Origin of the sequence: Arachidicoccus sp., from assembly GCF_050436765.1 — a bacterium.
In the GTDB taxonomy this organism is placed as follows: domain Bacteria; phylum Bacteroidota; class Bacteroidia; order Chitinophagales; family Chitinophagaceae; genus Arachidicoccus.
In genome coordinates this window covers 1-44,608 of the sequence record NZ_JBNQGD010000249.1, presented here as the reverse complement: position 1 = coordinate 44,608, position 44,608 = coordinate 1, and the positions used below count along the sequence as shown (strand labels likewise).

At 37.0% G+C, this 44,608-nt stretch carries 39 protein-coding genes and 1 tRNA gene; 19 read left to right on the top strand and 21 right to left on the bottom strand.

Annotated features, from left to right (window positions below; translation table 11 throughout):
- Nucleotides 1-639: peroxiredoxin (locus ACQR30_RS11130; RefSeq protein WP_429735048.1), on the top strand; the 639-nt coding region annotated here is incomplete at its 5' end.
- Between the two features lie 290 nt (nt 640-929).
- Here ACQR30_RS11130 and ACQR30_RS11125 read toward each other — a convergent pair.
- From ACQR30_RS11125 to rlmN, 3 genes are all read right to left on the bottom strand, one after another.
- Nucleotides 930-1,637, bottom strand: a complete 708-nt coding sequence (locus tag ACQR30_RS11125; protein WP_429735046.1) for an RluA family pseudouridine synthase — start codon at nt 1,635-1,637, stop codon at nt 930-932.
- A gap of 262 nt (nt 1,638-1,899) precedes the next feature.
- Nucleotides 1,900-3,210, bottom strand: coding sequence for a pseudouridine synthase (locus ACQR30_RS11120; protein ID WP_429735043.1), 1,311 nt, complete (start codon nt 3,208-3,210; stop codon nt 1,900-1,902).
- Between the two features lie 104 nt (nt 3,211-3,314).
- Nucleotides 3,315-4,361 carry a 23S rRNA (adenine(2503)-C(2))-methyltransferase RlmN gene (gene rlmN, locus ACQR30_RS11115; protein WP_429735041.1) on the bottom strand — a complete coding sequence of 349 codons (1,047 nt, stop codon included), beginning with the start codon at nt 4,359-4,361 and terminating at the stop codon, nt 3,315-3,317.
- Between the two features lie 165 nt (nt 4,362-4,526).
- Here rlmN and ACQR30_RS11110 point away from each other — a divergent pair, with 165 nt between their 5' ends.
- Entirely contained in the window at nt 4,527-4,817 is a 291-nt protein-coding gene (locus ACQR30_RS11110) for an ATP-dependent Clp protease adaptor ClpS (RefSeq protein WP_429735039.1), read from the top strand.
- A 22-nt stretch (nt 4,818-4,839) separates the two neighbouring features.
- Nucleotides 4,840-5,496: a leucyl/phenylalanyl-tRNA--protein transferase gene (gene aat / locus ACQR30_RS11105; protein ID WP_429735037.1), complete on the top strand. Its 657-nt coding sequence runs from the start codon at nt 4,840-4,842 to the stop codon at nt 5,494-5,496.
- Here the strand turns inward: aat and ACQR30_RS11100 are convergent.
- Nucleotides 5,493-5,882: a hypothetical protein gene (locus ACQR30_RS11100; RefSeq protein ID WP_429735035.1), complete on the bottom strand. Its 390-nt coding sequence runs from the start codon at nt 5,880-5,882 to the stop codon at nt 5,493-5,495. The two genes, aat and ACQR30_RS11100, sit on opposite strands and share 4 nt — an antisense overlap.
- Before the next feature lie 85 nt (nt 5,883-5,967).
- Between ACQR30_RS11100 and ACQR30_RS11095 the strand changes: the two genes are divergently transcribed.
- Nucleotides 5,968-6,891, top strand: a complete 924-nt coding sequence (locus ACQR30_RS11095; RefSeq protein WP_429735033.1) for an EamA family transporter — start codon at nt 5,968-5,970, stop codon at nt 6,889-6,891.
- Here the strand turns inward: ACQR30_RS11095 and priA are convergent.
- From priA to ACQR30_RS11060, 7 genes are all read right to left on the bottom strand, one after another.
- On the bottom strand, nt 6,863-9,352 hold the full coding sequence (gene priA, locus ACQR30_RS11090; protein WP_429735031.1) for a replication restart helicase PriA: 2,490 nt from the start codon (nt 9,350-9,352) through the stop codon (nt 6,863-6,865). The genes ACQR30_RS11095 and priA overlap by 29 nt on opposite strands.
- A gap of 329 nt (nt 9,353-9,681) precedes the next feature.
- A complete protein-coding gene (locus tag ACQR30_RS11085; protein ID WP_429735029.1) occupies nt 9,682-11,178 on the bottom strand; it encodes a redoxin domain-containing protein in 1,497 nt (498 codons plus the stop codon).
- Between the two features lie 95 nt (nt 11,179-11,273).
- Nucleotides 11,274-12,377, bottom strand: coding sequence for a redoxin domain-containing protein (locus ACQR30_RS11080; protein WP_429735027.1), 1,104 nt, complete (start codon nt 12,375-12,377; stop codon nt 11,274-11,276).
- An 18-nt stretch (nt 12,378-12,395) separates the two neighbouring features.
- A complete protein-coding gene (locus ACQR30_RS11075; protein ID WP_429735025.1) occupies nt 12,396-13,787 on the bottom strand; it encodes a RagB/SusD family nutrient uptake outer membrane protein in 1,392 nt (463 codons plus the stop codon).
- A gap of 11 nt (nt 13,788-13,798) precedes the next feature.
- The gene (locus ACQR30_RS11070) at nt 13,799-17,302 is read right to left on the bottom strand and encodes a SusC/RagA family TonB-linked outer membrane protein (RefSeq protein WP_429735023.1); all 3,504 of its coding nucleotides are present in this window, start codon (nt 17,300-17,302) and stop codon (nt 13,799-13,801) included.
- Between the two features lie 12 nt (nt 17,303-17,314).
- The gene (locus ACQR30_RS11065) at nt 17,315-18,451 is read right to left on the bottom strand and encodes a FecR family protein (RefSeq protein ID WP_429735021.1); all 1,137 of its coding nucleotides are present in this window, start codon (nt 18,449-18,451) and stop codon (nt 17,315-17,317) included.
- Between the two features lie 65 nt (nt 18,452-18,516).
- Nucleotides 18,517-19,125 carry an RNA polymerase sigma factor gene (locus ACQR30_RS11060; protein ID WP_429735019.1) on the bottom strand — a complete coding sequence of 203 codons (609 nt, stop codon included), beginning with the start codon at nt 19,123-19,125 and terminating at the stop codon, nt 18,517-18,519.
- 1,327 nt (nt 19,126-20,452) lie between these two features.
- Between ACQR30_RS11060 and ACQR30_RS11055 the strand changes: the two genes are divergently transcribed.
- Together ACQR30_RS11055 and ACQR30_RS11050 are read left to right on the top strand one after the other, a co-directional pair.
- Nucleotides 20,453-21,298, top strand: a complete 846-nt coding sequence (locus ACQR30_RS11055) for a hypothetical protein (RefSeq protein WP_429735017.1) — start codon at nt 20,453-20,455, stop codon at nt 21,296-21,298.
- Nucleotides 21,299-21,361: 63 nt separating this feature from the next.
- Nucleotides 21,362-23,605, top strand: a complete 2,244-nt coding sequence (locus ACQR30_RS11050; RefSeq protein ID WP_429735015.1) for a Tex family protein — start codon at nt 21,362-21,364, stop codon at nt 23,603-23,605.
- 186 nt (nt 23,606-23,791) lie between these two features.
- Here the strand turns inward: ACQR30_RS11050 and ACQR30_RS11045 are convergent, their stop codons facing one another.
- Both ACQR30_RS11045 and ACQR30_RS11040 read right to left on the bottom strand, forming a co-directional pair.
- Nucleotides 23,792-24,163, bottom strand: a complete 372-nt coding sequence (locus ACQR30_RS11045; protein ID WP_429735013.1) for an EthD family reductase — start codon at nt 24,161-24,163, stop codon at nt 23,792-23,794.
- Complete coding sequence (locus ACQR30_RS11040; RefSeq protein WP_429735011.1) at nt 24,129-24,935, bottom strand: SnoaL-like domain-containing protein; 807 nt, start codon at nt 24,933-24,935, stop codon at nt 24,129-24,131. The genes ACQR30_RS11045 and ACQR30_RS11040 overlap by 35 nt, the downstream gene beginning before the upstream one ends.
- Nucleotides 24,936-25,051: 116 nt before the next feature.
- On the opposite strand from ACQR30_RS11040, the gene ACQR30_RS11035 reads away from it, so the two are divergent.
- Nucleotides 25,052-26,050: a GlxA family transcriptional regulator gene (locus tag ACQR30_RS11035; protein WP_429735009.1), complete on the top strand. Its 999-nt coding sequence runs from the start codon at nt 25,052-25,054 to the stop codon at nt 26,048-26,050.
- A 97-nt stretch (nt 26,051-26,147) separates the two neighbouring features.
- On the opposite strand, the gene acnA is transcribed toward ACQR30_RS11035, so the two are convergent.
- Nucleotides 26,148-28,922, bottom strand: a complete 2,775-nt coding sequence (acnA, locus tag ACQR30_RS11030; RefSeq protein WP_429735007.1) for an aconitate hydratase AcnA — start codon at nt 28,920-28,922, stop codon at nt 26,148-26,150.
- A gap of 265 nt (nt 28,923-29,187) precedes the next feature.
- Here acnA and ACQR30_RS11025 point away from each other — a divergent pair, with 265 nt between their 5' ends.
- Nucleotides 29,188-29,760: a thioredoxin family protein gene (locus tag ACQR30_RS11025; protein WP_429735005.1), complete on the top strand. Its 573-nt coding sequence runs from the start codon at nt 29,188-29,190 to the stop codon at nt 29,758-29,760.
- 243 nt (nt 29,761-30,003) lie between these two features.
- Here the strand turns inward: ACQR30_RS11025 and ACQR30_RS11020 are convergent, their stop codons facing one another.
- Entirely contained in the window at nt 30,004-30,663 is a 660-nt protein-coding gene (locus ACQR30_RS11020; RefSeq protein WP_429735003.1) for a GDSL-type esterase/lipase family protein, read from the bottom strand.
- Between the two features lie 109 nt (nt 30,664-30,772).
- Between ACQR30_RS11020 and ACQR30_RS11015 the strand changes: the two genes are divergently transcribed.
- The 4 genes from ACQR30_RS11015 to ACQR30_RS11000 all read left to right on the top strand — a co-directional run bounded on the left by ACQR30_RS11015 (nt 30,773) and on the right by ACQR30_RS11000 (nt 34,696).
- On the top strand, nt 30,773-31,900 hold the full coding sequence (locus ACQR30_RS11015) for an aminotransferase class I/II-fold pyridoxal phosphate-dependent enzyme (protein WP_429735000.1): 1,128 nt from the start codon (nt 30,773-30,775) through the stop codon (nt 31,898-31,900).
- Nucleotides 31,885-32,520, top strand: a complete 636-nt coding sequence (bioD, locus tag ACQR30_RS11010) for a dethiobiotin synthase (RefSeq protein ID WP_429734998.1) — start codon at nt 31,885-31,887, stop codon at nt 32,518-32,520. Before ACQR30_RS11015 ends, bioD begins: the two co-directional genes overlap by 16 nt.
- A gap of 170 nt (nt 32,521-32,690) precedes the next feature.
- Nucleotides 32,691-33,977, top strand: coding sequence for an adenosylmethionine--8-amino-7-oxononanoate transaminase (gene bioA / locus ACQR30_RS11005; RefSeq protein ID WP_429734996.1), 1,287 nt, complete (start codon nt 32,691-32,693; stop codon nt 33,975-33,977).
- A gap of 101 nt (nt 33,978-34,078) precedes the next feature.
- A complete protein-coding gene (locus ACQR30_RS11000; RefSeq protein WP_429734993.1) occupies nt 34,079-34,696 on the top strand; it encodes a hypothetical protein in 618 nt (205 codons plus the stop codon).
- Nucleotides 34,697-34,787: 91 nt separating this feature from the next.
- Here ACQR30_RS11000 and ACQR30_RS10995 read toward each other — a convergent pair whose 3' ends face one another.
- Nucleotides 34,788-35,129, bottom strand: coding sequence for a winged helix-turn-helix transcriptional regulator (locus ACQR30_RS10995; RefSeq protein ID WP_429734991.1), 342 nt, complete (start codon nt 35,127-35,129; stop codon nt 34,788-34,790).
- Between the two features lie 118 nt (nt 35,130-35,247).
- Between ACQR30_RS10995 and ACQR30_RS10990 the strand changes: the two genes are divergently transcribed.
- Nucleotides 35,248-35,799: a YceI family protein gene (locus ACQR30_RS10990; RefSeq protein WP_429734989.1), complete on the top strand. Its 552-nt coding sequence runs from the start codon at nt 35,248-35,250 to the stop codon at nt 35,797-35,799.
- A 330-nt stretch (nt 35,800-36,129) separates the two neighbouring features.
- On the opposite strand, the gene ACQR30_RS10985 is transcribed toward ACQR30_RS10990, so the two are convergent.
- The 5 genes from ACQR30_RS10985 to ACQR30_RS10965 form a co-directional block, all read right to left on the bottom strand.
- A complete protein-coding gene (locus ACQR30_RS10985; protein ID WP_429734987.1) occupies nt 36,130-37,230 on the bottom strand; it encodes a family 10 glycosylhydrolase in 1,101 nt (366 codons plus the stop codon).
- 4 nt (nt 37,231-37,234) lie between these two features.
- Nucleotides 37,235-38,332 (bottom strand): carbohydrate-binding family 9-like protein, encoded by a 1,098-nt coding sequence (locus tag ACQR30_RS10980; RefSeq protein ID WP_429734985.1) that lies wholly within the window; start codon nt 38,330-38,332, stop codon nt 37,235-37,237.
- A 95-nt stretch (nt 38,333-38,427) separates the two neighbouring features.
- Nucleotides 38,428-39,156, bottom strand: coding sequence for a shikimate dehydrogenase family protein (locus tag ACQR30_RS10975; RefSeq protein WP_429734983.1), 729 nt, complete (start codon nt 39,154-39,156; stop codon nt 38,428-38,430).
- Nucleotides 39,157-39,171: 15 nt separating this feature from the next.
- Complete coding sequence (locus ACQR30_RS10970; RefSeq protein WP_429734981.1) at nt 39,172-39,951, bottom strand: phosphosulfolactate synthase; 780 nt, start codon at nt 39,949-39,951, stop codon at nt 39,172-39,174.
- Between the two features lie 87 nt (nt 39,952-40,038).
- Nucleotides 40,039-41,457, bottom strand: coding sequence for a tetratricopeptide repeat protein (locus ACQR30_RS10965; RefSeq protein ID WP_429734979.1), 1,419 nt, complete (start codon nt 41,455-41,457; stop codon nt 40,039-40,041).
- A 162-nt stretch (nt 41,458-41,619) separates the two neighbouring features.
- On the opposite strand from ACQR30_RS10965, the gene ACQR30_RS10960 reads away from it, so the two are divergent.
- The 6 genes from ACQR30_RS10960 to ACQR30_RS10935 all read left to right on the top strand — a co-directional run bounded on the left by ACQR30_RS10960 (nt 41,620) and on the right by ACQR30_RS10935 (nt 44,482).
- Nucleotides 41,620-42,036 carry a hypothetical protein gene (locus ACQR30_RS10960; RefSeq protein WP_429734977.1) on the top strand — a complete coding sequence of 139 codons (417 nt, stop codon included), beginning with the start codon at nt 41,620-41,622 and terminating at the stop codon, nt 42,034-42,036.
- Nucleotides 42,037-42,185: 149 nt separating this feature from the next.
- Complete coding sequence (rpmH, locus tag ACQR30_RS10955) at nt 42,186-42,341, top strand: 50S ribosomal protein L34 (protein WP_429734975.1); 156 nt, start codon at nt 42,186-42,188, stop codon at nt 42,339-42,341.
- Between the two features lie 84 nt (nt 42,342-42,425).
- The gene (gene rnpA, locus ACQR30_RS10950) at nt 42,426-42,827 is read left to right on the top strand and encodes a ribonuclease P protein component (RefSeq protein ID WP_429734973.1); all 402 of its coding nucleotides are present in this window, start codon (nt 42,426-42,428) and stop codon (nt 42,825-42,827) included.
- Entirely contained in the window at nt 42,824-43,060 is a 237-nt protein-coding gene (gene yidD, locus ACQR30_RS10945; protein WP_429734970.1) for a membrane protein insertion efficiency factor YidD, read from the top strand. Before rnpA ends, yidD begins: the two co-directional genes overlap by 4 nt.
- Before the next feature lie 66 nt (nt 43,061-43,126).
- Nucleotides 43,127-44,269 carry an N-acetyl-alpha-D-glucosaminyl L-malate synthase BshA gene (bshA, locus tag ACQR30_RS10940; RefSeq protein WP_429734968.1) on the top strand — a complete coding sequence of 381 codons (1,143 nt, stop codon included), beginning with the start codon at nt 43,127-43,129 and terminating at the stop codon, nt 44,267-44,269.
- Nucleotides 44,270-44,409: 140 nt separating this feature from the next.
- Nucleotides 44,410-44,482, top strand: a tRNA-Lys gene (locus tag ACQR30_RS10935).
- Nucleotides 44,483-44,608 lie beyond the last annotated feature (126 nt).

Here is a 44,608-nt window from a genome sequence, read left to right as displayed (position 1 = left end):
GATAAAAATATGTCTATAAAATTAGGGGATATAGCTCCCAACTTCCAGGCGAAAACATCCCAAGGAGATATCGACTTTTACGAATTCTTAGGTGACAGCTGGGCTGTTTTGTTTTCTCACCCCGCAGATTATACCCCCGTTTGTACTACTGAATTAGGTGCAACAGCTGCTTTTCAAAGTGAATTTGCAAAACGTGGTGTAAAAGTATTAGCATTAAGTGTAGATGGTGTTGAAAGCCACAAAGGTTGGATTAGCGATATCAACGAAACACAAAACGTAAACGTACAGTTTCCAATTATAGCTGATGAAGATCGTAAAGTTTCTAACTTGTATGACTTTATTCACCCCAACGCAATTGCAACTGCAACAGTGCGTTCATTGTTAATCATTGGCCCAGATAAAAAAGTAAAATTAATCATTACCTATCCTGCATCTACCGGAAGAAATTTCGTAGAAGTATTGCGTGTGATTGACTCTTTGCAATTGACCGCCAATCAAGGATTTTCTACACCTGCAGATTGGAAGCAAGGTGAAGATGTGGTAATTTCTCCTGCAATATCTACAGAAGATGCAAAGGCAAAATTTCCAAAAGGCGTAAGAGAAGTAAAACCATATTTGCGTTTTACACCAGCTCCATAAAATATTAAATGAGTATTATAATCAAAGTATTGTACTCAATTTAAATAAAGGTTTTCTTAGTTAGTTATTACATTGTACTTACGGCCCCGATTTCTATCGGGGCTTTTGTTTTGCGATAAATTTCAGAAGAGTCTTCCTGTAGGGGACATGTAAAATTCGATGAACGTTGATTACTAATGCAAGCCTTTCTTCAACTTATTGCCGTCATTATGTAGCATCTGCAAGACAATTCCCTCCTATCAGAGATAATAAGAACGCATTACAGAATTAAAAGTCTTATACCCTAATAGTTAATTATTTTTTCTTAACTGCTCCAATGTGGCTGTAAAGTCTTTAGATAAGGGCGCTTCCAAAACGAATTGTTCACCCAATAACTCAAACTGCATTTTGGAGGAATGCAGAGCCAGCCTACCCATAATTGGGCGTTCCTCCCATTGATCCTTGGAAAGATTGTATTTCTTTTTGATGGCCGAAAGATAGATACCGCGGCCGTCTCCATATAATTCATCACCCACAATGGACTGTCCAAGATATTGTGCATGGATTCTTATCTGATGCGTTCTGCCTGTATGGATCTGAAATCGCACTAATGAATAATTTTTAAATATCTCAATCGTTTCATAATCGGTAACAGAGAGTTTGCCTTTGCTATGCGCCAACATCCTACCATCCTTTGCCGGGTGTTCCATAATGGGCACGTTCACGGTTCCTGAAGCGGGACGCAAAGTTCCATGTACAATGCCCACGTATACTTTTTCAATTGCACGATCTTGAAAAAGTTGCGACAACTGTTTATGAGTTTCACTGTTTTTAGCAAAAAGGATCAAGCCACTGGTATGTTTGTCTAAACGATGAACTGTGAAAATTTCACCATATTTCTGTTTCAAAAAATCTTTTAACGAAGGCTCTGATTGCTTACGATCCGGTACGCTCAGCATTCCCGAAGGTTTAGCTATAGCGATAAAATTCTCGTTTTCAAATACAATGTTCAATTTCATTCAAATCTATTATCTGTTTTTCTATCTATTTGTTTTGCCAACACTTAATCTGTACGGCCTGCATAATAAAGACCATAATGGCTAATATTGCCATCTGGGCGGCAAAGCTGTACCCATATTTATTGGCATTAAAACACCGGCCTGCACAAAAAATATAGGCTGGTAAAGCCAAATGACGCGCGTCAAAATAACGGGCCCTCCTACCCATTCTCAATGAGAAACCTTAAACAACTTTTTATGCTACGTTTAAACCGGACAATCTTTAAAGTTTTTCTTTTCGAATGGCTCTTTTTGTTACTACTTTTTTATTAGCGATCGGCCTTTTTGTTTCCTTCGTTTTTTTTGTATTAGCTCTGTAGTTAACTTCCTTTGTATCTCTCGTTATTTTTGTCTCCTTCGTTTTTTTTGTATTCGTTCTATACTTAACTTCCTTTGTATAATCTTTTGCGCCATTTGTCTCATCCGTTCTCGTTACATTCTGGGCATTTTTTGTTTGTGAAGCATTCATGTGCTTCAATAAACGAATTTCTTTTTCAGCCATGTAACGCCATTTACCACGATCTACATTTTTCTTAGTGAGATTGGCAAACATTACGCGATCCAATTTTTTTACCTCATAGCCCAAATGCTCAAAAATTCGACGCACGATACGATTCTTACCGCTGTGTATTTCAATGCCAACAATACTTTTGTCTTTTGCATCGGTATAGCCAATAGCGTCTGCTTTTATCTCACCATCTTCCAGAACTAATCCAGTCGCAATAGCTTCGGCGTCTTTCTTTGCCAATGGTTTGTCTAAAGATGCCTCATATATTTTCTTTATCTGAAAAGAAGGATGAGTTAATTTCTGAGCCAGTTCTCCATCGTTTGTAAGCAATAAAACGCCGGTAGTATTTCTATCCAATCGGCCCACGGGGTATACTCTGTCCGTATCTACTCCCTTTAAAAGGTCTATGACAGTTTTGCGTCCTTTTTCATCTTTAGTGGTCGTAATATGATCTTTTGGTTTATTCATCAAAATATAAACCAGCTTCCTTTGTAACTCTAACTTTTTGCCTTTGAGTTTAATAGTATCCTTTTCCGAAACCTTAAAAGCAGGTTCAAAAACCACGTCACCATTTACCTGAGCAAATCCTTCTTTCACCAACTCTGCCGCTTCTCTTCTGCCACAAATACCGGCATGTGCAATAAATTTATTCAAAGGCATTGCTTCGGAAGAACCTTTTTTTTCCTCAACAAAACGTTCATTTTTGACACCGTAATTTTTCGTCTTTGAAGCGGCCGATTTTAAATCAAGTGGATGTGCAGTATTGGTTGGCGCAGCACCGACTGTCTTATTTTGTTTCCGATAATATCCATCTGGGCGATTATAAGGTTTTCCAAACTTATTTTTGCCACCAAAAGGGAGTTCATCGGGCTTTTCTCCACGCAATTTTTCCGCTTTAATTCGGCGCATTTCATTACCAGCCTTACGCATTTCAGCTTTCGCTTTCCTTTTTTCCTGTCGATACTCCTCCTTAACCTTTGCATTAGATTTAGGGTTAATATATTTATCAAAAGCTTCTTTGCCCATCTTTATATTTTTTTGAAAGTTTGAATGTTGAAGAATTAAAACCTAATTCATTCATTTTTAACAAGTAATAATTAATAACTCAATTTAATTGTCAATAAAAAAATTTAACCTTTGTTAGCTAATTGACCGCAAGCCGCATCGATGTCCTTTCCCCTACTGCGACGAAGACGCGCATTTACTTTATTCTTTTCCAAATAGTTCATAAACTCTTCAACTCTGTCTTCCGACGGTTTTGCAAATTTGCTATCATCGATTGGATTATATTCAATAATATTAACCAATTCAGCTGGCACGCGGCGATATAATTTTACCAAATCCTCCGCATCCTTTAGGCTCTCATTAAAATTCTGAAAGAGTATGTATTCAAAGGTTACGTGTTGCTTGGTTTTTTTGTAATAATAATTCAAAGCATCTGTAAGTGCGCCAATATTATTCGTTTCGTTGATGGGCATTATCTCATTGCGTTTCTTATCGGTTGCGGCGTGTAAAGAGAGTGCCAGTTTAAATTTGGCTCCATCATCTGCCAATTTTGTAATCATTTTAGCAACTCCAGCCGTAGAAACAGTAATACGCTTTGGGCTCATGCCCAAACCATCCGTGGCTGAAATTCTTTCGATAGCCTTCATCATGTTGGCATAATTGAGCAAAGGCTCTCCCATACCCATAAAAACGATATTGGTCAACTTTTGTTGATAAGTATCCAGACTTTGTTTATTGATAATCGCCACCTGGTCATAAATTTCATCGAATGTCAAATTACGTTTACGTTCCATATATCCGGTCGCACAAAATTTACAGGTAAGACTGCAACCGATTTGCGAAGAAACGCAAGCGGTTTTTCTTTCTTCCGTTGGAATGAGTACACCTTCCACCAAATGCTTATCAAAAGTGCGGAAGCGGCTTTTTATAGTGCCATCTATACTATTTTGAACGGCATCGATGGATAAGGCGGGCAGTGAAAAAGATTGACTTAGGTGTCCTCTTAGTTCTTTTCCCAAATTAGACATGTCGTCAAAACTACGGGCATATTTTTGCCAAATCCACTCATATACTTGCTTAGCGCGAAATTTCTTCTCGCCTATTTCTAAAAAATACGCTTCTAATTCTGCCAATGTAAAATGGCGTATATTTTTCTTTTCCAATTGGTTCATCCTACAAAGGTAGGTTGATGTTCTGATAATTTTGCATTTAATGAAGGAAGAGCAAGCCTTGGCCATTATTGCAACTTTAAATGACACGTAAATTTCGGCCTATAATCACTTTTCTACCTTATTAAATTATTTTACCTTTGTGGTATGAAAAGCGAAAATCTTTTTATGGAAAGTATAAAACCACAGCAAGAAGCAGAAAATGATGTTTTGGTAGCGACAACGTGGCCCATGCAATTGATCGTATGGAATGATGAAGTAAATACTTTTGAATGGGTAATAGCAACCTTGATAGATGTATGTAATCACTCACAAGAGCAAGCAGAACAATGCGCTTATATTATCCACACGAAAGGAAAATATACGGTAAAGAAAGGTGATTACGAGATTTTGCGGCCTATGTGCGATGATATTATAGACCGTGGTATCAATGCCACCGTAGAAGCAACGGTTTGCTAATCCTTTATCTAACTTCCTTATTTTGCCTCTACATATTTTATCCAAAAAACTTTGGTTTCCACCGGTGGAGGAGGCACTCAGCGACGGACTACTCGCTATGGGTGGTGACCTTTCCCAGCAACGACTTTTATTAGCCTATCGCAACGGAATCTTTCCTTGGTATGAAGAAGATATTCCTCTTTGGTGGGCTCCCAATCCCAGATTTGTACTTTTTCCGCAAAAGTTAAAGGTGAGTAAAAGTATGCGTAGCCTCATAAAAAAAGACGCATTTCGCTTCACTTATAATCAGAACTTCCAGGAAGTAATACAACACTGTCAAAAAGTAAATCGCCCAGATCAGGACGGCACCTGGATTACGGATGATGTAAAAAACGCATATATCCATCTTCACAAAAACGGATACGCCTTTAGTGGCGAAGCTTGGCAAAAGGGTGAACTAGTGGGTGGATTATATGGTGTAAAAATAGGTAAAGTTTTCTTTGGTGAAAGTATGTTCAGCAAAGTATCCAATGCCAGTAAATTTGCTTTTATACGGATGGTACAGCAATTAATTGAACAAGATATTTCACTTATAGATTGTCAGGTATATACGGTACATCTTGAAAGCCTTGGGGCTGAAATGATTGACAGGAAGGAGTTTCAGCTCATTCTAAAGGATTTAATTCCCCTCGCCGATTAATCTTCTTTCAATTTTATTTTAGGCAGAAAAGCCATCAAAAACATCAAGATAGAAGAAATAATCACCAAATAAATACCTATTTTTTTTTCCGGACAATCGCCTGCGGAACAGGTGGACATCAATAAATAATTGCGCATCGCCCAGGCAAAATTTAAAGCCATCACGACCAGATTTATTCGTTTGCTCCAAACTTTCGGAATAGAAAAGAATAAAATACTAAATACTGCAAAGAAAATATGCATATATCCCGGTTTCCCTAATACAGTTCCTGTGGTTTCCATGCCAGATATTACTATATTTTTACTCGCTATACTGCACCAAGGTAAAAAGCATGCTACAATAAGTAAAAATGAAAAAGCAATACCTAAGGTTTGAGAGTATTTCATTCAAAAATGATTTTTTAGAATCGCAAATCTAATTAAAAAAACAAACGTAAAACTTTTAACTACATTTACAACCTATTTTTATAAGATGATTAAAAACAGTTTCTATATTTTATTGGCTGGTTGCAGTTTCGGAATACTCTCGACGATTGTAAAAATTGAATATGGCAAAGGATACACTTTGGGTGATATCTCGGGCGCACAGGCGTTGTTTGGTGCCATTATTTTATGGTTGTTTTTTATTGTCATGTACAAAAAAGCTACTAAAGATAAATCGCCAGCTGCGCCCAGAGAAAAAAACAGTATTGCAAAATTATTAGCTACGGGTGCCGTATCAGGATTGATAAGCATTTGCTATTACAAATGTGTTCATCTTATTCCTGCCTCCATTGCGATCATACTTTTAATGCAATATACTTGGATGAGCATGCTGATAGAAAAACTATTCTTCAAATCATCTATGAATAAGAAACAAATCCTTTGTGTCGGATTAATTTTAATTGGGACTATACTCGCAGCGGGGTTGCTTAAAGATAAAGAAGGCATACACCCTTTGCCAATTGAAGGTATTGTTTACGGACTTCTGGGTGGCTTATTTTACGCAATATTTATCATCGCTAATGGCAGAGTGGGTAATCATTTTACTTCGTTAAAAAAAAGTTCAATCATCAGTATTGGCATGTGTATAATGGTATTTGCTATTTTCCCACCTAGTTTTATTTGGAATGGAACTTTCAGCAATGTAATGCAATGGGGGTTCCCCTTGGCTATTTTCGGCACAGTGTTACCACCTATATTATTTGCCATCGCCATTCCTAGAATTGGAATTCCTTTAAGTAGTATTTTAAGTTCTGTTGAATTACCAACGGCAGTAATTCTTGCTTATTTTATCCTAAAAGAAGACGTAGACTATGTGCAAGTAATTGGAATACTGCTCATTCTTTCATCAATAGTCATCATTAATGTAAAAGACAGGTCTATGGCTACAATGGATCTACGTCGGGCAGAATAGTAACACGGGCATATCTCTTGTTCGATTGTAGTATGATTATCTGTTGCACAATTTGCCGTCTGCAAAATGCAATAATTTTAGAATCCTTTGGCATTTTCATTAAGAGCTCACACAAATATTGACCCCGCACGCGGTTCACTAACGGCTCAGCGGGACCTACAACTTCTATTTGCTTATTCTTCGCTAGTGCGGCTCCCATAATTGTTGCCGCCTCTTCCGCAATATGCTGCTCTTTATGTTTAAAAGTTATTTTAATAAGACGGGAAAATGGCGGATAAGCGAACTGTCTTCGACTTTCTATTTCATAATTGTACAATGCTTTGTAATCGTGCATTTTCACAAACTGCAAAACCGGATGATTAAGATTCGAAACCTGCACCAAAACTTTCCCTTTTCCATCTTTACGACCCGCTCTTCCACTTACTTGTTCCATTAATTGAAAAGCGCGTTCGTTGACTCTAAAGTCCGGGAAGTTCAACATGCCATCTGCATCTAAAATACCCACTAAACTTACATGTTCAAAGTCTAAACCTTTCACCACCATTTGGGTACCAATAAGGATATCAATTTTTTGTTGCTCAAAAATTTTTATCAATGCATCGTGGCTGTATTTTCCACGCAAACTATCATAGTCCATGCGTGCTATATTTGACTCCAGAAATATTTCTGAAACAGCTTCTTCTATTTGCTCGGTACCAAATTTCTTTCGTACAAAATTGTGACTACCACAGGCAATACAAGTATTTACTACCGGATAATCGGTGCCACAATAATGACAACTTAATCTGTTTTTGCTTTTATGATAAGTGAGTGAAACAGCACAATTCTCACATTGTGGAATCCAACCACAGGTATTACAAATTTGATAAGGTGAATAGCCACGTCTGTTCTGGAAAAGAATGATTTGTTTTTTCTTTTCTAATGTCTGTTGCATGAGTGTTTGCAAAGCAGGCGACAACAAAATAGGTGCACCATTTTCTTTGGGAAGATGTGTAATATCTTCTAAAATAATTTCCGGCATGGCCACATTTTCGAAACGTTCCATCAACTCGACCAACCCATATTTATTGTTTTTGCAATTAAAATAGGTTTCTATCGAAGGTGTTGCGCTTCCCAACAGAACTTTCGCATCTTGAAATAATGATGCGCAAAAAATTGCGGTATCTCTTGCGTTATAGCGTGGCGCTGGCTCCTGCTGTTTGTACGACAGGTCGTGTTCTTCGTCGACAATAATTAATCCTAAATTTTGAAAAGGCAGCAATAAAGATGAGCGTGCCCCTAACACAATTTTTATATCGCCGGATTTTACTTTATTCCAAAGTTCCACCCTTTCATTAGGATTAAATTTAGAATGATAAACAGCGATATAACCACCAAAATGATGCTGTATACGACGAATAACCTGTGCAGTGAGCGCAATCTCCGGTAACATAAACAGAGCCTGTTTGCCCTGTCGTAATTGCGCTTCTATCAATCTGATATACAATTGTGTTTTGCCACTGGCCGTGACACCGTGCAATAAACAAACATTTTTTTCTTTGAATACATTTTCAATTTCTTCCAAAGCATTTTGTTGCGCAATAGATAACTGAAAATCGATATTTAGTTGCCTGGGTCTTGACTGTATCCGTGTAACAGATCGCTTTTCAGCCAACAGAATATTTTTACAGACCAATGCTTTTAACTGAGCAGCAGTAGCTCCGGATTTTTTTAGCAACTCAGGTTGCCTTACTTCGCCCTCCGTCTTTTGTAAATGTAGAAAAGCCAACAGCAATTCCATTTGTTTGGGTGCACCACTCCATTGATTCAACAATAATTCCAGTTTCTCTTCTTTGTAATAATTTGGATGAAGCGTTACAAAAATTTCTTTTCTCTCTTTATATTTTTGCTTCAATTCTTCCCAAATAAAACATACTTGTTTTTCGATCAACCTTTTTATAACAGGATAAACATGTGCTGCGTCCAATATCTGTTGCACTTCAGATAAGCGTAATTCTTTTTTTAGCTGTAACGCTTCAGAAACTAAAAACTCCTCATCATCAAAGCCGTTATATTCTTCATCAAAGGCGTCGTTCCAAATCAAAACACTCTCGCTGGATAATTTAAAATTAGAAGGCACAGCAGCTTGCATGACATCCCCTTCCGTACATAGGTAATATTGTGCCATCCATTGCCAGAGTTTCAACTGTTTTTCATACAACAATGGCTCAGCATCCAACACATTTAATATAGGCTTGGGATCAAATCCTTGTGGCTTTTGTTCGAAAATACGCTTTACGATACCGGTGTATTTTTTATTGCGCAAGGCTACCTCTACACGAATACCGGGCACTACCGCCTGCTGAAACTCAAGTGGAATTTGCCAAGTATAATTTTGAGGCAAAAATAAAGGCACAATTACTTCCGCGTAAACAGTTTCTTCTCCATTCCTAAAATCTATATTTATTTCGTCGATACTCATCAGTGGCGAAGATAATTATAATAATGTCAGAAGGCGGCAAGCAGGTTATTTTAAATTTTACAGCTTGAGAGAAGCGTTCTTTAAGGGCGACATTTCATTTTCCTTTGAAATACTCAATGTAAGAAAAGTATGGTTTTAGAAAAGCATGATGGAGATTTGGACCAAAATCCTTAGATCCCGCTTAATCTTATGCTGCGATCAATACAAAGGAATCGAAAATATTTATAAAATAAAATCATTATTAAATGTCGGTTGGGCAGCCCCTATAAAAAAAGATGTGATTGGTAATATTTCTCACCAACCACATCTTTTAGAAGTCACTTATAAGCTTACCCTTCTGAATGATGATTTGATACCATATCAATCATCATCGAAATTTCATCAACTGCAGCTTCATTACTACCGTCAAACCCGGTTAACTGAAACCTAATGTTCCCTTTGGGATCAATAATAAATTTAGCCGGAATACCTTTTACACCAAAGCTACTTACAACCTTGTTTATTTTTGTTCTAGGGTCCTTCAAATCCATCAGTACTTCAAAATCATAATGCTTACTTTCAATAAATGCTTTTGCCTCTGCAATTGCATTATCATCTTTTTCCCAAGTATGAATAAATAAGAATTTTACGTTAGGATTATTTTTATATTTATGCTGTGCCATTTCCATTGCAGGAAAAGACTTTTTGCAAGGGCCGCACCAAGTTGCCCAAAAATCTAACACCACCGTTTTCCCCAGGTACTGTTTAAGAGAAACCTCTTTGCCATTAATATCTGTAAGTGTGAATTGCGGAGCAGGCTTATCCATTATTTCCTTTTCCAATGTTTGCTTGAGGTTGTCTAGTGTTTGTTTTCTAATAGAAGCCAATTGATCAGTAAGCCCCTTGTCGCTTCCCTTAACTATGAGGTAAAGCTTTTTATAAGTCTCTATCATTTCGGGAGTAGCTTTGCCTGTACTGAGTACCTGCGTCATTTTATCAAATGCTTCTTGATTGCGATTAAGATGCATAAACAACTTTGCAAAGGTATAATTTGCGTCTATGCCGACTTGCCCCGCTTGCAACCTATAAATTTTGTTCATCAGATCTAAAGCTTGATCATATTTCTTTTCTTCGTAATAAATATTGGCCAAAGTGTTACAAATACCATTATAACCTGACGCGGCAAATTTGCCTGCATTATCGGTAGCATTTAAAAACGGTTCAACGCTCGTCATTGCTTTGTTTTCATAAAATTCGGCATTTGTCAAATCCCCATTTTTATAGAAAGCCCCCGAAATACCCGAATATGCATTTCCTTTCCAAAAATCTTCTTTTAAAGAATCACTATATTGTTTCACTTTACTGGAGTTTTTATCCTGAGCGAATAACTCGGCAATGTATGAACTTACATAGTCATACTCAATATAACCGTGATCCTCAGCTGAGAAATTTGCAGTCGGATATTTAGCTATCCATTTTTTATAGAGCGCCTCCGCTTTCGAAGCATCTTTTTCGTCAAATATGACTTGGGCATCTTTATTTCTTGCTGCAATTCCATTTGGAAATTTTATCAACTCTACTTTTTGCAAAGAATCCGTCTTACTTACAAGATTTAATTGATAATACATCTGCTGCGCCAATCTCAAATCTGTTTCTTTATTACTCGCCGCAAGCGCTTCAAGCTTATTGTTAAGTATTACTTTGTCTTGTGGCTTATCTGAAGCTATTAGCTCATTTAAATATTTTGCCGTCGTATCTTTAACGTGTTGCGCATTGACCACACTTAAACATGAAAAGATTGTCAACAACAAAAGAGGTGTTTTTACTAATCCAATACTTTTCTTCATTTTTTTATTTTTCGATTAAACAATATTTTTAATTACCATTTGCCAAAACAGAAAGAATAAGTTCATAAAAAGAAGGAATTCTTCGTGTATGTCGGCTAATTCAACAATTCATTTAATTTATTCTGCAAATCTTCGCCCCGCAAATTCTTGGCTATTACTTTTCCAGCTTTGTCTAAAAGGAAATTTGTAGGAACTATTTTGACGCCAAATTCAATAGCGGCTGCATTATTCCACCCCTTTAAATCACATAACTGTGTCCATTGCAAACCGTCATGGTGGATTGCATTTAACCAAGCCTTCTTATTATTGTCTAAAGAAACTCCCACAACCGCAAAGCCCAGCTTATGATACTTTTTATAGGCGGCTAAGACATTCGGATTTTCCGCTCTACAAGGTCCGCACCAACTTGCCCAGAAATCAACCAACACATATTGGCCTCTATAGTCTTTTAGATTAACTGTTTTACCGCAGGTATCCATTTGAGAAAATGTGGGTGAGCTCCCAATTGCAGTCCGGTCAGCTATTTCAATTGCCGTGGAAAGCTTTTTACCATAAAAAGAATTTCTAACCTCGGGTGTTACCAGAGCAAATAACATATCTGCCTGCTTAAATTCGAAGTAATTTATAAAATGATCAATTATAAAGAAAGGACACACCACTGAATTTTGATGACTTAGTACATATTCTTTATGCATTTTTAAATCATAATCTTGTAATTTGTCTAAAGCATTTTGTATGGTTACCTTGTCTGTACTATCTAATTTCCCGTTACTTGCTTTGTGCAATGAATCGGATAAGTGATAGTAAGGCGCTGCGCTCATAGAAATCTTGTGAAATACCTTGAGGTAATCTTCCCAATTTTTAGTTTCAGGCGATCCCTTAATCATCGCATTTTGCAAAGAATCTTTATTGAGTGCAAGACTAATATTTTTGCTTTCCAAAAAAAAAGATACTCTTTGCATATCATCTCCAAATGTGAGATAAGCAAATACAGGATTATTTATTTTACCTTCAAAGGTGAAGTTACCATCTACTGTTTTTGTTGAATCTAATATATGTCCATCGTTAGCAGTTAAAATAACTTTACCACTGGGGAAATGTTCAATGTGTCCCTTTATTCTAAAATCTTTTCGTGGCGCAAAGGTCTTGGACGGCATTAAAAAGCAAGCGACTGTAATAATTCTTTTTATATAATTCATTTAAATTTTATTTTTTATTTAATTATAACCTTCATTTTGCGTCAAATGCGTATTAGTAAGTCTTTGATCTGAGGGAATAGGATAGAGAATATCTGTGTGCGCCCAATTAGATTTTATTCCCGACAAAACATCATCCGCTCTAGTCAATTTTGTGTTACCTGAAATGCTGGGCGTTCGTTTTAGATCGAACCATCTATTGCCCCATTCACCAAATAATTCCACTTTTCTTTCTTGTTCAACTGCTAACAAGACTTGGGCTTTTGTCAGCAATGGATTTAAAGAATTAAGGCCTGCACGATTGCGAATAATATCCAAATCACTAATAGCACCGGAAAGATCATTTTGCTCTGCTCTTGCTTCTGCTCTAATCAAATATTGTTCAGCTAACCGAAACACAACATTGTATTCATTTCCTGTACCAGAACGATCTTTGTATTTATAATCATAGTAATACGCTTTACCTCCGATGGTATCCGTCATTGTCCAATCCTTTTTACGCAAATCGTTTGGCTCAAATGAACTATATAAAGTGTCATATAGAATATAATTTGGCAAAACACCTTTGGGTGCTAAAAAATTGCTGCCAAAAGTCGAGATGCCTGTAGAATTTGCAATTTGCCAAATTATCTCGTTACTGGAATTGGTAAATGTGTTATTTAGATCGGTATTTAAATTATAAACACCTGAAGAAATAATGCTGTCGCAATACTGCTCCGCAGATGCCCAATTTCTGTTGTACAAATAAGCTTTTGCCAGTAGTGCCATTGCAGTATATTTATTAATTCTCGCCCTTTGCGCAGTTGGATAATTCTGAGTCAAAAGACTGTCCGCACTTTTTAAATCTGCCATTATTTGCGCCCAAACTATTGTTTCACTGGTTCTGGGCATTACAGCGTTAGCGGCGATATCTGTCGTTAATTCAAGAGGAACATCCCCATAAAAATTAACCAGATAAAAATTCATAAAAGCCCGCCAAGTTAAAGCTTCACCCAATAATTGATTTTTAACAGAAGGTGTCAATGCCGTAGAGCCACTTAATCCTGTTATAGCCAAATTAATCTGGTATAGTTCTGAATAAGAGCCGGCCCAAAAATTATTTGAATTAATAGAATTATTGGGCAATATAGCATTGCTTGAAAACTGATCATAGTTGATTGAGCTGGTTGAGTAATGGATATCATCTGCTGAGGACCCAACTACTCCCGAAAAGTAGAGGCTTAAGGAATTGTTATAGAGCCCTATTACGGCGCTAGTTGCCGAAGCGTCAGATTGAAAAGCTTCTTTTACACCAATTTGAGTGGTTGGAGCACCTAGGTCAACAAATTTAGAACAAGAAGACAAAGAAATTAAAATCATCGTTAATAAGAAGACGCTGATTTTATCTTTATTGAATAATTTCAAATTTATCATGTTTGTAATTTTTAAAATGAAACATTAATTCCCAGTACAAGTGTTCTAAGTGGCGGAACAGCCGCATATTGTCCGGTCCCTAAGCCCGGAGGACCACCAGGCACATTCGTTTCTGGATCAAACTGATATTTATTTTTATTAAGAGTAAGTAGGTTTTGCCCTTCTGCATACAATCGCAATGCACTCAAGTCAAGGCGTTTTAATAAATTTTTATTCAATGAATACGAAAAAGACGCAGAACGTATCTTTAACCAAGAGGCGTCACCCCAGAAGGCATCAGACCCACCATAATAATAGCCATAAGCATTCGCAATAGGAGTACCCGCATTGGCAGATGCAGCAGGATATAACGTATTTACATCCCCTGGTTTTTGCCACCTGTTTAAAACTGCAGCGTTGAGATTGGTCATACCTGTTCCAATCGGCGAATAAGAAATGCTATTGGTAAAGCCATTCTGGTGTTGAAATTGCACAAATACACTTAACGACCAATTTTTATACGTAAAATCGTTACTTAAACCACCATAGTATGGATGGCCAATCGGGGCAATAATTCTATCGGTATTATAGTCTGGCATACCTGTTCCACTTTTTGTTGCATATTGGGGATAGCCGGTTTGCGGATCAATACCTGTATAGTGATACAGCCTTGTAAGATTTATGGGTTGCCCTATTACATAAGAACTGCTATAAAAAGAACTTGCTAAACCGGGAAAACTCAACAGTTTATTCCTAGCTATGGTAATATTTAAAGAGGTATTCCATTGAAAGTTTTTTGAAACAATATTTTTTGTATTAAAAGTCAACTCAAACCCTTTGTTTTGGATTACCGCAGGAATATTTGCCAAATAGGAATTAAACCCCGTTTGAGTAGGCAAGCTGAGATAGGTCAACTGGTTGCCCGACCTGTCTCTATAATAACTTCCAGTAAATAAAATTCTATCTTTTAAAAATCCTAATTCTAAAGCAAACTCGAGCTTTTTATCGGTTTCCCACTGTATGTCCGGATTGGGTGTATTTGTTCCATGCATTCCTGCCTGACTTTGATAGGGCGTAGAAATCAGAGAATAAAGAGGTAAATAAAGGTAGTCTGGAATTTGGTCGTTACCCGTAAGACCATAACTTCCTCTCAGTTTCCCAAAACTTAAGAAGGAAAGATTGTCTTTTATAAAATTTTCTTCTGAAAATATCCAGCCAGCTCCAACAGCCCAAAAATTACCAAAACGATTATTTGGCCCAAAACGAGACGAACCATCTCTTCTAAATGTGGCATTCATTAAGTATTTACTATCTAAATTATAATTTGCTCTGCCATAAAATGAACCAAACTTGTATTTGGAATAATTTGGATAGTAAGAAGTAATAAGACCTGCACCACTAAGTGAACCCAGCAGTAGGTCTGAACTATAATTGGTGCCTTTTGTTGAATTTGTCTGAGAGATATTTTGTTGAAAGGTTCCGCCTACCAAAGTATTGAATTTGCCTTTTCCAATATTAAAGCTATAATCTGCTGTAGGTTCTATGATCCAGTTCTCAATTTTATTATTTGAGAAGTAAGCACTACTTACCGGATTGTATGCCGGATTTTGTGCGGAAGCCGGTTTCGCGGCTTTTTGGTCTAAGACGATATAGGTATACCCAGAGTTCAGTTTTAAATTTAAACCAGGTATTACCGTATAACGAATCGTGAAATTGCCAATTAGATTAGTGGTGACTCCCCTATTTGGTTGTTCCAAATAAGACAATGGATTTGTAAGCCCTGGGTACCAAATTAATTTTCCTGTACTATCTTTTAATGTAGATGGATAATTGGGGGGTAATGTATAAAGACTGCTTATATCAGAAGAAGGCAGAAAGGAATTCTCATAAGCATAGCTTGTAGAAAAATTAAATCCAAATTTTTTATTCAGGGATTGGTGATCAAGGCTAAATCTAGAGGTGGCCCGACTGTCTTTCCAATTATCGCCAGGATAAACCGTGCCGTCACTTCTGAATGCACCGCTCAATCTATAATGTGTGTATTCATTTCCGCCTGAATAGGAGATTTCTGCATTCGTTGAATGTGCAGTACCTCCTAACAAATATCTTTGCCAATCAGTATAAGCATTTTGATCCCAATCCAATAAATCCTGAGGTCTGGAACTAGCCTTATCCGGCGCGATGCCATCATTTGCAAAAGCTTCTTTTCTCAAAGTCAAATACTGTTGTGTGTTCAGCATTGGAATAAAATGCCCAACTTTGCCTGTACCGGTGTATAGGTTTATATCTACTTTAGGTTTACCTGATTTCCCTTTCTTGGTCGTAATTAGAACTACACCATTAGCTCCCCTTGCACCATAAATAGCTGTCGCATCAGCATCTTTTAAGATAGAAATGCTTTCGATATCATCAGGATTAATGGAGCTGAATGGACTCGTGCCTCCATTTGCACTGCTAATCCCCCAAGCATCAAGATTATCTCTAGGAGGTAGTGCTCCATTAAAATTGGAATAGGGAACACCGTCAATGACATACAATGGAATTGTTCCAGAGTTTAAAGAACCTTGGCCTCTAATTTGAATTTGTGTATTGCTACCTGGTACGCCATTGTTTTGAGTAATTTGTACGCCGGCAACACGCCCGGGCAAAGCGTCCATTACATTTGCGATGGGTTGCTTAGCGATAACGTCTGCACCGATAGTTGCAACAGAGCCTGTGTTAAATCTTTTTGTTGTTTTACCATAGCCAATTAACACCATCTCATCAAGGCTATTTTCAGCGAGATCAAGTGATATATTTATTGTTTGTCGGCCTTTTATTTCTACATGTTTTTCTTTATACCCAATGTAGGAGAAATACAATTCAGCATCAGGAGGAGCATTTTCAATAATATAGTAGCCCTTTGCATTTGTCATTGCACCCAATGGTGTTCCCGGAATTACGACCGATACAGAGGCAATTGGATTACCGTTATTATCAGTCACCTTTCCTGAAACAGTGAATTTTGGAATTTCTAATGGTGTTTTTACGGGAGCTTCATAATCAGGATTCTTCTTGATTACTATATTATTGCCGACAATAATATAGTTTATCGGTTGGTCTTTGAAACATTTGTCTAACACCTCTTTCAGCGGAGCATTGTCTGCTTTAATAGTAACAGGTTTAGCTTCCTTAAGCAATTTCTGATTGTAGAAAAAAACGAATTTTGTTTGGCTTTCTACTACTCGAAAAACGTCTTCTAGAGTTACATTTTTCTTCGAGATAGTCACATTTTGAGCATTTGTTTTTGCGCTAACTTGTAAAATTGTCGCTAATAAAATAATGACAGTTAATTTCATGACATGGAAAACTTTGTGGAGTGATGTATTTTGCGAACAGAATCGCAAAATAACGGATACCTTTTTTCGGTAAGCATTTAAATTCATAGCTTTGTATTGATTGCGTGAATGAAATAGAATGTCCAGAACAGATTTTTTATGAATTCCAAAATCCACCGTTTCGGCCTCGAACCCGAAACGGTTTTTTGTAAAATTCATTTTTTGCATTTTTTATGGCATAACGATTAATGTTTTATTTTGAATTTTAAAATGAATATCACTTGCCTGAAGTATGGCAAGCACCTGAGACAAATTGGTGTTACGTGTAATTTTTCCTCCGAAAACCATTGAAGGTATATTTCCCTCATACTGAATATCTATATTATACCATCTTGCTAACTGCCTCATTACTTCTTTTAAATCGGTATCTTCAAATGAAAATATTCCATTTTTCCAGGCAATGGCCTGTTCTGCATTTACATCGTTAATAGCCATTTTACCATTCTCGATTAATGCTTGTTGCCCAGGTCTTAAAACTTTTTCGTTTACTTTTATAATTCCTTTAATGAGGGTAGCTTTCACAGAAGACTCATTTAAATAAGCATTTACATTAAACTCTGTTCCCAGATCTTCGATTATTTGATTATTTACTTTAACAACAAAGGGCTTAGCCTCGTTATGTTTTACCTGAAAATACGCTTCTCCCGTCATTTCCACGATTCGCTCTTTTCCAGAGAAAACCAACGGATACTTAATAGAGCTTTCTGCATTCAACCAGACATCAGAACCATCTGGTAGTGTCAGATGCCATTCCCTCGCTTTATCGGTTGTTATCGTATTATAGACTACTGCAGAAGACGACCCTACATACTTTAAAGAGTCTCCTTCTTTTATAATTTTAATATTTCCATCCATTATAACGTTACCATTTTTTAAGCTATCCAGCGCCACTTCCCGCCCACTGGAAAGATGCAACACAGCTCCTTGGTGGCCAGGCAAAACATCCGCCTTTACAGTTTCAATTACCTGATTTTTTTTATTTAAATTAAGGTCCGCAAAAATTGTTAGGGAAATGATCAAAATAATACTAGCAGCTGCTGCTAACAGCCACCATTTAAGACGATGGATTGCCTTAGCTTCGATTGGCTGAGGCGGTAATGATTCAATTGATTTTAAAATGGCACTGAGTCTATCTTTATTATAAGGAGCTATATTATCCGAGAAAGATATATTTTCTAACAGCCACTGCCTGGTCGGCTCTTCAGCCCCTCGAATTGCCAATTCTTTTTTTAATTCATATAGCTCTTCCATCGATATTTTATTAGAAGCTAACTGTTCTAATAAATAAAAAAGTTTGTCATTCTCCATAAAAATGATTTCTCATTATATAGACAATTAAGGTAGAGAATTAGACTGGCCGTCCAATATATTTATTAATCTATTATATAAAGAAGCGAAAGAATAATAAGAAAAGATGACGAAATTTGTTCGTGTTGCTGCAAATACTTTTTTACACCTTTTACCGCTTCGGCTAAATGGTATTTAACGGTAAATTTGGAGATATTTAATTCTTTAGCAATTTCATCATTCGACATCCCCTGCTTTCTACTTAAATTAAAAACATTCTTTTGTTGTCTGGGCAATAACTGGATTGCCTTTTCGATAATAGATTCTGTGTCTTTAAGTATAAGGATTTCATCAGAACTTGATGATCTCTGGCTATTAATGTTATTAAATAAATTCTCCAACGACGACTTCTCTGAAAGCTGTTTTTTAATATTATTAATAACTAAGTTTGAAGATATAGTAAGTAAATACGCTCTAAGGTTCTTCACATTTTTTAGTAAACTCCGCTTCTCCCAAACTTTTATAAATACTTGTTGAGTGAGCTCTTCAGCAAAAGACACATCCTTGACCATTTTTAATATAAAATGATGCACCTGGGAATCATATCTATAAAAGATTTCCGTAAATGCATTTTCTGAACCTCCATCCAGAGCAAGCAACAACTGCTCATCTGTATATTGTTGAAATGATGACATTAAGGGATTTAAATATTTATTTACAAAACCAAAATTAAGGTTAATTAGGGTTTTCTTATAAAGTTTCTTAAATTTTAGACAACGAGTGATATAGGTTCAGCTATTGCGCTATTTTTGATTTCGTCTTACATTAACCATTTACTAAAGCAAGTAATGAGAGAACATTTGTGTCAAGCAAATTGCATATCTAAGTCGTCGTAATTATTACGATCCTTTATCAAAGCAGATAAGCGTATTATATGTCAACAATGTTCCAGCATTTAACTATTTTAATAGCCAAGGAACTGAATCAAGTTGAAAAGTTGCGGGATTCTGATTATTAAGTCCAGACCTGCCCCGGCGTTGGCGCTCATTTATTCTTTCGCTCATAATGTGTTCAAGGGAATGTATAAATTAAAATTATTAATCATTCACAATTGTCACTTTAAAAAACTTCGGTAAAAACTTCGAAAACTGCCGTTGAAAAGAGATTAGCAGGGTGCTTGAAAAAATTGACATTGCGTAATTGAAGAATATTATTGAAAACTCTATTATTTTTTTACTTTTAATTCTGATATGTAATCATCATAAGCACTTGGCGTAGTGAACCGCTTTGCTAAAGACCAATGGGCTTCCGGTTTCGCAGACTTATGCTTTGTAACAAAGTCTTATTTGAGTCTCCACCCGCGTAATCGCCAGTCCCTGACGATAGTATTTTTAATCCTTCTTTAAGAATATTCTTTGCAGCGTTTAAACATCTGTCTAAAAGGTATCCATTTTTGCAAGCCCATTCTCTCATTGAGAGATTTAAGGCTTGATGTATCCAATCACATTCACATCAGGTTTTACTTGATACATAGAAATGGTTTACTTTCACAATCCGTTTAGTCTTATTAGGTAGAAAATAGTGCCGGGATGATAATGTTGGTTATTTATCATCCCGGTCTTATTAAATTTTAATTCCGCGATGGCAAAAGTAAAACATTTGCTAGTTTAAACAAATAAGAAATGGTTAATTCTACAAAATCAAAATACATGCTACTTTTTTTCAAAGAATTTTCACCATCAACTATCAATATCTTTACCGATCTTTTTACTGAGTGAAAAGGCAGGATAAACCATCCCTCCCGCTGCCTATTAATCTATCGATCAATTTCCTCACAACTTTCTCACCAATTGCGTTTCGTGATCATTCAGATCGCTCAATTTTTGATAAGTATATTGGTTTGAGATTCAATCAACCTTGGTAAGGCAGGTATAATTCGATGATTTTTATTAACTTGCGCTAGACTATTACCTAAGAAAATCACTATTAAAACCTATTCTCGTATCTAACAAAAAAACAACAATGAAAAACCTAACACTTACTGTGACTAGCATTGCTGTGTCGTTGCTATTCGCAAACCACTCTCACGCACAATTATTTAAAAGAATTAAAGACAAGGTATCCGCCAAAATTGGTGAGAAAACCGATCAGATGATTGACAATGCCTTTTCTGATAAGGGCAATAAAACAGGAGCCAATCAACAAACATCCGTAGCCAATACTGCCTTTTTCGCTCAAGCTGCCAAGTCCTACAATTTTATTCCGGGAAGCAAAATTATTTTTAATGACAATTTTTCTCAAGATTCACTAGGATCAATGGCACATTTATGGAAAACAAGCGGAACGGGGGAAATTGCTTTATTTAAAAATAGAGAAGGACGATGGCTATCACTCAAAGAGTTCACCACTTATAAACTAGAAAATGACAAGCCTTTGCCTACTGATTTTACCATTGAATTTGATATTGCTACACATAGTAATACAAGTGCAAATGATCTGGAAGCATTAAGTTTCGGCTTTGCACATGACAATAATATAAGCAGTTATATTGGGGATGCCTATAACGAAAATGCTATTACGGAAACAGAAATCCATTATTGGAATAAACAAGTTGGCAATTATAGCAGTGATACGAAGGTTGACAATACAATAGATTTCCCATTGGCTGCCTATGCTATCGGTATTATGCACGTCGCGATAAAAGTGAAAGGAGACAATATGCAGGTATATTTAGATAAAGTAAAAGTATTGGATACGCAAATGTTTCTTGCGACCAGCAAAACCAAATACTTCTACATAAGCCCCAGTACAAAGTTGGACAACAGCGCAAAAATTGGCATAAGCAATTTCACGATTGCTGCTTTGTAGATGAAAGTTTTCTATTCTTTGAAATCGGTAAATTGACTTACATTCGCCATCCAATTTTAGACTATGACAGAATTTATTTTACCCATTGCTCAGAAATTAAATATCAAAAAAGAGCAGGCCGAAGCCGTATTGAATTTGTTAGCAGAAGGCAGTACCATACCCTTTATTGCGCGCTATCGTAAAGATAAAACAGGTGCACTGGATGAAGTGCAAATTCAACAGATACAAGACGAAGCTAAATTTTTAAAAGAGTTCACGGATAGAAAAGCCTTTATAGAACATACGATTTCCGAACAAGGAAAGATGACGGAAGATTTACAGTCGAAAATTGACAAAGCTTCCACGCTAACCGAGTTAGAAGATATCTATTTACCTTACAAACCTAAGCGCAAAACAAAAGCACAAACAGCAAGAGAAAATGGCTTAGAGCCATTGGCATTGATTATCTTGGAACAAACGGGAATAGACTTGAACGTTGAAGCTGAAAAATATTTCAACGAAAAGATTACTTCTGTCGATTTAGCTCTACAGGGAGCCCGGGATATTATTTCTGAAACCATCAACGAAGATGCACAAGTGCGTGCGAAAATTAGAAAACTATTTGAAGATGAGGCCTTATTGAAAAGTGAAGTGATTGCAGAAAAAGAAACCGAAGGTGCCAAGTTTAAAGATTATTTCGATTTTTCCGAACCTATTGCGAAAGTGCCTTCGCATAGAGTTCTAGCTGTTTTACGGGGATTTATGGAAGGGTTTCTGCGTATGTCCATAGCCCCGGAAGAAGCGTTTGCCTTAGAGGATTTGGAAGAGATCTATATTAAAAATTCTTTGAACGGTTCGGTCGAACAAGTAAAAAAAGCCATCAAAGACGCCTACCGAAGATTGTTGCAACCGAGTTTGGAAACAGAGTTCCGAACACAGCTTAAACAGAATGCAGATGAAGAAGCCATTAATGTGTTTGCGGAGAACTTGCGCCAACTCTTACTTTCGTCTCCTCTGGGTAGCAAACGCTTGTTGGCTATCGATCCAGGATACAGAACAGGTTGTAAAGTCGTAGTCATTGACGAAACAGGCAAGCTACAAACAACAGCTCTTATTTACGTACACGAAAAAAATCACAAACTTACAGAAGCAGAAAATACTATCAAAGATTTGGTAAGGAGGTTCAATACAGAAGCCTTCGCTATAGGAGACGGCACAGCGGGCAGAGAAACGGAACAGTTTATCAAATCATTAAAATTAGATTTACCTGTATTTATGGTGAATGAAGATGGTGCTTCTATTTACTCTGCATCCGAAATTGCCCGTGAAGAATTTCCCAATGAAGATATTACGATTCGTGGCGCTGTGAGCATCGGAAGAAGATTGATGGATCCATTAGCCGAATTAGTAAAAATAGATCCCAAAAGCATCGGTGTTGGCCAATACCAACACGATGTAAATCAGTTTAGGTTAAAAGAAAGACTGGATCAAACTGTGGTGAGTTGCGTGAATGCGGTAGGTGTAAATTTGAATACGGCGAGCAAACATTTATTGAGTTATGTCAGTGGTATTGGACCTTCATTGGCGGATAATATTGTAAAATACAGAGAAGAGATTGGCAAATTTTCCAACAGAAAACAATTACTAAAAGTAGCGCGTCTGGGGGAAAAAGCTTTTGAACAATGTGCCGGATTTTTACGCGTAAAATCGGGTGAAAATCCTTTGGATGAGAGCGCTTTGCATCCCGAGTCTTACGCCGTGGTTGAAACAATGGCTAAAGATCTATCCGTCGATGTCAGCGAATTAATAGGCAATGAAAAACTGATTAAAGAAATTCCGGTTAAGCAATATATCTCAGAAGAGTTTGGAGCGCTTACTATTAGGGATATTTTGAATGAATTGAAGAAGCCGGGATTGGATCCGCGCAGTGAACTGGAACAATTTGAATATGCCGGTATTTATAAGATTGAAGATGTAAAAGAAGGAATGATTGTGCCCGGCATGGTAACCAACATCACACGATTCGGGGCTTTTGTAGATATTGGCGTGAAGCAGGATGGTTTGGTACACGTCTCTGAAATAGCGCATCAATATATTTCGGACCCAAGTGAAGTTTTAAAATTAAATGATAAAGTGGCGGTAAAAGTCATGGAAGTAGATATAGTGCGTAAGCGGATTGGCTTATCTATAAAACAAGCACAGGAAAAACCCACGCAGGAAAGAAGAAGTACTCAGACCAAAAACAATCATCAACCAGTAAAGAAAGAAGTGGCCAATTTAAATATGAATGATGCGCTTTCTGAGCTAAGAAAGAAGTTTGGTAAGTAATTTTTCTAGTGAATTGACGGGTGCCCGCACTGCCTCACTGGTGGATGCTATCCGTCATTTAATAGTTGACAAAACATTTGTGTATTAGGTCGTTTTCCAAAAATGACCTAATACACAATTCAGTCTACTGGCAGTTGCTAGGTCTTACTCGTCTTCGGTGCAAGCAACTGCTGATTTGTGGGTTTCTTAAATCTCTATTGTATCAAATAAGTAAATTTGAATTTTCTCATCATCGGGAACCAAAATTCTTCTGTCTGCTGCACAAGCCTTTCCCTGCGCAGAGGCAATTGCTGCATTCATATCCTCCAAACTATCAAAGTATAAAGTTCCAATCTGATAGGTTTGCCTATCTCCCGCCGTGGAAATAATCGGGCTTTCACTAACCTCATATTTTCTCAACCCAGGAAGTTTTTTTGCCATAGGTATGTGTACTTCAAAATAGTGTTTATCAAAAACCTCTTTGTTTTCGGGCGTCTTGTAAATCACAATCATTTGTGCCATGCCATTTATCTTTATATCTTTTTTAATAAAAAAACTGTTCCAGTACAATTTTGCCATCTTTCACTTCGTATAGCATTACCTCGTTCAGCTGTATTCTGCCATGTCCTTGCACTGTAATATCCATTTCTCTTCCTACGGCGAAATGACTCCCGCCTATAACGGGTGTAGTTGTATGGGCTCCATGGAATTCCTCAATCTTCTTGACAAAATCCTCTCCTTTTTTGCGAACGACTGCTTTACCCTCCGCGTATCCAAAATAGGGAGAAGCGGGCGGATCTACACTTTTTACATTTTCTGCGAAAAGTTCATCCTGAATTTCAAACCACTTTTCCTGTTGCGCAAGCTCATTAAAGCGGGCAGCAATTTCATGAATCGTATAGGCTTTTTCCTTGGAGTTTGGTTGACCTATCCCCGTATTTATTAAGCTCGGCAGGCTTTGTGCTATATATTGCATCCATCCATTTACACAGGCACTATAACATTCATATTCCGGAACCAAACCCTCATGCGTGAAATAAAGTTGCGTTTTATTTCCTTGTCTTGATATTTCAAAAATAATTTTCGTTCCTTTCCATTCACTTTTGTCTTTAGTAAAACTAAAATAGTTATCCGTGCAAAGCCACACCACTTTTTGACCAACAAGAGATTCTATTATTCTCATTTTACAGCGATGGACATCTTGATAATGATAGGTAAATTCATCATTGATATTTTTTGTACTACCCTCGATTTCCTCCGACCACCAACCGCGGACATTATTGATGGCATTAAATACTTCTTCGGGTGTTTGATCTACGAAAATCGTAGTAGCGAAATTTTGATTTTCCATATTTGATATATTTTAGTTGATTTTCTCTAACAAAAGTATTATACAAATATCACTTTTACAGGGTATTAAATGGACATAGTAGCGGGTTGATTTGGACAACATTAATTTCTATCTTTGTGAGAAATATACGCATGAAACATCTTACCATATTAGTGCCAGAAGGACAGAATAATCTAAGCAGTATTGTCGGGCCTTACAAAATATTTACAAGAGCCAATGACTACTGGAAGGCAGCAGGCAAAAAACAGGTGTTCAAAATTGAACTGGTTGGCCTATCAAAAGAAGTAGAATTTTATAGCGGCTTGTTTTGTGTGCGGCCGAATGCTAATATTTCGTCAATTACCAAAACCGACCTTGTCATCATTCCTTCATTAAATCACAATTATGAAAAAGCTTTGAAAGGAAACAAATTAATGATTGATTGGATAGTGCGACAATATGCACATGGCGCTGCGATAGCGAGTATATGTACAGGTGCTTTTATGTTGGCAGTTACCGGTTTGTTAGATGGAAAAAGTTGCTCCACACATTGGGCCGTAGCCGAGAATTTCAGAGCTATGTTTCCAAAAGTAAATTTGCAGACGGATCAGTTGATTACAGACGAAAATGGCATCTATACAAATGGCGGCGCATATTCATTTTTGAACCTGATGATTTATTTGATAGAAAAATATTACGACAGACAAACAGCCATCTATTGTTCCAAAGTATTTCAAATTGAAATGGACCGCAATAGCCAATCACCATTTGCGCTATTTACCGGGCAAAAATTGCATGGAGATGAAATGGTGAAAAAGGCACAGGCTTATATTGAAAGTAAGTTAGGTGAAAAAATATCTATTACAGATTTGTCGTCCAGACTAGCCGTGGGCAGACGAAATTTTGATAGAAGGTTTATTAAGGCAACAGGAAATACGCCCGTCGAATACACACAAAGAGTGAAGATTGAATCGGCAAAAAAAGCATTAGAGATCAGCCGTAAAACCATCAGCGAAATAATGTATGAAGTTGGTTATTCAGACGAGAAAGCGTTTCGGGAGGTATTCAGAAAGATTACCGGGATGTCACCACTGGCGTATAAAAACAGATACAACAAAGAGGTTATTATCGGGTGAAATATTTTGCGTCCCCCTCCGAAAGAAAGCACAACGGGCAAAACGCACCAAAATAATTTTAAGGTGACAGCCCTGATCATTTTGTTCTTAAAAAAATCTAATCCTTCTTTAAGTATTCTCGCAATACATATTGCAATATACCTTGGTTCTTGAAGTATTCAATTTCAATGGCAGAATTCAATCTGGCTTCTACCTTAAAGTTGATTTCTTTGCCTGAGGGATGAATGGCTTTCACATTCAATAATTTATGCGGTTTCAAATCTACCGCCAAACCAGTAATAGTATAGATCTCAGAGCCATCCAATCCTAAAGATGCAGCATTCTCGTCTTGTACAAATACCAAGGGAGCTACACCCATACCCACAAGGTTGCTTCTATGAATTCGTTCAAAACTTTCCGCAATAACGGCCTTAACGCCGAGTAGATAAGTTCCTTTTGCCGCCCAATCCCTTGAAGATCCGGATCCATATTCCTTGCCAGCTAATATTATCAAAGGAGTTTTATCTTGTTCATACTGTTTAGCCACATCAAATACTGTATCCACTTTATCTGTGGGGAAGTAGCGGCTAAACCCACCTTCCTTATCAGCAATTCTATTGCGAATTCTTACATTGGCGAAGGTACCACGCATCATCACTTCATGATTGCCCCTTCTGGAGCCATAAGAATTAAATTTAGCTTTAGGGATACCTTTACTCAGTAAGTATTGACCCGCAGCAGAATTTTCATTAAATTGTCCGGCTGGAGAAATATGATCGGTCGTTACTGAATCTCCCAAATAAAGCAATACCCTGGCATCGGCAATATCTGCCATCGGTTCCGGCCTAGGCGTTAAATTTTCAAAGAAAGGAGCCTCTTTGATATATGTGGAATCCGAACGCCATTCAAAATCTTGCGCAAGATTTACTTCCAAATTCTGCCAATCAGTAGCACCATCAAAAATCACATCATACACTTCTCCAAAATCATCCTGCTTCATACATTGATTAATAGTATCACTAATTTCTTCTCTCGAAGGCCACAAATCCTTTAAATAGACAGGTTCACCATTGGGGTCTAAATCTATTGGGTCATGCATCAAATCTAAATCCACACGACCAGCTAAGGCATAGGCCACCACCAACATGGGAGACATTAAGAAATTCATCTTCACCTGCGGGTGTACCCTAGCTTCAAAATTCCGGTTCCCGGAAAGCACCGAAGCCACGACTAATTCTCCTTTATCCACCGCCTCCGCTATTGCAGGAGGTAATGGACCCGAGTTGCCAATACAAGAAGTACAACCATACCCGACTGTATGAAATCGCAAGGCCTCCAAATGAGCACTTAAACCGGAACGCTCTAGATATTTGGTCACCACTTTCGAACCAGGCGCCAAAGAAGTTTTTACCCAGGATTTTGCCCTCAATCCCCTCTCCACCGCATTTCTCGCCACTAAGCCAGCCCCAACCATTACCGCAGGATTTGACGTATTGGTGCAACTGGTAATTGCAGCAATTACAATACTCCCATCGCTGACAACAAACTCCTTGTTGGGCTGTTTAATTCTAACAGATCGAAGATTATTATCGACGATGACTTCGGCGTGCAGCTTTCCTTCACTGGGGACCTTCCCCAAAGTAAATTCTGTGCCGGATCCACCTTCCGTAAGCATCGCAAATTCTTTTCGTCTATCTTTGGTTTGGTATTCACGGCTAAATTCGTCTTTCAACAGTTCGCCAAATTTATTCGCCAAATCTTTTACAAAAATTTTATCCTGCGGACGCTTTGGCCCGGCCACCGAAGGTTCAAGTGTAGACAAATCGAGTTCCACAATGGAAGAATATTTTATATCTTCCTTACCGGTTCTCCATAATAAATTCATCTTACAATAGGTCTCCACAATCTCAATCTGTTCTGCGCTGCGATTAGTAGCGTGCATATATTCCAGTGTGCGATTATCTACGGGGAAATAGGTAACCGTGCAACCAAATTCTGGTGACATATTAGAAATAGTTGCCCGGTCCGTAACAGTTAAATGTGCTAATCCATCGCCAAAGACTTCGACAAACTTACCTACAACCCCAGTATTTCTGAGCAAGCGGGCAATAGCCAATACCATGTCAGTAGCGGTGCATTGATCTGCAATAGTTCCGATTAGTCTCAATCCAACCACTTTGGGGCAACTAAAAAAAATGGGCTGACCTAACATGGCAGCTTCTGCCTCAATACCGCCAACGCCCCAACCTACAACCCCAATACCGTTGACCATCGGTGTATGAGAATCTGTACCGACCAACGTATCAGGAAACAACCAACCATCTCTGGAAGTAACGCCCTTTGCCAAATATTCCAAATTTACCTGATGGCAAATACCCATTCCGGGCGGCACCACAGTAAAATTACTGAGCCCTTTTTGAGCCCATTTCAGTAGCTCATATCGTTCTTTATTTCTTTCAAATTCAAGTTCCACATTTTTACCATAAGCATAGTCAGTACCATAATAATCTACTTGCACGGAGTGGTCAATAATCAAATCAACAGGTATTTCAGGATTTATTTTCTGCCCGTCTTTACCATGTCGAACAAATTCAGACCGAAGAGATGCAATATCCACCACCGCAGGAACACCGGTGAAGTCCTGCATTAAGACACGTGAAGGTTTATAAGGTATATCGTTCTCAACAGCCTCTGGTTTCCATTGCAATAATGTGTCGATATGCTCATCAGTAATGCTAAAACCATCATAATTCCTAAGCGCGTTTTCTAAGAGAATGCGAATACTAAAGGGTAAATGATCAATGCTTATTGGAAGGTCTTTTAAGGAACAATACTGGAAGTTTTTTCCACAAACTGTAAGTGTCTTTACTGATTTTGCATTGGAGTAACTCATATCTGATATTAATTTTTGTTTGGGAATTTTATAAAGATCAATCATTCGCTATGTGACCGACAAGTTACAAATAAAATGAGATTCTTCTTTACTAAATTTATGTTTAATTTTCCTGAAATTAACACTTAGCCGCCTTTTAATGTAATTAAGCTTTTCCCATTCTAATTTTACTTTATTCAGACAGTTCCCCAAAAAAAAACGTTTAATTTTGCAAAGTTTTTCCACAAACATACATGCCGTATGTCTATGCAAACAATAAGAAAACATGAATATTAAACAATTTTGGAATAAAGCCGTTTCCTACGAAGTATATTTGGAAAGAGGACAAGAATCAATTGACAACCCGCAAACCGATATAGAAAAGAAATATCAACAATATTACCAGTTAGGTATTCAAAGAATACGCAGAATGGAAAAGGTATACATACCCGATCCGGAACAAATTAAACTAAGGGATCAAAAAGACTTTAAAGGTAAAATCTTAATTATTTCAGAAACTTGGTGTGGCGACGCAAGTTCGGCCATTCCTATAGCACATAAGTTTTTCATTAATAACGAAATCAGAATCACCTATCGCGACCAGGAGCCTTCTCTTATTGCTGATTTTTTAACTAATGGCGCTAAATCGATTCCCATACTTATTTTTATAGACGACAACTTCCATGTTATTGGCCATTGGGGACCAAGGCCGGCGTATGGCAAGCAGTTATTTGAAAAGCACAAGAATAATCCTAGCCTCTATACAGAGGAGCAATTTCACAATGATATGCAGCTATTTTACTCCAAAGACAAAGGTCATGCGACCATTCAAGAAATACTGGAAGTTATAGGAAATTGACACTCCTCAATAAAGTGTAGAAAATTGTATCTGGCAGAGAGGGAAGTGGATGCCTGATTTACGCCCGAAAATAACAAAAGGACATCCTTTAGTTTAATTAGGAAATCAAACACCGCCCATTGACAGAGCTATCTCCTGATGACAACAAAATGATAACTGGTAGCGCTCAACCTTCAAAAATAGTAAGCCTGTTCATTCCCCCATTATTTCGATAAACCAGGAAGTGTATTTAATAGGTATGTTTTATTTTAATAAGTAGGGCAAAATATCACTCTGCCAAATTTTGTAACCTGCAGGATTTAAATGCAACATATCATTTTGATAAATAGAGGTAATTACCTTTCCATTTTTATCGAACATACCTTTTGTAATGTCGATAAATTCCGCATTTCGTTGATTGGCTAAGAAGTTTTGTGCCAGCTGATTTGTGCGCTTCATCTTACTCCATAGTCTTTCTCTGCTGGGACTATATTTGATAGCGAGAAAACCAATATTCGCTTTAGGCAAATGTTTCCTTATTTGAAAAAACAAAGTTTTAAATCTATTAAAAACTGTTTCTGCCGAAACAGTTTTATCATAAGCAAAATCATTGTCGCCACAATAAATAAGAATTTGTTTGGGGTGATAAGGATAGATAATTTTATTGGCGTAAAAAATTACATTCTGCAATTGAGAGCCGCCAAAACCTCGATTAATGACGGTAAAATCAGGAAAGTAATCCTGCACATCGGTCCATTTTCTAAAGGACGAGCTGCCGACAAAAAGAATGGCATTTTTCGGCGGAAAATGCAAAGAGTCCTGATGTTTATAATTGGCTATTTCTCTCGCAAAAGATTCATTACTTTGCGCCCGAGAAAGACTCACAGCCATTAAAAGAACAATAAAAAAGAGTAATCTTTTCATTATTTCAGGTATTTAAGCAAGTAACAAGAAATCAAATTTAAGAAATTCTCAATTCTTTTTTAAACTACTGGCGCAATTCATTAGTTTGTTACTTTTGTAGCGTTAAGTAATGCAAACTAAAACAGAAAAATATATAGAGCAACGGCTACAGCAAAGAGAAATTGCCGGTAATAAGCGCCACTTACAATTGCGGGAAAGTGGTATCGACTTTTTCTCCAACGATTATTTAGGCATCGCAAGAAAGAATCTGGCCAAAGCTGAAAGCGCAAATTCTTCGGGTTCTACCGGCTCCCGATTGTTGTCGGGTAATTCAAAAAAAGCAATAGCATTAGAAGAATATCTGGCAGATATTCATCTAACAGAAACGGCATTACTTTTCAATTCGGGCTACGACGCCAACCTGGGATTATTATCTTCACTCGGCAATCGGCATACTATTTATTTGTACGATGAATTGGCACATGCCAGTATAATAGATGGCATCCGTTTGAGTTTTTGTAAACAAAGTTTTCGTTTTAAACACAACGATTATATCGATTTAAAAGAAAAATTACAGAAATTTTCAACCGAAGGTGTCCAGATCATTGTAGTGATTGAATCGGTTTATTCGATGGAAGGAGATATAGCTCCTATAGAACAGATCGTCCAGTTATGCGCGTCCTTTAATGTATCTTTGATTGTCGACGAAGCACATGCCACAGGGGTTTTCGGTGAAAAGGGCGAAGGAATTGTGCAGCAGTTAAATTTGCACAAAAAAGTATTTGCACGCGTGCATACTTTCGGCAAAGCGGTGGGTAGTCACGGCGCGGTGGTAGTGGGTAGTAATTTGCTAAAAGCATATTTAGTTAATTTTGCGCGCTCTTTTATTTATACGACTGCCCTACCCGACCAGGCACTACAAGCGATTGAAAACAATTATATTTTTATACAAAATCACCCGGAGGAAAGAGAAAAGCTACACAGTCTGATTCAATATTTTAACCAGAGAAAAAAGAATATAGGTAATTACTACTGGAAACAGAGCGCTTCTCCTATCCAAAGTTTGATTCTCTCAAATAATGATCTGGTAAAGATTGTATCAGAAAGCTGTAAAATGGCGGGTATAAATGTATCGGCAATAAAAAGCCCAACTGTCGCAAAGGGGGAAGAAAGAATCCGGATTTGCCTGCACAGCTTTAATACAAAAGAGGAAATAAATTTATTATTAAAAGAATTAGCAGCATGTCTGTCCAAATAGCGATACTAGGTATCCATACCGATATCGGAAAAACGATTACTGCCGCGATTATGACGGAGGCTTTGCAGGCAGATTACTGGAAGCCCGTACAAGCGGGAGATTTAGTCAATAGTGACAGTATAAAAATTGAAAGACTAATATCTAATAGACAATCAGTCATTCATCCAGAAGCAATAAAACTATTGATGCCGGCATCACCACATACCGCGGCAGCTGCCGAAAACCTGCAATACAATTGCAGCAATTTTCATATTCCATCAACAGAAAATCTTTTGTTGATAGAAACAGCGGGTGGTATTTTTTCTCCAATGGACGACAAAAATACCATGCTCGATTTTGTACAACATCATCAATTGCCCGTTGTACTTGTCTCTCGAAATTATTTAGGTAGCATCAATCATACGCTGCTATGTTTGGAAGTTTTAAAACAAAGAAATGTAAAAGTTCTGGCACTTATCATCAACGGAAAAAGAAATGAAAGTTCCGAAAGTTTTATTGAAAATTATTCGGGTGTAGAACCTATAATTTATGTAAATGAATTAGATAAAATAGATAAAGATACTATTCAAAAAGAAGCAGCATATTTTAGAAAACAATGGAAAGAAACAGAAGGAATTTGATAGATTCTTGCTTGCTATGGAAAATGTAAGTTCAATAAGGTCAACCAATGCTTAGCCTCCATTCAAGGAAGAATTCAAGCATTTCGTAATTACACAGTACGCACGCTATGATGATATTACCTCCCGCAACACTCCATAAAAAATAGAAGATAAACCATAATTTAATAGAGATGACATTACAAGAAAGAGATAAAAAAGTTACCTGGCATCCATATACCCAAATGAAACTGTCGCCTGATTCGATTGGAGTAAAAACTGCCAAAGGGGTTTATCTTGTGGCAGAAAACGGTGAACAATATATAGATGCTATATCGTCATGGTGGGTAAATCTTCATGGACATTCACACCCCCACATCGCCAAAAAAATAAGTGAGCAATTAAATACGCTTGAACACGTTATTTTCGCCGGTTTTACCCACGAGCCCGCCGTAGCATTGGCGGAAAGGTTATTGCCTATTTTGCCTGGCAATATGACCAAGGTTTTTTATTCGGATAATGGGTCTACGGCTATAGAAGTGGCTTTAAAAATGGCGCACCAGTATCATCAAAATAAAAATGAGAAAAACAAAACCAAAGTAATTGCTCTGGATGGTGCATACCATGGCGACACGTTCGGCGCCATGTCGGTAAGCGCCCGCAACGTTTTTACAGAACCCTTTAATTCAATGCTTTTCGATGTCGATTTTATTCCCTTTCCCAGTGAAGGAAAAGAACAGGAAACATTAGCAGCATTGAAAAAATTATTGCAAACCGGTGATACCTCCTGTTTTATTGTAGAGCCCTTATTACAGGGCTGTGCAGGAATGAGAACATATTCTGCTGATATTTTGGAAAAGATGTTTTTGCTTTGTAAGCAATACGACACTTTAGTGGTTGCTGATGAAGTGCTTACCGGCTTTGGTAGGACGGGTACATTATTCGCTTGCTATCAATTAAAGAACGCTCAACCAGATATCATTTGCTTGTCCAAAGGATTGACGGGCGGTACTTTACCGATGGGTGTCACTGCTTGCACACAAGAGATTTTTGATGCCTTCCTTAGCGATGATGCGCACAAGACACTATTTCATGGGCATTCTTTTACCGCCAACCCAATCGGGTGTGTCGCTGGGTTGGCGAGCTTAGATTTATTATTGTCTGCCGATTGTCAGAAGGATATCCAGCGCATTGCCATGAAACATACAATGCAGATAGAAAGATTTGCTTCTTATACAAATGTAAAAGATGTACGCCATTGTGGGACCATCTTAGCCGTAGAAATAGACACAGGTGCAGCAACAGATTATTTAAGTGAAGGAAGAGATTATTTTTATAATTTTTTCATAGAAAGAAAAATATTGATGCGGCCTTTGGGAAACATTATATATTTGCTTCCACCATATTGCATTACTGATAAAGAATTAGATTTGATTTATAATGCAATGGAAGAACTTTTGCAAAATTTGCAAAATGGATAGCCCTCATTACCGGATATTTTGAGGACAATATAATGTCCTAACAATAAGGAATGATCGTATTTAGGTACTAAAATTGAATTTTTACTTTTGAATTTTATTAAATGGAAAACTTATTTGAACAAGCTTTAGAAAAAATTGTAGCTGAAGATCATTTACACGCGAAATTATTAAATACTTTATCGCTTATGGAAAATGTGGGTGCACGTAAAATATCTAAATATGAGCATCCGGTAAATGTAAATCTGACGATTCTAAAGCATGCAGCCGAAGAGGCACGCCACGCTTTTTATCTAAAAAAACAAATAGGAAAATTGGGTGAAGATCTCTGTCCTGATTATAATTTTGAGTTTTTATTAGCCCCGGTAGTAAGCTATCAATATTTGCATCAATTGGATGCAAAGGCTTGTAGATATTTATATAACAGAGGATTAAAAGGCCGTGCCATGCACGATGCGGCTTATATATTGGTCACCTATGCTATTGAAGTACGTGCCGATAGCTTATATGATATCTATCAAAAAGTATTGACTGCGACCGATTCTAAAGTAAATGTAAAATCTATCATTTTGGAGGAAGCCGGACATCTGGAAGAGATGACCAGAATGCTAAAAAAGTTTGATGAAAATTGGCAGCCTATCGCTGAAGATGTATGTAAAATTGAAGATGCATTGCATCAACAATGGGTAAAGGGATTAGCTCAGACGGTTGGCTTAAATTAACCGATGGGTAACTAACGATAAGGCACAAATCAGCTGTTTTCTTCACCTCACGGCAAAGTCTAAGCCACTTTGCCGTCAACCCATGTGAGCATTACTTCCCCACAACTTCTTTTCGAAAATAAATACCCCAATTTAAAATTTCATCAAGCAATTTTTGCATGGACATTCCTAACGGCGTTAAAGAATATTCCACAGTTACCGGCATACTGTCATAGAGCGTTCTGGAAATAATTTTATTCATCTCCAGCGCCTTTAGTTCTTGCGACAACATTTTGGGTGATATGTCGACAATCTCTCGTTGAATTTCTCCAAATCTTTTATTGCCATATGTCAAGGAGACAATAATAGGCACTCTCCATTTGCCTTGAATTGCTTCCAGAGCATCTCGGGTAACCAATAGCCTCTGCTGGCAAACAGCTTCTTTTTGATTCATAACTTCTTTATTTTCAATATACTTACTTACAGGTAACTACTTACGTTTAGGTAACAACTATACTTTAGTTAGCAAATATACTTAATTTTACACCATAATTAAAAATTTAAATAAAAAAATGATGGCAAGTACAACAACATGGGCAATTGACCCAATGCACTCCGATGTGTTATTTAAGATTAAGCATTTGGTTATTTCAAATGTAACAGGTTCCTTTAAAAAATTTAATGGCAATGTAGTTTCAGAAGGAGATGATTTTAAAAATGCAAAAGTAAAATTTACGATCGATGTGAAAAGTATCGACACCAATCAGGCCCAGCGTGACGGGCATTTGCAAAGCGGCGATTTTTTTGAAGCAGATTTATATCCTGAAATTACTTTTGAGTCCACCTCCTTTTTAAATACCAATGGTAGTGACTACAAAATGAAAGGTAATCTAACAATGAAAGGGGTAACCAAGCCTGTCGAATTAGATGTGGAATATGGAGGCTCAGAAGATAATGGACATGGAGTCATAAAACATGGTTTTGAAGTAACTGGAATAGTTAATCGCGCCGAATTTGGGATGAGCTGGAATAAATTAACCGATACAGGTGGTTTGGGTTTGGGCGAGAATATCAAACTAATGGCTAACATTCAGTTGGCCAAATTGGAGCAGGAAGCAGCTTAGATTAAGAAGCAACTCTACCCTTCTTTGAAAAGCAAACAGCAATGGACAATTTATTGATGAGCCCTAAAACCTTTATTCAAATAAAAAATTGGACCCATCTTGTCATCCTTGGTCAGGGTTAATTTAATTTATCTTGACTAGAGATGAGTATGCCTTATAATGACACATATTGTATATTGTATCATTATAAGGCAACTTTGTTTATTCTACAAACTGTTATACCTAATAAAGGGAGATATGACCACTTTTCTCTATAATTCAAGACGGATGACTATGCAGGCCATTGCGTATTTTGTAAGATTGATAGAAAAAACAGTACAAAGATTAAGATTACTTACGCTTTATATTTTCTACAGCAGCAGTTAATGCACGAAGAACCTCCGGCGTTACTTTTCCAAAAAAAGACATCCCAGAAGCGCCATTGTTTAAGGCATATTCTATCCCTTCCTGTATCTGCTGATTATCCTTGAAGTCGGGCAAATAAATACCTGCATACAAAGGAAATTTACCGTTCAAAAAATGAACACCTTCTTTTACCGCATCTCCAATCCAACGTAAATTTTCATTGTAAAACCCGTGATAAAATTGAGGAAACATCGCTTCTATATTCCAGTTTGTCCAGTCTTGCCGCACCAATCGACGAGCTACTTCCGGAGTAGGAAATCCTGTCGCAGTAATGGGTTTACCATGTTGCTTAGCGATTTTAGCCAGATGATTAACGATGTCATTTACCTGATTGTATCTAAAGTGTCTCCAAGAAAGACTTTCTTGGGGATATTCAATATCGCTTAAAGTCTCGCCGCTCCATTCATGAAACTTTTGTTGGCAGTGATCACAATAACAAAAATCATATTCCGGCAACTCGGCAGTTTGTACAATATTGTATTTTTTCCACAGATTAATCGCCAATATCACATCACAATATCTTATATAATCAAGTTGAATACCATCTACGTAATCTTTACTAAGTATATCGTTTACTTCCTTTGATAGAAAATCAAGCGTCGACGGTTTTGAGGGACACAGCCAACGATAATAGCTCACATAAGGCGGTTTGATGGCACAAGAATCACCTTTTCGACTGACGGCATACCAATCCGGATGATCTTTCAATAAATCGGCATCGCCCCGATTCAAAGTCCAAATCCATCTATGCGTTTCTAGTTTATATTTCTTGGCAATTTTAAAATGCATCTGGCTATCGGCTTCAATAAAAATTCCCTTGATGCCTGCTTCAGAAAATTGTTGGAATAAGGTATGCAACCCCGCCTCGGTATCTAATTTATTGGGTTGTACCCAAACATAATGTTTTAATTTATGTCTGCGATATTTTTCACCGCTTGTTGATTCTGCCAGACTTAATGCTGGTGTGAGCGATAGAGCAGCCGTGGATAACAAAGTATTTCTTAAAAACTCTCTTCTCTTAGTCATTTAATTAATTTTTAGGTTTGCCCATATTTTCAACAATGCCAGCATCATTTATAGAATAAATCGATTGATTTTCTAAATCAGAAATAATGGCTGTAAACTGCTTTTTAGTAGCTATAAGCTGAATGCGGTTTCTCTTTGTATTGATCAAAACATTGTCCTTAGTAGAGAGCCGATGCATAGATTTTGCATATTCTTTATGCAAGGAATAATATTTTTTTTCTAAATAATAAATATGCCAAAGCTTTAGTTTTTGTAGTTCTGTGTAGGGAATGATAAAATTCGTTTTATTCTTGTCGGTCGTAAACGATAGATATCCCCATCTCTCCGGAAAGTGCATATCTACGATACCTTGCGGCGACCATACAAAATTATGTTCCGGCAACAATTTCCCCGCGGCATCCTTTCTTTTTTCATATAAACCATTTTTCAAATCAAAGTCCCATTCGACCCTGGAAAAATTAATACGCCAAAGGGAATTGTTTGCCGGCTCAAACTGAACAGCCCATAAACTTAAAGATTTGAATGGAATAGCCACTTCCACAGTCCAGCTGCTGTCTTTATCCTTTGGATTATTAAGCGTTCCCTGGATAGAAACAGCAGATTGCAATTTTTTTATATCCCAAGAAATTAATGCCTTACCGCCGTTACGGTAAGGTTTAGGGATAAAAATATCTAATAAAGAATTCAGTGCGTTTATTTCTATTTCGGTATAGTTTCTTGTACTGTTTGAATTTGAAAGAAAGACTTCAAAGTCATTATTCAAATAAATAATACTATCTTTTTTCCGGATACTCGCCCAAACATTTTCTTCCTCAAGTTTAGCTCCAATAAATAAATAGTCATTATTCCAAAGCATTTTAACCCGAGTAGGAAAGGCGACAGACTTATACCCGGTGATGTCTTCAAATAAATCGGTCCACGGAGCATTTTCCCAAGCCTTATCATTCAATGATCCATCAATTAAAATGGGTCCTTCAGCAAAATGTACAATGTAACTTTTGGGAATAAACTCTACGATGGTTTGCCCATTTTGACCAAGTGCAGAAAACACCATAAAAAGCATACATGAAAATATGCCTAGTGAGCAAAGCAGCTGCCTCATTATCTTAATAGTTGTACATGTTACCATCCTGCAAAAAATAATTTGCAAAATGAATACAGTTATAAAGATAATTTTTTTTAAAGAATTAATACCGCTTATTTATTCCAAATTCTCCAATTCTCTTCAGCCTGGATGACAAGCATTTCATAACCATTTTGGATTATCGCCCCTTTTTCCTTTCCGAGAGCGAGAAATTTAGTGAGAGGTGGGTTGTATACCAGATCAAAAAGATAATGCGCCGGGCTGATAAATTGGTAAGGAATTTCCGGCATCTCATCAACTTTAGGGTAGGTTCCTAAAGGCGTACAATTGATAATGATCGTGTAAGCATCTAAAATATCTTTAGTCAATTCATTGTAAGAAAGATTTCCTTCTGTTTTATTTCTTGATACAAACCTATAATCGATATGTAATTTCTCTAAGACAAATTGCACGGCAGCAGCAGCACCTCCTGTTCCTAAAATCAATGCTTTTGTATGGTGGCTTTTGAGATGAGGAGCAAATGACTTTTCAAAACCTATGACATCCGTATTGTGGCCGAAAAGTTTACCCCCTCTAAGATTTACACAATTGCATGCGCCCATTTTTTTTACTGCATCTGTACTATCAGTAAGAAAAGGAATTATATTTTTTTTGTGGGGAATCGTAATGCAGAAACCTTTTAATTCCGAATCTTGAATAAGCGTCGAAATACCTGATATATCCGCAATTTCGTAGTTTTCAAATACAGCATTAGTTACCCCTTCGTCCAAAAACTTTTGAGAAAAATATTTTTGAGAAAATGAATGAGAAAGTGGGAAGCCTACAATGCCATATTTATTCATCTTTGAAAATTACAATTAGTAAGTATTTTTATTATTGTCGTCTAAGTAGAGATGAAATGTGTCACTTCTTAAACCGATGCGCATAGTTTCCAAAGGAATAATTTCAGTAGGTGCGATATTGCCTAAGTTTACGTTACAACCGCATAATTGTAGGAAATATAATTGTTGGTTTTTCTGTGGCGCTTCCCAAATAATCTTTTCTTTGGGGATCTTGGTCAAAATTTCATTTACCAAACCTTGCCTTACTTCTCCGCTATCTCTGTAAAGGCCTACGTTCCCAGCTTCTCGTGCTTCTGCAATGACGTAAGACGCTCCAGCATTTAATTCATCTTGCATCAATTGAATCCATTTGTAAGGAGCCATAATATTGGTAGCGTCCTTACTACCGACTTCACTTAAAATAGTTGCATGTTTAGTCAATTTTTCAATATAGCCGCATTTTTCAGAATGCGGAATATTAATAGATCCATCGCTTACTTCCATATAGCTTATGCCGTAATCCTTACAAATAGAGATATATTCATCCATTTGATTCCTTATCAAAAAAGCTTCGAATAATGTCCCTCCAAAATATAGCGGAATGTTTTTATTGAGATATACTTCTATTTTCTCGCGAAGGTTGGGTGTAACCATAGAAGTGCCAAAACCAAGTTTTACTATATCAATATATGGAGCGCCAATGCTTACAAAATTTTTGGTCTCTTCTATGCTAAGACCTTTATCCATAACCATGGTTAGACCGTGTGTGCGTGGAGAGATTGTGCGTTCTGGGATTTGCGATAGATTGAAGTTCATGCGAATAGTTTTACTTTGTTGGTCGCAAAAGTAAGAAGTATGATTGATAAAATGATAGCTTTTGAGTTGGGTTTTAATCTGTTGGGATTATTTTGGCAATTTTCTAAATCTTGCCAAAAGATCTACAACCTTGCTATTTTGTAAAATAGAAGGATTCAACTCTAATACTCTTTTAAATTGCTTGGGTGACTGATTAAGTGCAGATTCTAAATAAAAGAGCGCGTCTTTTATCTGCCCCATCGCATAAAGGGCAAAGGCATGATAAAATAAAAATAGCGTTTTGTTACCTGCATTTTCATAGGCGTATAATGCTTGCTCTGCAGCCGATTGATAATCCTGTGCATAATAGAGACATTTGATAAGATATGACCAAGCGGTTACACTTTTTGCCCGGTTATTTACTGCAACGCTAAAAGAATGTATCGCTTCGGCGTACTGTTCCAAATTCATCAAGCATTCTCCTTTTACCAAATCGTAATCGTAAGAGTTTTGATTAAATACCATTGCAGTTTCTATAGACTTTAATGCTTGTTGCCATTGCATTTCATCCATATAAGTAAGCGCAATCTTATAATACAACTTACTTTCTGTTGGGCTAAGATGCACTGCTTTGCGATAATAATAACGCGCATTATCGCCATTATTCATTTTATGGTAACAATAGCCAATTGCTTCGTAGATTATACTTTCAGGCCTTGTGAGCTCCAACGTTTTTTTCAACACTTCGATTGCATCCTTATATTTACGCAAACGCATGAATGCATCGCCCATGTTACGATAGGCGTAGTCGAATTTTTCGTTTATTGCAACGGCGTATTTATACGCATCAATGGATTTCTCGTAAAGCTTCAATCCTTGATAGGCTGCCCCCAAATTAAACCAAGCCAATTCATTATAAGGATTTTCATCTATTATTTGATGATGGAGTGCAATACTCTCTTCGTTGCGGCCGGTAAATTCAGTCCAAAAACAAATCTTATATAAGGCCTCCTCATTAGAGGCATCTATTTTTAAAGCCGATTTTAAGCAAAAAAATACCTTGTCAAACATTTCATAATCGTCGTAGACATCTGCTAATTCAAAAAGCATATCCACGCATTCTTCTCCATGAAATATCTGAAGCGCTTCCTCTAGCTCCAATTCTGCAGCCTCCAATTTTCCTAACCCAAGAAAAGCATCGGTTTTTAGAATAATGATATTGATATCGTGATTATCATAAATAGATGCCTGTTCCAAAATGGAAAGAGCTTCTTCAAATTTCTTTTCCACGATCTTGTAATCGGCCTTTTTTACTAAAATAGCCGAAGAAAAAGGATAATATTCCAAAGCTATATTTACGGCTTCAGCAGCCTTTTTTATGGATTGAGTCTCATCCAGATATTCTATAATCTCTAAAAAAGCATCTTCCTCCAAGAAGGCCGCAGATTTACCAGTGCGAATCTCGTCGTATAACTGTAGCCACCTGTCGAATGTTTTATTATCCTCGCTATAGTTTTCTTCCCTCATAATCGTTCTATTCTTACTCTAATGTAAGTACGTATTTTTTAATAGCCAACAAAAAACACGGTATTTATGTCAAATCTTAATAAAATAAAGCCGACAAGGCATTAATACTGTATGTAATACACATGTGTTGATAAAAGAATAAAGAAAAATAAAAAATATATTTTGTTAATATTTAACAAAGTGTGTATCTTTGCCGAAATGTTAAGGAATATATTAAATATAAGGCTCATCTTCACACTTGTTTTTTGTGCAAGTGTAGGTATGGCTTTCGCTTCTTTTAACATTGATCATAGAGATAAAGATAAGAATAAAGACAATTCTGAAAAATTTAGTTTGAAGAATATTCAACGTCCTGCTTCCTTCTTTTCATTATCTACCAACTTAATAGATATTGGAATTAATAATCTGGCCCCTTTGCCTAAATTTGATCTCAATTCCTATTCTTCCGAGAATGATAATGGCATAAATGTTAATTCAAGCATTCGAGTTAAAACTGGCAATACAGTGGTTATTTATCCCTATAAATATAAACTAAAACCGGCTCCTTTGAGCATATTTAAAACACCGACTGCCAGATAGTTTTATAACTATAAAAATTAAAGGCTAATTATTTTTCTGTTTAAATTTAATGAATTACTTTTGCCGACCTTTCACAATGAAAACAGTTAATGGTAACCTGCTTTTCATAAAGAATTAATGACTCATAAAATTATTAAAAATCGTAACTGATGAAACGTACATTTCAACCACATAATCGCCGTCGTAAATCTGTACACGGTTTTCGTAAACGTATGGAAAGCGCTAATGGTCGTAAGGTCTTAGCTTCCCGCCGTGCAAAAGGCCGTCAAAAATTAACGGTATCAGATGAAAGGAAATTAAAATAAGTAGACTTCACCTTTTTTTCTTATAAAAAGCGCCATATTTTATGGCGCTTTTGTATTTTTAGCCTGTAGATTTTTATCTCCCCTATGCTTCAAAAAAATACATATCCTCGGGACGAGAAACTTAAAAGCAGAAAAGCAATAAACCATTTGTTTTTACAGCGGAAATATATCAATGTGTTTCCTGTACGTGTATTCTATTGCATCAGCGACGCTACTACTGCTGGCAATGTTCAAACAGGGTTCACCTGTAGTAAAAAATATTTTAAACATGCGGTAAAACGCAACTTGATAAAACGTCGGATGCGTGAAGCGTATCGAACACAAAAACATGAGCTATTAGACTGGGCGGCGTCAGAGCATAAAAAGATCGATTTATTTTTTTTATATAGTGATAATGTGCTAATCGATTTTGTTGATATGCAATCTAAAATATTCACTACCTTGCAGAAGCTAATCCATCAATTTGACAAACAAAAAAAATTGTGATTATAAAAAAGGTATTCAGAATTCTAGGCTATCCTTTTATCTGGCTAATCAAGTTTTATCAATTGGCTATTTCCCCCATGCTTCCCGCCACTTGCAGGTTTACGCCCACTTGCTCTCAATATGGAATCGAAGCATTTAAGAAATATGGATTATTGAAAGGCTTTTGGCTCACTTTAAAACGTATTATACGTTGCCATCCACATGGCGGTAGCGGCTATGATCCTGTGCCTTAGTATTGATGGAGTAAAATGTTCTCTATAGAGACATACATTATTTAAAAACACAACTAATAAAAATTCATGCGTATAGGAATTGTTTGTTACCCAACTTTCGGCGGAAGCGGTGTATTAGCTACGGAATTAGGCAAAGCACTCGCCACCAAGGGTCATGACGTACACTTTATCACTTATCGTCAGCCAGTAAGATTGAATGAGTTTAACGCCAATATTTTTTATCACGAAGTGCGAGTTCCAGAATATCCATTATTTGAATACCCCCCCTATGAGTTGGCGTTGGCAAGCACTTTGGTCGATGTTATTATCAGGCATGATTTAGATTTGTTGCACGTCCATTATGCCATACCTCATGCCTCTGCTGCTTATATGGCCAAGCAGATTGTAAAGGAAAAGACTGGTCGAAGTGTACCATTCGTCACAACCTTACATGGTACAGATATTACATTAGTTGGAAAGGATAAAACCTATGAACCGGTGGTTACTTTCTCTATTAACGAAAGTGACGCCATTACTGCGGTTTCTAATAATCTAAAAGAAGAAACGCTCAAATACTTCAATATAAAAAACGAAATCGACGTTATATACAATTTTGTTGACCTCGAACGTTTTGATAGAAAACCAATAGATGCTTTTAAAAAAGCCGTTGCACCTAAGGGAGAGAAAATATTAGTACATGCTTCCAATTTTAGAAAGATAAAACGCGTATGCGATGTGACAAAAATTTTCGCTAAGGTGAGAGAAGTGATGCCTTGTAAACTATTAATGGTGGGAGACGGGCCAGAAAGGCCTGTCTGCGAAGAATATATTAATAAGTTGGGGCTTGAGCACGACGTACGTTTTATGGGCAAGCAAGAACAGATAGAGGAAATACTAGCCATCTCAGACTTATTTGTCATTCCATCTGAATATGAAAGCTTTGGCCTGGCTGCTTTAGAAGCCATGGCGGCTCACGTTCCGGTATTAAGCAGCAACGTAGGTGGACTTCCAGAAATTAATATTGAAGGACAGACAGGCTTTTTGTTTGATGTAGGCGATACAGAAACTGCCGCTAAAAAGGCCATCATTTTATTAAGTGATGAGAATTACTTGCAACAAATAAAGGATCAAGCACATCAACAGGCACTTAAGTTTGATATAAAAAAAATAATTCCATTGTATGAGAAATTATATGGAAGGTTCTGTAGAATGCAGTGTGCCGATGTTTAAGCAAAGCAATATTTGAGTGATAAAAATAAATTGAAACTTTTTTCACTAAAAAGTTTGGAGATGTTGATTTTTCGTTTATTTTTGCACTCCAATTAACGGAAAACGAGTTTGAAAAACAATGAGTTAGAAGATAATTGTAAGATTCCGTAGCTCAGTTGGTAGAGCAATACACTTTTAATGTATGGGTCTTGGGTTCGAGTCCCAACGGGATCACTAAAGGACGTTCTAAAGGACGTCCTTTTTTATTTAAAACTATTGATTTTACAGGGCTTTCAGAGAAAAAGGGGATCAACGCAAAAACTTGTGGAAAGGGCATAATATTTTTACATTTGCGGCCTA

Bases quoted from the DNA above. Each gene is read 5' to 3' on its own strand.
- ACQR30_RS11125 (WP_429735046.1), bottom strand. From the start codon at position 1,637: ATGAAATTGAACATTGTATTTGAAAACGAGAATTTTATCGCTATAGCT.
- ACQR30_RS11120 (WP_429735043.1), bottom strand. From the start codon at position 3,210: ATGGGCAAAGAAGCTTTTGATAAATATATTAACCCTAAATCTAATGCA.
- rlmN (WP_429735041.1), bottom strand. From the start codon at position 4,361: ATGAACCAATTGGAAAAGAAAAATATACGCCATTTTACATTGGCAGAA.
- ACQR30_RS11110 (WP_429735039.1), top strand. From the start codon at position 4,527: ATGGAAAGTATAAAACCACAGCAAGAAGCAGAAAATGATGTTTTGGTA.
- ACQR30_RS11100 (WP_429735035.1), bottom strand. From the start codon at position 5,882: ATGAAATACTCTCAAACCTTAGGTATTGCTTTTTCATTTTTACTTATT.
- ACQR30_RS11095 (WP_429735033.1), top strand. From the start codon at position 5,968: ATGATTAAAAACAGTTTCTATATTTTATTGGCTGGTTGCAGTTTCGGA.
- priA (WP_429735031.1), bottom strand. From the start codon at position 9,352: ATGAGTATCGACGAAATAAATATAGATTTTAGGAATGGAGAAGAAACT.
- ACQR30_RS11085 (WP_429735029.1), bottom strand. From the start codon at position 11,178: ATGAAGAAAAGTATTGGATTAGTAAAAACACCTCTTTTGTTGTTGACA.
- ACQR30_RS11080 (WP_429735027.1), bottom strand. From the start codon at position 12,377: ATGAATTATATAAAAAGAATTATTACAGTCGCTTGCTTTTTAATGCCG.
- ACQR30_RS11075 (WP_429735025.1), bottom strand. From the start codon at position 13,787: ATGATAAATTTGAAATTATTCAATAAAGATAAAATCAGCGTCTTCTTA.
- ACQR30_RS11070 (WP_429735023.1), bottom strand. From the start codon at position 17,302: ATGAATTTTACAAAAAACCGTTTCGGGTTCGAGGCCGAAACGGTGGAT.
- ACQR30_RS11065 (WP_429735021.1), bottom strand. From the start codon at position 18,451: ATGGAGAATGACAAACTTTTTTATTTATTAGAACAGTTAGCTTCTAAT.
- ACQR30_RS11060 (WP_429735019.1), bottom strand. From the start codon at position 19,125: ATGTCATCATTTCAACAATATACAGATGAGCAGTTGTTGCTTGCTCTG.
- ACQR30_RS11055 (WP_429735017.1), top strand. From the start codon at position 20,453: ATGAAAAACCTAACACTTACTGTGACTAGCATTGCTGTGTCGTTGCTA.
- ACQR30_RS11050 (WP_429735015.1), top strand. From the start codon at position 21,362: ATGACAGAATTTATTTTACCCATTGCTCAGAAATTAAATATCAAAAAA.
- ACQR30_RS11045 (WP_429735013.1), bottom strand. From the start codon at position 24,163: ATGGCAAAATTGTACTGGAACAGTTTTTTTATTAAAAAAGATATAAAG.
- ACQR30_RS11040 (WP_429735011.1), bottom strand. From the start codon at position 24,935: ATGGAAAATCAAAATTTCGCTACTACGATTTTCGTAGATCAAACACCC.
- acnA (WP_429735007.1), bottom strand. From the start codon at position 28,922: ATGAGTTACTCCAATGCAAAATCAGTAAAGACACTTACAGTTTGTGGA.
- ACQR30_RS11025 (WP_429735005.1), top strand. From the start codon at position 29,188: ATGAATATTAAACAATTTTGGAATAAAGCCGTTTCCTACGAAGTATAT.
- ACQR30_RS11020 (WP_429735003.1), bottom strand. From the start codon at position 30,663: ATGAAAAGATTACTCTTTTTTATTGTTCTTTTAATGGCTGTGAGTCTT.
- ACQR30_RS11015 (WP_429735000.1), top strand. From the start codon at position 30,773: ATGCAAACTAAAACAGAAAAATATATAGAGCAACGGCTACAGCAAAGA.
- bioD (WP_429734998.1), top strand. From the start codon at position 31,885: ATGTCTGTCCAAATAGCGATACTAGGTATCCATACCGATATCGGAAAA.
- bioA (WP_429734996.1), top strand. From the start codon at position 32,691: ATGACATTACAAGAAAGAGATAAAAAAGTTACCTGGCATCCATATACC.
- ACQR30_RS11000 (WP_429734993.1), top strand. From the start codon at position 34,079: ATGGAAAACTTATTTGAACAAGCTTTAGAAAAAATTGTAGCTGAAGAT.
- ACQR30_RS10995 (WP_429734991.1), bottom strand. From the start codon at position 35,129: ATGAATCAAAAAGAAGCTGTTTGCCAGCAGAGGCTATTGGTTACCCGA.
- ACQR30_RS10990 (WP_429734989.1), top strand. From the start codon at position 35,248: ATGATGGCAAGTACAACAACATGGGCAATTGACCCAATGCACTCCGAT.
- ACQR30_RS10985 (WP_429734987.1), bottom strand. From the start codon at position 37,230: ATGACTAAGAGAAGAGAGTTTTTAAGAAATACTTTGTTATCCACGGCT.
- ACQR30_RS10980 (WP_429734985.1), bottom strand. From the start codon at position 38,332: ATGAGGCAGCTGCTTTGCTCACTAGGCATATTTTCATGTATGCTTTTT.
- ACQR30_RS10975 (WP_429734983.1), bottom strand. From the start codon at position 39,156: ATGAATAAATATGGCATTGTAGGCTTCCCACTTTCTCATTCATTTTCT.
- ACQR30_RS10970 (WP_429734981.1), bottom strand. From the start codon at position 39,951: ATGAACTTCAATCTATCGCAAATCCCAGAACGCACAATCTCTCCACGC.
- ACQR30_RS10965 (WP_429734979.1), bottom strand. From the start codon at position 41,457: ATGAGGGAAGAAAACTATAGCGAGGATAATAAAACATTCGACAGGTGG.
- rpmH (WP_429734975.1), top strand. From the start codon at position 42,186: ATGAAACGTACATTTCAACCACATAATCGCCGTCGTAAATCTGTACAC.
- rnpA (WP_429734973.1), top strand. From the start codon at position 42,426: ATGCTTCAAAAAAATACATATCCTCGGGACGAGAAACTTAAAAGCAGA.
- bshA (WP_429734968.1), top strand. From the start codon at position 43,127: ATGCGTATAGGAATTGTTTGTTACCCAACTTTCGGCGGAAGCGGTGTA.